This is a genomic window from Corynebacterium sp. ACRPE (assembly GCF_022347435.1).
In the GTDB taxonomy this organism is placed as follows: Bacteria; Actinomycetota; Actinomycetes; order Mycobacteriales; family Mycobacteriaceae; genus Corynebacterium; species Corynebacterium tuberculostearicum_D.
Map to the genome: position 1 here is coordinate 57,672 of NZ_JAKRNA010000005.1, position 56,724 is coordinate 114,395.

Here is a 56,724-nt window from a genome sequence, read left to right on the forward strand (position 1 = left end):
GGCGGCTTCGTGTTGGGCATGTCTAGCTGGCACGTCATCTTCTGGACCATGGTGCCGCTGCTTGGCCTCATCTGCGCCGCCGGCTATTTCCGCCTGGTCAACGTGGGAGATAAGCGCGATACCCCGCTGGATTTCCCGTCCGTCGTCCTGTCCGTCTTCGCCTTCGGCGGATTGGTCTACGCCGTATCGTCCCTGGAAAACATGCTGGAGGGAGATGGCCTCGTAGACATCATCGTCCTCATCGTTGGCCTCGTGGCCTTGGCGCTTTTCACCCGCCGCCAGCTGCGCCTGGCCAAGGACAATCGCGCCCTTTTGGACATGCGCCCGTTTACGGTTCCCAACTTCACCGTGGCGGTACTGGGCATGCTGCTCATGTTTGGGCTATTACTCGGCGTGGTCAATATCCTGCCCATCTACCTGCAGACCTCCCTGGCGGTAAGTTCGCTGGTTACCGGGCTCGTCGTCATGCCCGGCGGCTTGCTCCAAGGCGGCATCTCGCCGATGGTCGGCCGCCTTTATGACGTCCACGGGCCCCGCCCGCTCATGATCCCCGGTGCCCTGCTTCTAGCCGCGGGCACGTGGCTGATGACCCTGCTCAATGAGGACAGTGCGGTATGGATGGTCATTGGCATGCACATCCTTTTTGCCCTGGGCATTGCGCTTATGATGACGCCGCTGATGACGACGTCCCTGGCCTCCCTGCCAGACGAGCTCTACTCGCACGGCTCCGCCATCCTCAATACCCTGCAGCAGCTGGCGGGCGCGGCCGGCACTGCCTTCCTGATGACCTTCCTGACCCGTGGCACCAAGTCCGGCGCGGCCCAAGGCATGAACGAGGCCGCCGCGACGGCTCATGGCGCGCACTGGGCCTTCCTTTTTGCCGGCGCGCTTTCGCTGGTGGTCGTCGTGCTGGCTCCGTTCCTCAAGCGCGTACCCTCCGCGGAATAGGCACGAGGACAAATTAAGAGGCGCACAGCGGCAGGTTCAGCCGCTCCTCTTCAGCTTTATCGCCCCAGACCAGGAATGCGGACTGGGTGCCTTCCACGGCCATCACGTAGGTAGGAACATCCGCGGTGGTCTCAAAGCTTTGGATGGTGCACTGGTCATTGGAAAGCTCGACCGGTTCGGCGTCGGGAAGCATGGCATCGCGCTCCTCCACGCTGGGGTAGTAGGTCACGATGTAGTTGAACCCATCGCCCACGCAGGAAATCTTGGCCTCCTGGCCAGGCTCCGGCTCGCGCGAGGAGCACTTAGCCCCATCGAAGCCATCCTGGCCGCTGCGGGAGCCCACCAAGTCCGGGTACGCATCCGCGAGGTTTTGCTCCTTATCATTCCAGCTGGGGTAGGACAGGAAGAACCACAGCGCGGCCGCAGCAGCAATCGCGGCCACCGCCAGCACCGTGATGAGCGCAATGAGCCCGCCCTTGCCCTTCTTCTTCGGCGCGGGTGCCATCGGTTGCTGCGGCTGCGCCATGGGCTGGGCCATCGGTTGTGGCTGCGGCTGTTGCGGCGGGGCGAACTGCTGCTGAGGGCGTGGTTCTGGCTCCTGCACGCGGGGAATCTGCGCGGTATCGAAATCGCGCTCCGGGCGCAGGTAAGCGACCACATCCTTGGCGCTCTCTGCCGTGCCAGTGGGCTTATACTCCGGGCATTTGCGGGCAACGAGCTCTTTAAACGCCGCCACTGCATCGCCGTGCTCTTCGCCGGATGGACCGGCCGCAGCCAGCACCGAAACCTGGCGTTGCTTATCGACGCCCACCCGGGCCTCCCTTAGCCCATGCACCGCAAAGTCTGCCCGCCCGCGGGAAATTAGGAAGTCCACCGCACCCGCCAGCGGACCGAAGACGTCGGCGGCCTCCTCGCGGCTGAGATCACTGGGAAGCTCAGAAAGTTGGGTTCCGGAAACCCCTTCGCGCACGATGAATTCCTGCCCATCCGCGGTAGTGCCCGTGCCTACCAGCGGCGCGATGGCTGGGTGGTGCAACCCATGCAGTGCCGTGGACTTGTCCACCACGCCGGTAATTTCCGGGGCGAAGATTTCCACGCTCAGCTGCTGCTGCGTGTTTCCATCTTCGACCGCAAAGAGGGTAGACGATGGAGCCTCATCCAACACGGCCAATTCGTGCAGATTGTGCTGGGTGGCAAAGAACTCAGGAAGCTGGGGCACGGTCGCGATGTCCTTAAATAGTGGGGAGGGGCAGGGAACAAAAACGATTCTAGATTACATGCCCGTGCCCCTGTTCGCTACCGGCGTACACCCGTGTGAGCTGCGAATATGGTGGATTCTGGCGGTATTGCGGGCATCTGGGAACAAAACGGGAAATTATCGGCGGACTGCCGCGTTAGAGTGGGTATCACATTAGAAGCGAAAGTATAGGGGAATCATGTTCGAGAGGTTTACCGATCGTGCTCGCCGCGTCATCGTGCTGGCGCAGGAAGAAGCACGCATGCTTAACCACAATTACATCGGCACCGAGCACATCCTGCTCGGCCTTATCCATGAGGGCGAAGGCGTAGCCGCCAAGGCGCTGGAATCCATGGGTATCTCCCTGGAGGATGTCCGCCGCGAGGTCGAGGAAATCATCGGCCAGGGCAGCCAGCCGCACACCGGGCACATCCCCTTTACCCCACGCGCCAAGAAGGTCCTGGAGCTTTCCCTGCGCGAAGGCCTGCAGATGGGACACAAGTACATCGGTACTGAGTTCTTGCTATTGGGTCTCATTCGCGAGGGCGACGGCGTTGCCGCCCAGGTGCTGACCAAGCTCGGCGCCGACCTGCCGCGCGTGCGCCAGCAGGTTATCCAGCTGCTGTCCGGTTATGAGGGCGGCCAGCAGGAGGGTGGTTCCTCCAACGGCCAGGGCTCCGGTCCGGTTGGCGCAGGTGCTGGTGCAGGTGCCGGCGCAGGCGGCCGTGGCGGCTCCGGCGGTTCCGGCGAGCGTTCCAATTCCCTGGTGCTCGACCAGTTCGGCCGCAACCTCACCCAGGCAGCTAAGGACGGCAAGCTCGATCCGGTCGTCGGCCGTGAGTCCGAGGTAGAGCGCATCATGCAGGTGCTGTCTCGCCGTACGAAGAATAACCCGGTTCTCATCGGTGAGCCGGGCGTTGGTAAGACCGCAGTCGTTGAGGGCTTGGCGCTCGACATCGTCAACGGTAAGGTTCCAGAGACCCTTAAGGACAAGCAGCTTTACTCGCTGGACCTGGGTTCCCTGGTTGCCGGCTCCCGTTACCGCGGTGACTTTGAGGAACGCCTGAAGAAGGTCCTCAAGGAGATTAACCAGCGCGGCGACATCATCTTGTTCATCGATGAGATCCACACCCTGGTTGGTGCTGGTGCTGCTGAAGGCGCCATCGATGCAGCCTCGCTGCTCAAGCCGAAGCTGGCTCGTGGCGAGCTGCAGACCATCGGTGCTACGACCCTTGAGGAATACCGCAAGCACATCGAGAAGGATGCCGCCCTGGAGCGCCGCTTCCAGCCAGTCAAGGTGGAGGAGCCTTCCCTGGATGACACCTTCTTGATCCTGAAGGGCCTGCGCGATAAGTACGAGGCGCACCACCGCGTGTCCTACACCGATGAGGCGCTGCATGCTGCAGCTTCCCTCTCGGATCGCTACATCAATGACCGTTTCTTGCCGGATAAGGCCGTTGACCTCCTCGATGAGGCTGGTGCTCGCATGCGCATCAAGCGCATGACCGCGCCGAAGGGCCTGCGCGAGGTCGATGACCGCATCGCTGAGGTCCGCAAGGAAAAGGAAGCGGCCATCGATGCCCAGGACTTTGAGAAGGCGGCCGGCCTGCGCGATAAGGAGCGCAAGCTGGGCGAGGAGCGCGCAGAGAAGGAAAAGCAGTGGCGCTCTGGCGACCTTGAGGAAATCGCCGAGGTAGGCGAGGACCAGATCGCCGAGGTTCTGGCGCACTGGACCGGCATCCCGGTGCTGAAGCTGACGGAGAAGGAATCCAACCGTCTGCTCAACATGGAAGAGGAGCTGCACAAGCGCATCATTGGCCAGGACGAGGCGGTCAAGTCCGTCTCCCGCGCCATCCGCCGCACCCGTGCGGGCCTCAAGGATCCGCGCCGCCCGTCCGGCTCCTTCATCTTCGCCGGCCCGTCCGGTGTGGGTAAGACCGAGCTGTCGAAGTCCCTGGCTAACTTCCTCTTCGGTTCGGATGATGACCTCATCCAGATCGACATGGGTGAGTTCCACGATCGCTTCACCGCTTCCCGCCTCTTCGGTGCCCCTCCGGGATACGTTGGCTACGAAGAGGGTGGCCAGCTGACCGAGAAGGTTCGCCGCAAGCCGTTCTCTGTCGTGCTTTTCGATGAGATCGAGAAGGCCCACAAGGAGATTTACAACACCCTCCTGCAGGTGCTGGAAGATGGCCGCCTTACTGACGGCCAAGGTCGCGTCGTCGACTTCAAGAACACCGTTCTCATCTTCACCTCGAACCTGGGCACCCAGGACATCTCGAAGCCGGTGGGCTTGGGCTTTACTGGTTCCTCCGAAAACGATGCGGATGCCCAGTATGACCGGATGAAGCAGAAGGTCAACGACGAGCTGAAGAAGCACTTCCGCCCAGAGTTCTTGAACCGTATCGATGACATCGTCGTCTTCCACCAGCTCACCCAAGAGCAGATTGTGGAGATGGTCGAGCTACTCATCGGCCGCGTGGCCAAGCAGCTGGATGAGCGCGATATGGGCATCGAGCTCACACAGAAGGCCAAGGACCTCCTGGCTAAGCGAGGCTTTGACCCGGTCTTGGGCGCTCGTCCGCTGCGCCGCACCATTCAGCGCGAGATTGAGGATCAGCTCTCTGAGAAGATCCTCTTCGGCGAAATCGGCGCCGGTGAGATCATCACCGTCGACGTCGAGGGCTGGGACGGCGAGTCCAAGGACAACACGGGCGCGAAGTTCACCTTCAGCCCGCGCCCGAAGCCTCTGCCGGAGGACACCGAGGAGCCGCAGCTTGACGGTGCCGAGGTGCGCGAAAACGACGCCGACTCCACCGATGCCGGCGAGCCCGACACCATCACCCCGGACGTTCCGGGCGATGGCGGCTCCACCGCCGCCGGAACCGACCTAGAGTCCGGCTCCGACTCCGATGACGACGGCCACAACCCGCCGCCAGCAGGCGCCGGTCAGCCGATGTAAACAAGAACACGAGTTAAGACCACCCAGCATCTCGCTTTCTGCGAGGCTGGGTGGTTTTTCGTTGCGTGCAGTTTTCTTATGCTCAGGATCTCTAGCCAGCACAATTGGACGGCGCCGGTTTCCCGTCGAAGCGGTCAAAGAGGTACTTCAAGCCCACCGGGATGTTGATGTAGAGCGGTAAAGCGTGGTCGGCGCCTGCACCTGGAATTGTCGCGGTGCCGGGCGCGGCTATGAAGTCCACGGTTCCACCCATCTGGCAATATGCCCCGGCGGCTGCGCGGACCTGCTCGTGTGGAATGAGGTCATCATGTGGCGAGCTAGCGATCATCGCCGGGCCCTTCAGCGGGTGCTTGCCTTGGTTCTGCCGCAGCAAAGTTTCTTTGAAGATGGGCTTGCGCTCTACCAGCTCGGATAGCGATTCCCCGGTGCGAGTGAGCTGGCGGGTACTGCTAAAACCCCACATGAGGATGGAGTCACCCGTACAACTGGTGGCCGCCGAGCGCAAGAAGTCGATGCCGCGAGGATTGAATTCTTCTAGTACGGCGTCGCGGAACTGGGGGTCGCGCTCGGCAAAGCCATTGATGGCGTATCCCAGCACATGGACGATGGAGGAGCCGTCGATGGCCTTCATCACCTTTGGTAGGTCGGCCGGAGGGGCACCGGAGTAGGTACCGGCCACGTTCAGCTCGGGTGCATAAGAATCGGCGAATTCCGCTGCGGCAAGCGAGGCGCCGCCGCCCTGCGAGTAGCCCGCAAAGCCGATAGGGGCGTCCTTCGGAGCGTGGGCCAGCTCCAAGCCGGAGCGGGCGGCATCGAGCATGGCGTGTGCTTCCTCAATGTGATTGACATAGGTGTGGTGGCCTGGCATGCCCAGGCCGATGAGATCCGCGACTATCACTCGGGCGCCATGGTGGAGCGCACCCATGTAGAAGCCGTACTCGTAGTTCGCGTTGATGGTGGGGGAGCCGACCTTGCTCAGCCCTACCGAACCTAAGCCCATGCCCGCCCGCGATGGTGCACACTGGTCCCCGGCGCCGCGAGTGCCGGGCGCAAAGATGATTGTGGGCCGTTCGCCTTTCCCGCGCCACGGCGCCTTGGGCTCGTACAACGTTGCCGAGGCCTGAATCGGCCGACCATCATCCGTAGTGGTGTCATACGTGAATACCTGCCCGCGGCCGACGCCATCGAGCACGTGCGGCGAAGGTCGGGTCGAGGTCACCGCCGCCTGCGCTGTTGGTGGAACTAAGAGGGTACCGAGAATCAGTGAACAAACGGCTAAAAGCCTTATGCAAATCTTTTCCATATCCAAAACCTACCGGTCAGTAGGAACGGCGGAAGCGGAATTGTTAAAATATATGCTCATGGGACTTCAGTATCGTTCAAGAAAAAAGACCGGCAAGAATAGCTGGATTAACGTTTCTGGCTCCGGAGCCTCGATGTCTACCAAGGTAGGACCTGTAACGTTTAATTCCCGCGGCGGAATGTGGGTAAATCTGCCCGGCGGCTTCAATTTCCGCGGTCGGTGGCGTTAAACAGATCACACCCGCAAGATCGCGAACTGCGAATATAGCCGGCCGTTATTAACTCCCTAGATGGGTAGGTGGAAGAGGCCGGCGTCGTTTTGTTCGGCGAGGCCGTCGGCAAGCAGCGAAGCCAACGCCCGGGAGCGCTGTGCCGCATCGGGCCAGACCACATCAATCTCGGACTGGGGCACCGGCCCATCCGCCGCGCGCAGCACATCCAAAATCTTGCCGCGCACCTGCCGGTCCGTGCCCACGAATTTCTGCACGCGCTTTTTCGCCTGCGCCTGCTCCTGCGCGCTGGGCTCCGGCCGGCCAGCTAACTGCCACGCACAGCTTGCGCGCAGCGGGCACTGCTCGCAGGAGGGGTTCTTCGCCGTGCACACTAGCGCGCCCAACTCCATGAGCGCGGCCGAAAAGCGCGGCCCATTCTCGGCCGGCAAAAGCTCGGCTACGGCCGCCAACTCTCGCTTCGCGGGCTGCGGCGCCAGGAACCGGCCCTCTTCCGCCCGGGCATAAACCCGCCGCACATTGGTATCGACCACCGGCACATTTACCCCATAGTGAAAGCACGCCACAGCGCGCGCGGTGTAGTCCCCAATGCCTGGTAGGCGTAGCAATTCATCGACGTCCGCGGGAACTTCGCCGCTGCCAATTACCCCCGCACACTCCCACAGGCGCAGGGCACGGCGCGGGTAGCCCAGTTTGCCCCAAGCGCGCAGCACCTCCGCTCGGGTAGCCTGTGCGAAGTCCGCAGGGGTGGGCCAACGCCGCATCCATTCCTCCCACACGGGGGCCACGCGGGCGACGGGGGTTTGCTGGCTCATGACCTCACTGAGCAGCACGCCCCAGGCGCTGGTGCCAGGCCGGCGCCACGGCAGGTCGCGCTCATTGGCATCGAACCAGGAAAGAAGAACTTGCGTATCCATCGTGAGGGATAGTCTAAGGCATTAGAATGTGGCCTATGTCTTTACGTAATGTTGCCCACGAACCACAAGCCGTATGGGAGGCGCTCCAGGCCGGAAACCAGCGCGTTCTCGACGGCGAGACCGTCGACGTGCGCGAGATCTATAACCGCGAGGGTCTTACCCACGGCCAGGATCCCCGCGTGGTAGTCATTTCCTGTTCCGATTCCCGCGCCCCTATCGAGCACGTATTCAATATTGGCTTCGGCGATGCCTTTGTCATCCGCACCGCCGGCCACATTCTTGACGACGCCGTCCTAGCCTCCCTCGACTACGCCCTCGCCGCCCTCAAGCCAAACCTTTTGGTGGTCCTCGGCCATCAATCTTGCGGCGCGGTCGGTGCGGCTACCGGCTTCGTGGCCGGCGGCGAGCTGCCCACCGGCCTGCAGCGCCCCATTATTGAAAAAGTCGCTGCCTCCGCGCTGGTGGCAGGCCCTAAGGCCACGACTGACGACGTCGAGAGGGAACACACCCGCCAGACCGTCGCCCAACTAGTCGCCAACGTGCCCAACATCCGCCGCCTGCTCGACGAGGGCGCCTTGGGCGTCGTCGGCGCGCGCTACCTGCTGGAGGACTCCAGCGTGGAGACCCTGCAGACCCTTGGCGTGAAGTAGCGGCCTGACACGCGGCGCGGGCTTAGCGCACCGGCCCGCGCCCACCGCTTAAAATTGACAGTGTGACGCAGAAAAAGCCCCTACCAGAAGAGATCTACAAGCGCCGCCGCGTGGCTGCGCTCATCATCGTGCTCGTGTTGGCCGTGGTGCTGATCTGGGCGGCCGTGGCCGCCTTCGGGGGCAGCAGCGAGGAGCCGGCCGATACCGCCGCACCTGCCCCTACGTCCGCAGATGAGGAAACCTCCTCCTCTGCCGCCCCCGAATCCTCCGGGACCGTCTCGGAGACGAAGACGTCGGCCGAGGGGGCATCGGAAAGCAAGGCGGCCGAAAGCGAGCCGTCGAGCGCTGCGCCTGCAAGCTCCGAGGCAGCCAAGAAGACCTGCGAACTCGCGGATCTCGATGTCCGCACCTCCATGTTGAACTACTCCGTGCCGGAAGGCGAGCTGCCGAAGTTCTTCATGACCGTCACCAACCCCACGGCCGCGGACTGCAAAATCGACCTAGATAAGAATCTGCTGCGCTTCGAGGTCTACAAGATGGCCGATAACGAGCGCGTGTGGTCCGATACGGATTGCTATGCCTCCGTGCAGACCGGCTCGCAAACCTTCCCGGCCGGCAAGGACGTGAAATTCGAGGCCGAATGGTCCCGCCAGGCCTCCAAACCGGGCGAGTGCACCGACCGCCCCGCGGCCGAGCCCGGTGCCTACTTTGCCCACACCGTCATCGGCGATAACTCCTCCCCGCCGCAGGACTTCACCCTGCGCTAGGCGCTACCCTGACACCGCGGCGATGGCTTGCCCCAGCGTCGCCACTTGGCGCACCTGCATGCCTTCGACCGGCTCGATATCCCCGCGCGGGACGAGCGCGTGCTTGTAGCCCAGCCGCGCGGCCTCCATCAAGCGCCGTTCCACGTTCGGTACTGGGCGCAACTCGCCGGCCAGGCCCACCTCGCCGATGACTACCGTCTTGGCCGGCAGCGGCTGCTCGTGCAGCGAGGACCACGTGGCCAGCGCCACCGCCAAATCCGTCGCGGTTTCCGTAATCCGCATGCCACCCACCGTGGCGACATAAGCATCCTTGTCGTTGGTGCGCTGGCCGGCGCGCGCCTGCAGAACTGCGAGCACCATCGGCACGCGGTTGGAATCTAGCCCGGTCACCACGCGCCGCGGGTTCTTCGCCACCGGGTCCACCGTCAGCGCCTGCACCTCCGCGAGTATCGGCCGCACGCCGTCCATTGCGACCGTTACGGCCGAACCATCCGGCGTCGTGCCGCGGTGCGATAGAAACAGCCCGGAAGGGTCCGCGACTTCCCGAATGCCGCCGGCCGTCTGCTCGAAGCACCCCACCTCGTCGGTGGCGCCAAAGCGATTCTTGATGCCGCGCAGCATACGCAGGCTGGATTGGCGGTCGCCCTCGAAGTTCAAGACGACGTCGACAAGATGCTCCAACACGCGCGGGCCGGCCACGTTGCCGTCCTTGGTCACGTGGCCCACCAGCAGCACCGGAATGCCGGTGGATTTCGCCAGGGAGGTCAGCGCGGCCGTTACCGCGCGCGATTGCGCCACGCCGCCCGATACGCCCTCCACGCCCACGGCGTGCATGGTCTGCACCGAATCGACGATGATGAGGCTCGGCTTGAGCTTTTCCACGTGGCCAAAGACCGCATCCAAGTTGGACTCGGCCGCCAAGTACAGCGATTCCTGGAGCGCCCCGGTGCGCTCGGCGCGGGAGCGGACCTGGCCGGCCGATTCCTCGGCCGTCGCATAGAGCACGGTGCGGCCGAGCTGGGCCCACCGCGAGGCTACTTCCAGCAGCAGCGTGGATTTGCCCACGCCCGGCTCGCCGGCCATGAGCACCACTGAGCCGGGCACAATGCCGGTGCCTAGCACGCGGTCGAGCTCGCCGATGCCGGTGCGCACCGTCTTGGTCGCCTGCGCCCCAATCTTGGTAATCGGCTGCGCCGGGCTCGACGGCGCTACGCCCTTGCTTGCCGACGCCCCCGCTGTCCCAGGCCCCGCCACCACCGGGGCCCTTTCCTCCAACGTGCCCCAAGACCCGCAGTCGGGGCAGCGGCCGAGCCACTTCGGCGAGACGTAGCCGCATTCGGAACAGGTATGGATGGGGCGAGATTTCTTGGCCATGGCCTCTAGCCTAAAACACGCAAACGCCTCCGGCCCGAAACGGGCTGGAGGCGGGGCTTTGGGGCGGCGCGGCTTAGTTCTTTGGAGCCTCGGAGGAGTAGCCCTCGGAGGACTCGACGTCGCGGTCGAATTCGCCGGACTGCATCTGGGTGGCGGCAATGGTGGCGTCCACGTCGATGGAACCATTGGAGAACTCGAAGGTAACCGGGCGGTCGCCGGCGTAGCCAAAGTCATCGTTCTTCAGGGAGGTGGCGATGTACTGGACGGTCTCAGAATCCTGCTGGGTGGTCGCGTCCAGGTTCTTCTGGGAATCCGCGATGATGGACTGGTCGCGGTGCAGCGGCTGAGCCTTGTCCATCTCGACGCGCTGGCCGTCGACCTCTACGGACTCCAGGGAGATGACATCGGTGTCGTAGCCCTGGTTTACGGCGGTGAACTTCAAGGCAGCGGTGCCGTCCGGTTCTACCAAGATGGTGACATCGCGAACCGCAACCTTGTTGTCTTCCGTGCTTGCAGAAGCGCCATCGACCGCAGCCACCTTGTCAGCGGTCTGGGTGACGTGACCCGCCGAGCAAGAAGCCAGCGCCAGAGCGGAAACGGCGGTTACGGAAATAATGGCACCGCGGCGGGCGGCGGACTTCAGGGACTGCACGTTGAGCATCCTCCATCAATTGCGATCACAGGGCTTGTCAACGCTTTAGCCTAGTACCTTTGGCAATAAAGTACACAGTTAGTCCCAAACCGGGCGGGTAGACCATGGGGGTATACGGGGGTATCCGCAGGCGGGGCGGCCGCTCGTGATAAAATGGCGGCCTTAGTCAACCGGGATTAAACGGGAACACAAGGAGTGGCAATGGAGTATAAGGTCGGCGAGGTCGTCGTCTACCCGCACCACGGTGCGGCCGTCATCGAGGATATCGAGACCCGCGAGATGGGCGGCGAGACGCTGGAATACTTGGTGCTGCACATCAACCAGTCCGACCTAGTCGTCCGCGTGCCCATCAAGAACGCCGATAACGTCGGCGTGCGCGACGTCGTGGGCAAGGAAGGCCTGGAAAAGGTCTTTTCCGTGCTGCGTGACGAGGACGTCGAAGAGGCCGGCAACTGGTCCCGCCGTTATAAGGCTAACCAGGAGCGCCTCGCTTCCGGCGATATCAATAAGGTTGCCGAGGTTGTTCGCGACCTGTGGCGTCGCGACCAGGACCGCGGCCTTTCGGCCGGCGAGAAGCGCATGCTGGGCAAGGCCCGTACCATCCTGGTGGGCGAGCTCGCGCTGGCCAAGCCGGTCGACGAGAAGAAGGCCGACACCATGATGGAGGAGATCGATGCCACCATCGAGCGCCACCACGCGGCCGGATTGGTAGACGATAAGTCCATCACCACCGATATCGACAACGACATCGATCTCGATGACCTCTCCTTCGACGACGAAGACTAAACCGCGCGTTATCGCGCTCATCGCGGCCGCCGGCCAGGGCACCCGCCTTGGCGCCGAGGTGCCCAAGGCTTATGTCGAGCTGCGCGGGCGCACCCTCCTGGAGCGCTCCGTGCGCGCGCTGCTGGCCTCCGGCGTGGTCGATGAGGTCATCGTGCTGGTCAGCCCAGACATGGAGCCCGAGGCGGCCCGCATCATCGGCCGTATCGACACCGCAGACGCCAAAAACACCACCAACGCCGCACCCATCCGCCTCGTGCACGGTGGCAGCGAGCGCGCCGATTCCGTGTGGGCCGGCCTCCAGGCAATCCCCGACGACGACGCCGTGGTACTCATCCACGATGCGGCCCGGGCGCTGACTCCGCCGGCGATGGTGCGGGGCGTCGCCAAGCGTGTGCTCGAAGGCGCCCCCGCGGCCGTGCCAGTGGTTCCCGTGGCCGATACCATCAAGGAAGTCGCGGCCGACGCCGTGGTGAGCACTCCCGACCGCTCCCGCCTGCGCGCCGTGCAAACCCCGCAGGCCTTCCGCCTGTCTGCGCTGCGCCAAGCCAACCTCGATTATTGGGCCGAGCAGCCCGAATTCACCGCCACGGATGACGCCAGCCTCATGGAATGGCACGGCGAGCGCGTGGCAACCGTGCCGGGCGATACCCTGGCGTTCAAAATCACCACGCCCATCGATCTCACCCTGGCCCACGCCCTGACCGAGGAGACCCATGACTAACCCGATTATCCCGCGCGTTGGCATCGCCACCGACGCCCACCAGATCGAGGCCGGCAAGGACTGCTGGATCGCCGGCCTGCTCTTCGAGGGCGATGCTGGCTGCGAAGGCCACTCCGATGGCGACGTCGTAGCGCACGCGCTTGTCGACGCCCTCTTATCCGCCTCCCACCTCGGCGATCTCGGCTCCTTCGTGGGCGTCGGCCGGCCCGAATACGACGGCGTATCCGGAGCGAAGCTGCTGCGCGAATGCCGCGAACTGCTTGAATCCGAAGGCTTCATCATCGGCAACGCCGCCGCCCAGCTCATCGGCCAGACCCCCAAGATGGGCCCTCGCCGCGAGGAGGCCGAAGCGGTACTGAGCGAAATCCTTGGTGCCCCCGTGTCCGTCTCTGCCACGACGACGGACCATATGGGCTTTACCGGCCGTAAGGAGGGCCGCGCGGCGGTTGCCACGGCCGTCGTCTGGCGCGCCTAGCCCACCACACTAACCCCGCGCACGCGTCAATTAGACTGGGTGGCGTGAGTACTTTGCGCATTTATGACACAGCCACCCGCAGCCAACGCGATTTCGAGCCGATTCGCCCCGGCCACGCCTCCATTTACCTGTGCGGCGCCACCCCGCAGGCCCAGCCGCACATCGGGCACCTGCGCTCCGGCGTCGCCTTCGACATCCTGCGCCGCTGGCTGCTCGCCCAAGGCTATGACGTAGCCCTGGTGCGCAACGTCACCGATATCGATGACAAGATCCTCACCAAGGCGGCCGAGAATAATCGCCCCTGGTGGGAATGGGTGTCCACCTATGAGCGCGAGTTCACCAAGGCCTATAACACCCTGGGAGTCATCCCGCCTTCTGTCGAGCCGCGCGCGACCGGCTTTGTCACCCAGATGGTCGACTATATGCAGCGGCTTATCGACGCCGGCTTTGCCTACCCCGCCGACGGCTCCGTCTACTTCGACGTCGCCGCCTGGACCAAGGCCGAAGGCTCCGATTACGGTTCGCTGTCTGGCAACAAGGTAGAGGAAATGGAGCAGGGCGAAGGCGAGGATTCCGCCAAGCGCGGCGCCCAGGACTTTGCCTTGTGGAAGGCCGCGAAGCCGGGCGAGCCCAGCTGGCCCACCCCGTGGGGCGACGGCCGCCCTGGCTGGCACCTGGAGTGCTCGGCCATGTCCACCTATTACCTGGGCTCTAATTTCGATATCCACTGCGGCGGCCTGGACCTGCAGTTCCCGCACCACGAGAACGAGATCGCGCAGTCGCATGCGGCCGGCGATAAGTTCGCCAACTACTGGATGCACAACCACTGGGTGACGATGTCGGGCGAGAAGATGTCGAAGTCCCTGGGCAACGTGTTGTCCATCCCGAATATGCTGGAGCTGGTGCGCCCAGTGGAGCTGCGCTACTACCTGGGCTCGGCACATTATCGCTCCGTGCTGGAGTATTCCGAGGCCGCGCTGACCGAGGCCGCCGCAGGCTACCGCCGCATCGAGGACTTCCTCGCTCACTTCGATGACCTAGAGCTGGGCGAATGGACGCAGGGCTTTGCAGACGCGATGAATGATGACATCGCGGTGCCCAAGGCTTTGGCGGAAATCCACACCACCGTCCGCGCTGGCAATAAGGCGCTCGCGGCTGGCGATGAGGCCGAGGCACGCACGTTGGCTGGCCAGGTCCGCGCCATGGCGCATGTACTTGGCTTTGACCCGCTGGAGTGGGAAGATGGAGCGCAAGCTAGCGGGGCGGATGCCGCGCTGGATGCGCTGGTACAAGCTGAGCTGGAGCGGCGCACCCAGGCGCGCGCGGATAAGGACTTCGCTACTGCCGACGCCGTCCGTGACCGCCTCGCGGCCGCCGGCATCACCATCACCGATACCCCAGACGGCCCGACCTGGTCGCTGGCGCAGCGTTAAGCACTCCGAAAGGACATAAATTATGGCACGTACCCACGGCCGCGGTGGCGCGGGAATCCGCAAGACCAATAAGAAGGGCGCAACCAAGGGCTCCGGCGGCCAGCGCCGCAAGGGCTTGGCCGGTAAGGGCCCGACGCCCAAGGCAGAGGACCGCATCTACCACGCCAAGCACAAGGCGAAGCTGGAGCGCGACCGCCGCAATTCCGGCCGCCACCAGAAGGAGACCGCCGAGATGGTCGTGGGCCGCAACCCGGTCATCGAGTGCCTGCACGCTAAGGTGCCGGCCACCACGCTCTACATCGTGGCCGGTACCCGCAATGACAAGCGCTTGTCCGAGGCCGTGGCCATGTGCAATACCCGCAATATCCCCATCATCGAGGTGCAGCGCCACGAGATGGACCGCATGACCGGTAACGGCATGCACCAGGGCATCGGGCTGCAGATCCCGCCGTATAAGTACGCCGACGTCGACGAGCTCATCGCCCGTGCGGCCGAGAACGCACGCCCAGGCATGTTCGTCATCCTGGATAACATCACCGATCCGCGCAACCTCGGCGCGGTCATCCGCTCCGTGGCGGCCTTTGGCGGCGACGGCGTCATTATCCCCGAGCGCCGCTCCGCGTCCGTGACCGCGGTGGCGTGGCGTACCTCGGCCGGCACGGCGGCGCGCCTGCCGGTCGCCCGCGCGACGAATATCACCCGCACCGTGCAGCAATTCCAAAAGAGCGGCTACCAGGTTGTCGGCCTGGACGCCGGCGGCGAGCACACACTGGATACCTATAACGGCGCGACGGATCCCGTAGTCATCGTCATCGGTTCCGAAGGCAAGGGTATCTCCCGCCTCGTGCGCGAGAACTGCGACGTCATCATGTCCATCCCGATGACGGACTGGGTCGAGTCCCTCAATGCTTCCGTCGCGGCCGGTTCCGTGCTTTCCGAATTCGCACGCCAACGCCGCGCGGCCCAGTAACCCCCAGCGAGGTTTCTAGCCGCTTTCCGCCCAGGGTGGCAGCCACTTAATGGTTCCATTCACCCTGGCCAGGCGGCCGCGCAGCGGCGGGGCGTTGGGGTCATCGTCGTTGACGCCGTTGTGGTACGGACAGGCGATGGTGAGATTTTCGGGGTTGGTCTCACCGCCGTGGCGCCACGCTGTGAGGTGGTGGACTTGGCATTCATCGGCGGGGTAATTGCACTGCGGCCACGGGCAGGTGGGGTTTTCCGCGGCGGCCATGGTGCGCTGCTTTGGCGAGGCGAGCCGCTCGGTGCGGTACAGGTTCACCGGGCCTTTCACAGGGTGGATGAGAGTCACATAGCCGTGCGCGGTAAATGCGCGACGCACTAGGTCCGCGCCGGTCATCCGGGCTCCATTGGTGAGCTGCAGGGTGATGTCATCGCCCGCGGTGTCGACGACGCGGTCGAGCTCGTCCAAGCGCAGCACCACATTGGTGGTCACGGCCGTGGGGGAGGCCGCGGCGGTGCCTTGAAAAATCTTGCGCACCGAATCGAGTGGGGCGTCCTTATCGAGCGCGGCGTGCATATCCGCGATGTCCGCAGACTTGCCGGTAATCGTCATGGTCCACGGCCCATCGGCGCGGCGGTAGAGCTTGACACCGGGCTTGCGCTGCGGCGGGCCTTTAATCTCGCGCACGCGCTTGCGCCCCTGCTTGTCGACGTCCGACACGTCCCCCTTCATCCCACATAGCTCCCGCCGCAGCGCCCAGGCCTGGCGCTTACTCTTCAGCTTGGTGGCGTGGCGCTCGATGGCCAGCAGCGCGGTGAGGCTGTGCTCGTTGGTGCGGGCCGCTGCGATGGATTCGCGCTGGAGCCGGCGAAAGGCGGTGGGGCCGAAGTAGGTATCGGCGAGGGCAAGGAGGCGGGCGGCGGTGGTGTCGGGGCAGCCGGCGTCGATAAGCGCGCGTTGAGTCAGGCCGTGGCAGTCGGCGAGAATGTCCATGCCGGCGGCTAGGCCTGTTAAGAATTTCTGTAGCGCGTTCACGGCTCCACACGTTAAGTGCGGGTGCACGCCGGCGCGCGGTGCGTTGGGTGCGGGTGTGGATAACTAGGCCTCGGCGTCATCGAGGCCGAAGAATTCGCGGACTTTATCCACAGCGCGGAAGGAATCCGTATTTGGACCTATGCGTGGGTCGGTTTTCATGCTAGAGGGAATCACGTGGCCGAGGCCCTCCATGGTCCACAGCCCGACGGGAAAATCGCCGTCGTATGCGGTAGCGGTGACATCCGCGGTGGGGTGGTAGTCGCGGGGTGGCTGGCAGCCATTGGCCAGCGCGAAGTGCTCGGCGGTGGCCGGTGCGGAAAGCACACGGCCGCGGGTGCGCTCGGCATCCAGCCCGGCGATGCCGCCCTCATACGGCGCGTATGGATCGGCGGTGCCGTGGAAAAACAGCAGCGGCGTGGGCCGGTAGCCTGCCGGGTTGCTGGGCGCGTGGTTCTCGCCCTCGCCCAGGGTGGAGGCGAAGATGCAGGCGCGGTTGAGGTTGAAGGGGGCGTCGAAAAGCAGGCGAAGCACCATCTGCCCGCCGTTGGAGTAGCCGCAGGCAAAAGTGCGGTCGGTGCCGAATTCGCGCCGCATCTCCTCGACGAGGAAGGCGGCGAAGGCAACGTCATCCACGTTCTCCGCGCGGGCGGTGACGGGCAGGATGCTGCGGCAATCGTTGAAATGGCGGTCGACGCCGTCGGGGTAGACAAGGACGGTATTGGTGGCGTCGGCAAGCTCGTCGAAGGTGCCGTTAGTAAAACGGCGCATCACGCTGCCGGACTGCAGCGAGCCGTGGAAGAAGAGCAAGAGGTCCGGGCGCGGGCCGGGGTTATCTGGCGCGATGACGAGGAAGCGGCGGGTGCGGCCATCCACATCCGCGGTGCGGCGGTGTACGTGCATAGCCGCCCAGTCTAGTCGGCGTGGTGCTCCTCGGCGGTGCTGTGGCAGTCGGCGTGGAAGCGCCTAGCGGCGACCTCGTCGCGCACCGCCTTTTTATTGCGCTGCCAGCCAATGAGGCGGCACACCAGGTAAATGACAAAAGAAATGGTGGTAACAAAGACCGAGACCGGAAGGCCGGGCGCGAGCGACAAGACAAACCCGCCCACGGCCGAGACCTCGGCGAAGATGGTAGCCCACATGACCGCGCGCAGGGGCGAGGAAGTAATCTGCACGGCCGCCGCACCCGGGGTAATGAGCAGCGCCATGACGAGCAGCGAGCCGACGATTTGCACCGACTGCGCGGCCGCCAAGCCTACGAGTACAGCGAAGGCGACGGAAATGAAGCGGGTGGGTACGCCGGCGGCCTGGGCCATGACTGGGTCGGCCGAGGCGAAGAGCATGGGCCGCCACAGGATAGCTACGGCGGCGAGGATGACCACGGTGGTTGCGGCCAAAAGCCATACCGAGGCCGAAGAGACGCCGACGATCTGGCCGGTCAGCAGCGTCATCGCGGTATTCGCGTTGCCGGGATAGAGGTGCAAAAACAGGACCGAGAGGCCCAAGCCAAAGCTCATGACCACGCCGATGGCGCTGTCTTGCTGGCCCTTAAAGCCCAGGACGGCGAGGATGATGGCGGCCACGATGGCGCCGGCCACGGCGCCAAAGCCGAGGTTGAGGCCGAAGAGCAGCGCGGCCGAGGCGCCCATGAGCGCGAGCTCGGAGGTGGCGTGGACGGAAAAAGACATCTGGCGCAGCACGATGAGCGAGGTCATCACACCAGATAGGATGCCCAGCAGTGCGGAGGCGATGAGCGAGGATTGCACAAAATCCACGCTGAGAAGGTACTGGGTGTCTTCCATAAAGCTAGACAACGATGAGCCTCCCATCGACGTTTAAGACGTTGACCTTGGAACCGTAGAGCTCGGAAAGGACATCGGAGCGCATGACCTCATCCACCGTGCCGAAGGTATGGCCGCCAGGGGCGAGGTAGAGCACCTTATCGGTCACCCCGAGCACCGGGTTGATTCCGTGGGTGACAAACATGATGGAGGTGCCGCGCTCGCGGCGCAGCGCATCCAGCTTGTCCACGGTGGCCTGCTGGCGCGCCGGGTCGAGCGAGAGCAGCGGCTCATCGGCAAGGATGAGCTCGGGCTCGTTGGCCAGCGCTTGGGCTTGGCGGATGAGCTGCTGCTGGCCGCCGGAAAGCTGGCCGACGCGGCGGTCGCGCAGGCCGGTAGCACCGACTTCGGCCAGGAGCTCGTCGACGCGGTGGCGGGGCGGGCGGCGGCGTCGGAAAGCGCCGTGGGCGAGCGAGAGCGAGACTAAGTCGCGGGCGCGCAGGGGCAGGTCGGCCGGGAACATGCGTTGCTGCGGGATGAAGCCGACGCGGCAGTTAACGTCGACGCTGCCGGCCGTGAGCTTGCGGGTGCCCAAGATGGTGCCGAGCAGGGTGGATTTGCCCACGCCATTGGGGCCCAAAACGGCGATAAACTCGCCGCGGTCAACGGCGAGGTTAAGGCTGGACCACAGCGGGGCAACCGCTGCGTCATGGAAGTGGATGAGCACTAGAGCTTCCCCAGGGAATCGGTGACCTCGTCATAGTAGGTCCAGAATTCTTTGCCATCCGGCGGGGTTTCGCCGATTTCGACGATAGAGACGTCCGCATCCTCCGCGGCGGACTTGATGCGGCCGGCGGTATCGGTTTCGGTCTGTGGGTTAAAGATAAGCAGGTCTACCTTGTCCTCTTTAATCGCCTTGGTGAAGGCGGCGAGGTCGGCCGCGGTGGGCTCGCCCTCAGAAATGGTGGCCTTGCGGTAGCCCTCTGGGGTGACGTCCTTGCCGGAGGTGTACTTCATGATGTAGTCCGCAATCGGCTCGGTCTGTGCGTAGGAGAGATCGCCCGGCAGTTCCTTGAGCTTGTCGCGCAGGCGGTCGACGTGGGAATCCACGCGCTCGGTGCTGGCGTTGGCATCGGTATTGAGCTCGTTGATCTGGTCAGCGATATTTCCTGCGACCTCGTCGAGCGCGGCCGGGTCGTACCAAATGTGCTCGTTGCCCTCGATGTTGGTGACCTTCTCCGGGTCCTTCTTGGCGGTGGCCTTGGCGGCGTCGATGGTCATGACATTGGGGTCATCGGCCAGCTTGCCGTGATCGGTCAGCGGCAGGGCGGAGACGATATTGTCCTGGTCGGAGACGGCCTGGTAAATCCAAGAATCATAGCCGCCGCCGTTAACCACGAGCAGGTCCGCGTCCTCGGCCTTGGCGATATCGGCCGCGGAAGGCTCGAAGTGGTGCGGGTCAACGCCGTTGCCCTCAACGATGGGCTTGACCTCGATGTCCACGCCGGAGGCGGTATCGGCCACGGCTTCGGCGACGTCGGCCCAGATGGAGGTGGACGCAACGATGGAGATCTTCTTCTGGGCGCCCGGCTCGGCGGCCGAGTCCTCGGTGTCGGAGGAGCAGGCGGTGGCGGTCAGCAGGAGGCCACCGGCCGCGAGGAGGGCGGCGGATCCGCGAAGTGAGGTATGCATAGCTTCCAGTGTGCGTTTGATGGGAACCATTGTCAATTGAATATGTATTGAAAATACGGCCGCGGGGTATGCTTGCGGTCATGGTGAAACGCAGCCCCACCCGCAAAACGCTGGCCTCGCTGGCCGCCGAGCTGGGTGTTTCGCGCACGACGGTCTCTAATGCCTATAGCCGGCCGGATCAGCTTTCGGCCGCAACGCGCGAGCGCATCCTGGCGGCGGCGAAGGCGCGGGGATATCCCGGGCCGGACCCTACGGCCCGCAGCCTGCGCACTCGCCGCGCGGGCTCGGTGGGCGTGCTGCTGACCGAGCACCTGTCCTATGCCTTCGAGGACATGGCCTCGGTGGATTTCCTGGCTGGCATGGCAGAAGCCTCGGCCGGCGCGCAGACTACGCTCACCCTCATCCCGGCCGGTCCGGAGGGCGAGGCGGAGGCGGCCAGCCTGGTGGGCTCGGCCGCGGTGGATGGCTTTGTGGTCTACTCCGTCGCGGCCGGGGATGCCTACCTGGAGGCGGCGCGCGGCCGCGGGCTGCCGGTGGTGGTCTGCGATCAGCCGACGGATTCGGGCCTGCCGTTCGTGGGCATCGATGACCGCGCGGCGATTGCCCCGGCCGCCCGCGCGCTGGTGGAGGCCGGCCACCGCAAGATCGGCGTGCTGGCGATTCGCCTCAAGCGCGAGCGCCACGATGGCCCCATTTCGTGGGGTGAGCTACAGGGCGCCGATATGCACGTGCAGCGCGCCCGGGTCATGGGTGCCATGGACGTCTTTGCGCAGGCGGGCATCGCGCCCGAGACCGTGCCCGTGGTTACCCAGCACATCAACGATGCGCAGACTACGCGGGCGGCCGCGCAGTTGCTTCTCGACGCCCACCCTGACCTCACCGCCGTCCTGTGCACCACCGACTCGATGGCGCTGGGCGTGATGACCTATGCGCGCGAGCGGGGCATTGACATTCCCGGTGAGCTGTCCGTTACCGGCTTCGACGGCATTGATGCGGCGCAGCGCCTTGGCTTGACGACGATCGTCCAGCCCAATAAGGCCAAGGGCGCGGCCGCCGGCCACATGCTCGCCAAGCTTATCGCCGGCGCGGAGGGCTCGGACGCGAGCGAAGCCGCGATGCTACGGCGCGTGCTGCAGACCAGCTTCGCGGCCGGGCGGACGGTGGCTCCGCCGCGCTAGGTGCCGCTTCGCTAGGCAGCGGCGCGTTAGGCAGCGCCGCCGTTGTCGGGGCGGCCGACATGGGCCGCGCGGGCGGCGGCGAGCTCGGTGAGGAAGTGGGCGACGGCGTCGACGTCGGCAAGCTGCACTACGGCCGACGTATCGCCCTCGCCGACCTTGACGCCAACGTCTGGCGGCTGGTGCAGGGCGCGGAAACCGTCCTCATCGGTGACGTCATCGCCCAAGAAGACCATGGCGGTGGCTCCGGTGCGCTCGCGCAGGTTCTCAATCCACGTGCCCTTGGTGGCCTGGGTGGCGGAGAACTCCACCACGGACTTGCCGGCCGTGCGGGGGAAGCCGCCCGGATCGAGCGCGAGGGCGGCTTCATAGGCTTGGGCGGCAGCTTCTGGATCGGAATCCTCGAGCGCGCGCAGGTGCAATACGCGCTGGAAGGGTTTGACCTCGATATCCGCGCCGGGGAAGCGCTCCATGATCGCGCGGATCTCGGCTTCCTTGGTGGCGAGGTGCTCGCGCATCGCGGGGGTCAGTTCCGTGTCCTCCCACGAGGACTCGGCGCCGTGGGAGCCGCCGAAGAGAACGGGCTCGCGCAGAGGGCACACGCGCTTGAGGCCTTCGAGGTGGCGGCCGGAGAGCACGGCCGCGGTGGTGTCCGCCAGGTGGGCCAGTTTATCCAGGGCGCGCAGTGATTCCTGGTTCATTTCGACCTCATAGATGGCCGTGGCGAAGGGGGAGAGCGTGCCGTCGAAATCCGAGACCACCGCGAGGTGCTCGGCGGCGGCAAGGGCCTTGATGGCAGTTGAAAGCGTCATGGCCTCCAGCCTACGCAATTAACCGCCCAGGGAAACCAACTTGATAGACGGCGAGTCCACCTCATCGGTGACCAGTTCCAAGACGAGCTGGTTATTGGAATTGACGGTGTAGTGAAAATCGTGGTCCGCGGAAATCAGGTTGCGCAGCAGGTTATCGGCCCACACGGACGCGCCGTGGCAATCTTCGGCGGTCTCGTCAAACTCCACCTCATCGAAGTGGAGGCGGTTGCCCTCGCGGATGTTTTGGCGCTCATCATCGGCGGAATAGGTCACCTTGCCCACCATTTGGGCGCACCCGGTGGTGCCCACCATCGTGGATTGGCCAAAACTCAACGTGGGTGCCTGCGGGATGGATTCCGGGATGGTGGAGGCGGCATCCGGGGTGGTGTTGATGGAGACTACCTGCCACTGCTTATCCAAGATCTGCTCATCGCCAGGGGCTTGGGGCTCCTCGTCGCCGGAGCCGCAGCCGGCCAGTAATGCGGCGGCGCAGGTCGCGGCAATGGGCACTGCGGCCAGGCGGGGAAAGCGAGACATCATGCGCCCGCCCCCTGTTCTTCTGCTTGGCGCAGGCAGCCCAGGAAGGACTGGGACCATAGCTGCACGTCGTGCTCGGTGACCTGCTGGTGCATGGTGAGCATGCGCTGGGTCATGGTGGAGGGGGCGTCGTCAAGCGCCTTGAGCGCATTGAGCAAGGCGGCCTTGACGGACTCGATATCGAAGGGATTGCACAGGTAGGCCTGGTTGAGCTCATCGGCCGCGCCGGCGAACTCGGAGAGCACCAGCGCGCCCGAGCCATCGTCGTGGCAGGCCACGTATTCCTTGGCTACCAGGTTCATGCCGTCCTTGAAGGGGGTCACCAGCATGACATCGGCCATGCGGTAGTAGCAGCGCAGGAGACTCTTGGCCACGCCGCGGTGCTGGTAGTGCACCACCGGGTGACCTACGCGGGCGAAGCGCCCGTTGATGCGGCCAACGGCTTCTTCCACCTTGGAGCGGGTGGCCTTGTAATGGTCGAGGCGCTCGCGCGACGGCGTTGCGAGCTGCACCAGCGTCACCTCCTCCGGGTCGAGCGCGCCGGTGTCCAGCAGTTCCTCGAAGGCGGTCAGCCGCTGCAGGATGCCCTTGGTGTAATCGAGGCGATCCACGCCCAAAATAATGCGCTGGGGCGAGCCTAACTCTTCGCGCAGCTTGGCGACGTCCCCCTTCTCCTCCCCAGTGAATGCGGCAAAGTCCTTCGCGGCGATGGAAATGGGGAAGGCGCCCACGCCGATGGTGCGCCCCTGCGGCAGGCGAATATGCGCGGTGACCTCGCGGGTGCTGGCCTCGCCTTGTACGTCGAGGCCCTGGCGGCGGGCAAGCTCCAAGAAGTTGCGGGCATTGGCCTCCAGGTGGAAGCCGATGAGATCCGCGCCAAGCAGCCCGCGCACGAGCTCCTCGCGCCAGGGCAGCTGGCGGAAGAGATCGGCGGAAGGGAAGGGGATGTGCAGGAAAAATCCGATGGTGAGATCCGGGCGCTTCTGGCGCAGGATGCCAGGCAAAAGCTGCAGCTGGTAGTCCTGTACCCACACGGTGGCGCCTTCGGCGGCGACCTCGGCTACCTCGTCTGCAAAACGCAGGTTGACCTCGCGATAGGCGTGCCACCAATCGCGGTCATAGGTAGGGGTGACGATGAGATCGTGGTAGAGCGGCCACAAGGTGGCATTAGAAAAACCCTCATAAAAGCCCTCGAAATCGGACTCGGTGAGCTTGACTGGGTGCAGCAGCACGCCGGTATCGGTGCGGAAGGGCTCTGGCGCGGCATCGGCCACACCGGGCCAGCCCACCCAGCATCCCTGGTGTGATTCGAGGACTGGAGACAATGCGGTGACCAGACCGCCCGGCGAGGGCGTCCAGGTATGGCTGCCATCGGGCCGGGTTTCCAGATCTACCGGCAGGCGGTTGGCCACCACCACGAAGTCATTGCCACGCTCACTCATGGTGCAAGAATAACTTAAGACTTCTTAGTGGACTTCTTCGTTGCCTTCTTGGAGGCCTTCTTCGTCGCCTTTTTGGTGGCCTTCTTTGTAGCCTTCTTGGTCGACTTCTTCGTCGATTTCTTGGTGGACTTCTTAGTCGACTTCTTCGTGGACTTTTTGCTGGATTTCTTGGTCGACTTCTTGGGAGCGGCATCGGCTTGCTCCGCCAGCACCTTCTTGTGCACCAGGCCCTTTGGCTCCACGCCCAGCATGGACATCAGGGTCACGCCGTCGAGGAAGTCCTGCGCATAGGTGGCCACGATGCGGCGGGCTGCGCGGGAGGTCTCCTCCTCAAGGGCGTGATTCTGGTCAGCCTGTGGGTGGGTGTCTTGGACCTTGGGTGGCACGACGTGTCCTCCTGAACGTTGTGGAAACTACTTAAGCGCTTGCAAGAAAAGCTATCAGAGCAAATATTGTACGCTACCGGCGGCGTTTAGGGCCGCTCGGGTCCGGATTCGGTGCCCGGTTGCTCCGGTTTCTGGGCACGAAAGGTTTCGGTGCCGGGCACGGTATAGGTGGTCTTCTCGCGCTGCTGCGGCTGCGCCGGCCACTGGGAATCTTCCGGCCACAGGTCCGCGGCCGAGCGGGTATGCGGCGCATGGTTTTGGGCCTCGTGGCGCGGGTGCTGCTGCGGCGGCTTCGGCCCGAGCTTGGGTGGTAACTCCGGGCGATTGACGCGCGGGGCAAACGGGGACATCGGCACGCGCGGGATGCGCGGGGCCTTGCGGGCCAAGTGCGTGGCCTTATGGAAGGAGAAGCGGCCGATGCGCTTGAAGGTGGTGTACGGGCGGAAGTACTGCGGGCGGCGCAGGCGGCGAGCCACACGCTCGCCCAGTACTACGCCGGCGGCCAGGGCGCCGGAGATGGCCAGCGCCATCGCCATATTGGTAAAGCCGGTAATCATCTGCTCATTGAGAGAGGCGTACATGCCGCGGTAGAGCATGAGGCCGGGCAGCATCGGCGTATAGCCCACGATCATGGTGATAAGCGGCGGAATTCCCCAGCGGCGCGACATCAAACCGCCGGCGAGGCCAACGACCACCGCGGAAAGACCAGAGGCAATCACCGGGCCGACGCCGAAGGGCACCACCACGAAGTAATAGAAAATCATGCCGGCTGCGGCCGTAAGGCCAGACATGGTGATCTCAATCCAGGCTGCGCCGCAGGCCAGCGCAAAGGCAGCAGAACCCGTGCCGCCGAGCAGCACTAGCAGTGGAATTTCGTGGTAGACCGGTGGGGCCAGCGTGGCCAGCGGCGGCAGGTTAAAGCCCAGCGAATCGGCCAGCTGGATGCCCACACCGACGCCGGCGATGATGGCGCCGGTAGATAGCAGCGCCTCAAAGAAGCGGGCGGAGGAGGTAACGGGGGCGCGCGTGATGCCGTCGACAAGCGATTGCACCAACGTCAGCCCCGCCACCAGCACGATGATGCCGGAGGCAATGATCTGCGTGGGCGAGAAATTAATGCCGAAGGAGGCTGCGACGTTGTACAAAATGGCGGCCGGGAAGACGGCGAAAAAGCCGCCGACCGCATTCTGATAAAAGGGCGGCAGGCGGTAATTGGCCAACCAGGCGTTCAAGCCCATGATGAACGCGGAGACCACAAACGCCACCACGCCGACGAGCAGGTCGCCGCCAAGCATCATGGAAATCAGGCCACCCATCGCGCCCCAGCCGAGCATGACCGTGGACGGCTTATAAGGCGCTGGCATGCGGTCGATCTCGTCTAGGCGCTGCTCCGCCATGGCCGGCGGCATCTGGCCGGAGTGGATGGAGCGAATGAGCTTATCGACGGCCGCGAGCTTGGAGAAATCCACGCCAATGCTCGGCACCACGCGGAATACATGCAGGTTTTGGCGCTGCTCGCCGGTGCCGATGGTGGTGTGGATGGTGATGGTATTCATCAAGATATCCACGTGGCAGTAGTGCAAGCCATACGACGACGCTGCCAGGTGCACCTGGGCGCGCGCATCCGAGTTGGCGGTGCCGGCTCCGATGAGGATTTCACCAATGCGAGCGGCGATCTCCATAACGCCGGTGACTTGGGCGGCGTCATGGAGATTGACCGGAGCGAGTGGGGATGGCGGCGGTGCGGCTTTAGCCGCGTCGATGATGGCTACCTGGCCCGAGGAAGCGCGCAGGCGCTCCCGCATAGCGGACAAAAATGACACGGAAATAACCCTCGAAAAGCGCTGGGAATGTGGGATTGATTCTGCCTGAACTTTAGCCCCTGCACCCTGTCAATGCATAGATGGGGGACCGGCTTTCCCCTCGGCGGCGGTGCTCGGGTACTATGCAACGAGCGGGATTTCTCCCGCGGTGCTGGAGTGGCGCAATTGGTAGCGCAACGCACTTGTAATGCGTAGGTTGCGAGTTCAAGTCTCGTCTCCAGCTCAAAAGGAGGCTGGGCCCCGGTGTGGGCCTAGCCTTCGGTGGTTTTTGAGGGGGCGTCGATAAGGCCTAAACGACAGGATGTGTTGTTTTGCGGCGTGTCGGGCTAAACGACATTTTGTGTTGGTGGGGTTTAGCGCATGCGGCCTTTGCGTATTCCCATAGAGTGGTTGTAGGCAGTGTCGATGGCACTGTCGTAGGTTGCTGGTCGGCCGTCTTCGTGGCCGCTGGTGGCTTGTTTTTCCTGGTTGGCTAGGGTTTGTGCTTTGGCGAGTGCGTCCTGGCCCCAGTTTTGCTGCCTGGCGATCTCTACAGGATCGTCAGGCAGCTGCGTATGTAGATGCAGCCACCAGTCGCAGGCGATGCGCTGTTGTTCGTCGCGCAGTCCGCGGTGGGTGTGCAGGAGTTGCTTAATTTGTGAGTTCACCCCGCCTTCTAGCTTGTTGGTCGTGCGTTCCAACCGTTGGCCTTCTTTAGCTTCGGCGAGGTAGGCAAAGAGGTGTCCTTGTTGGCTCATCTTCTTTAGCTGCAGGTAAATCCCGCGATGGGTGTAGTGGGTGTACCACCATTTTTTGTTCCGGCGCTTGGACTTAGGAATCTGGTCGAAGGGGACGTCTTTGACGTAGGTACGGGCTTTGAGCTGAGTGCTAAATACGGTGCCGAACTGCTGTAGTTTTACGGTCCATTCGGCTGCCTTATCTAGGTTGTCAACGGCGAGTAGTTCAAAGGAAAGCCGTCGTAGTGCTTTGCCCATCGGCGAGGTGGGATAAAGGCCGGTGGCACGTTGGATATTGCGCTTGACGTGGACAATGCAGCGTTGAACCGGGGTATCAGGCCACAGGTGGTGTAGTGCTTTAAGCCCTCCGGAATCCCCATCGCAGGTAACCAATTGTGGTGGGGCTAGCGGGTCGAGTGGGCGCATATACGACCAGGAGGATTCTTTCGTGCACCAGAACCAATTGATGACATGGGTGGAGTCGGCAGCTACAACAAGGCATTTGGTGTTGAAGTAGGTGCCGTCGATGAAGATTTGATCGTAGATTCGCTGCTTATCAACGCTTCGGGGTGGTTGGATAAGCCAGAACGGTGTGAAGCGTCGTTGCAAAGTTCGCGTTGAAACACCGCAGGTTTTAGCTGTTTCTTCCAGGCTGTTGCTGGAGGTGAGCCAGGAAATGAAAAGGCGGAACCATTTGGCTTGCACGGCGTCGTTATTCACGCGGGTGAAGGTGGCCTTGCAGGTGCGGCATCGCCATCGTTGGTGCCCAGCACTCGTTTTTCCGTGTTTCGTGCATGTCCCGCCGCAGACGGGGCATCGAGGATGATTTTTACTCATCCCCTCATCGTGGCCCTAGGTGCCTAGCACACCGGCATGCCTTTGGCGGTATTTCATGGTCGAAGCTGGAATATCCCTCTGGATAAGTGAAATATTCCTAATATCAGCACGCCAGACCGGCTAACCACGTAACCTCACCAACACATCCTGTCGTTTAGGCCGTCGATAAGTCGAAAAAGCCGGTCGACCATGCGCTGGCGGTTAGCGGGGGATAGCTTGCGCTGGTTGAGGTGATCGTGCACCCACAGGCCGGTACTAAGAAGCATGATCAGCAGATTATCCTCGTCCGTCTCGGCGGCGGAAGGATCGACCATCCAGCGCGCATCCACCTCGGCCCACTGGGCGGAAAAATCCGGGTGGGTCTGGGAATGAACGCACATCAAAAGCTTGATGAGCGGATCATTTTTGCCCATTGACAATACGAGCGCACGGGAGCGCTCGGCCCAGCTGAGCTCGCTTGCCGGGTGGCCGCCGGCCAGCTTCTCGAGTTCTGCTTCCCAGCGTGCGGCGCAAAATCCATGGCAGTCTACGAGCAGATCATGGCGGGTAGGGAAGTGATAAATGAGTCCGGACTTGGACATGCCCGTCGCCTGCGCCAGGGAGTCGTAGGTCAAGCCAGAGACGTCCTCGGCGGCGATGATGTCGAGCGCAGCTTCAAGGGCTGCGGTCTTTTTGTTGAGTCGCGGCATAGGGATCTCCTGATTTGGGGTTATCGCGGAAACACCAGGCGGTTATCGCGGCTAGGAGCAAGGCGAAGCAAGCTAGGCCGCCGATGGTGGAAAGATATCCGGCATTGTAGGCGCTCGCGGCGGCCGCGTGGGAAGCGGGGTGATACAGCGCGTCGGTACCCAGTTCCGCAAGGTGGGGCGGCAATTCGCGGGCCATGAGGAGAGGGACGAGGGTGCCGGTCAGTGCAATGGAGATCAGGGTGCCGAATTCATAGGAGACCGCCTCTACGCCAGAGGCCATGCCGGTGCGATGAAGGGGAGCGGCATTGATGATGGCAGTCGAGGACACGGACATGGCCAGGCCCGCGCCGAGGCCGGTGAGCACTAGGGCGGAGACGAGTAGGGGAAGCGTTTCACCCCGGCTCACCACCACCAGGGCCATGCCTGCGGCCATGAGCAAGAATCCGCCGCTAATGAGTGGGAGGAACCCCACGCGGTGCAAGGTGGCACCACCCAGGATGGAGGTAGGGATGGCAGACAGTGCCATGGCGGAGATGATGAGGCCGGCGTGGAAGGGCGAGAGGGCGTCGACAAGCTGGAGCTTTTGGGTACTCAGCAGCTCCAGGCCGGCGAGGCCGAACATGGCACCCCCGGCCGTTAGGGCCCCGCCGCTGAAGATACGGGAGCCAAAGATGTCGAAGGTCAGCAGGGGATCTGACAAGCGAGCCTGGCGGCGGCCGAAGGCGAGCGCGCCGCAGATGAAGACGATGCCTGCGGCGGCGCTCACCGGCCAATTATGTGCCAGGGATTTAATGGCCAGCACTAGGCTGGCGAGAGTGATAAGGGAATACAGGGACGAAGGGAAGTCCCAGTGTTTTAGGGGGTTCGGAGCGTTTGGTGGGGCAAGGAGCAAGGTCAGCGCAATGGCCACGACCACAACCGGGACATTGAGCAAAAAGACCGAGCCCCACCAGAAATGCTCCAAAAAGAAGCCGCCCACGGTGGGGCCAGCCGCCGCGCCGATGACGGCGACAGAACCCCAGATGCCAATGGCCGTGTTGCGCTCCACCTCATCGGGAAAGGTCAGGCGAATGAGCGCTAGGCTCGACGGCATCATGATGGCGGCGCCGCAGCCCAGGAAGGCGCGGCCTACAACCAGCGTCCAGGCGCTGGGGGAATACGCGGCGAGCAGGGAAGCGCCGCCGAAGACGGCCAAGCCGATGAGGAACATCCGCCGGTGGCCGGTGCGATCGCCCAGCGTGCCGGCGCCAAGAAGGAGGCCGGAGAGCACCAACGCGTAGGCGTTGATAATCCAGAGTTGCTGGGTATCGGTGGTGTGCAATTGCTGCGATAGCTGCGGCAATGCGGTGTAGAGGATGGAATTATCCAGCCCAACCATGAGTAACCCCAGAGAGATGACGGCGCAGAAAGACCACCGCTGGGCGGCCGTGGAGGCCGCAGCGGCGTGGTCTTGTGCGCGGGGCGGGTGGATACTCATAGCGCAGTAAACAGTACCGAACGGTCGTTACAGTTTGCAGCCGAAGATAGGTTAGTATTGCCTTCCTCACAGCTAGGTGCAGTGTGTGAGTGTATAGGAGATGAGTGGACTTTCCTGCGGTCTAAGTAGCACAGTGGTATTAACACCAATTAAGAGTTAAGGATGATTTTTAATGGCACGTAACTATGCAGAACAGCTAGTTGACACCCTGGAAAAGCAGGGTGTCGAGCGCATTTATGGCCTCGTCGGTGACTCCCTGAACCCGATCGTGGATGCCGTTCGTCGCTCCTCCATCGAGTGGATTCACGTCCGCAACGAGGAAGCAGCAGCCTTCGCTGCCGAGGCAGACTCCCTGACCACCGGCAAGCTGGCTGTATGTGCTGCATCCTGCGGCCCGGGCAATACCCACCTGATTCAGGGCCTGTACGACGCCCACCGCAACGGCGCCAAGGTGCTGGCACTGGCTTCCCACATCCCATCTCGCCAGATCGGCTCCAAGTTCTTCCAGGAGACCCACCCAGAGGCAATCTTCCAGGAGTGCTCTGGCTACTGCGAGATGGTCAACTCCGCTGAGCAGGGCGGCGTTGTCCTGCACCACGCCATCCAGTCCAGCATGGCCGGCAATGGCGTATCCGTCCTCGTTATCCCGGGTGACGTTTCCATGCAGGACGCTGAGGATGACTCCTTCGTCGAGTCCAAGATCTCTGCTGGCCGCCCGGTCGTCTTCCCGGATCCGGCCGAGGCTGCTGCCCTGACCCAGGCCATCAACGAGGCTAAGTCCGTCACCCTCTTCGTTGGCGCCGGCGTCAAGGATGCCCGCGAGCAGGTGCTCAAGCTGGCCGAGAAGATCAAGGCTCCCATCGGCCACGCCCTGGGTGGCAAGATGTACATCCAGTACGAGAACCCGTTCGACGTAGGCATGAACGGCCTGCTGGGCTACGGTGCGGCACACGAGGCCACCCACGAGGCTGACCTGCTCATCCTGCTGGGTACCGACTTCCCGTACAACGACTTCCTGCCGGATGCCAACGTGGCACAGGTGGACATCAACGGCTCCCACATCGGCCGCCGCACCAAGATTTCCTACCCGGTCACCGGTGACGTAGCCGCCACCATCGAGAACATCTTGCCGCACGTGGATGAGAAGAAGGACCGCTCCTTCCTGGATAAGATGCTCAAGAAGCACTACGGCAAGCTGGAGCACGTCGTTGAGGCTTATACCTCCAACGTGGACAAGCACACCCCGATCCACCCGGAGTACGTTGCTGACCTCATTGACAAGAATGCCGATGAGGATGCCATCTTCACCGTCGATACCGGCATGTGCAACGTATGGGGCGCTCGCTACATCACCGCCAACGGCAAGCGCGAGCAGATCGGCTCCTTCCGCCACGGCACCATGGCCAACGCCCTGCCGCAGGCACTGGGTGCACAGGCCGCTAACCCGGGCCGCCAGGTCATCACCTTCTCCGGTGACGGCGGACTGTCCATGCTGATGGGTGAGCTGCTCACCGTGAAGCTGCACAACCTGCCTATCAAGATGTTCGTGTTCAACAACTCTTCCCTGGGCATGGTCAAGCTGGAGATGCTGGTGCAGGGTCTGCCGGAGCACGAGACCGACCACGGTTCCGTCAACTTTGCCAAGATTGCAGAGGCTTCCGGCATCAAGCACTTCCGCATTGAGGATCCGAAGGACGCACCGGAGCAGATCAAGAAGGCGCTGGCTTATAACGGCCCGGCTCTTATCGACGTCGTTACTGACCCCAACGCCCTCTCCCTGCCACCGACGCTGACCATCGAGCAGCTCATGGGCTTCTCCAAGGCTGCAACCCGCACCGTTCTGGACGGTGGCGTTGGCCAGATGATCACCATGGCAAAGTCCAACCTGCGCAACATCCCGCGCCCGCAGGACTTCTAAATAGCGCGCTGCGCTAGCTACCACGCCCTTCCTCACCTGGGGAAGGGCGTGGTTTTCTTTTGCCCCGACCAGGCCGAGCATCCACGTTCACAGGATTCAGGCAGAAACTCTTCAGTAGGCTGGAAAGCAAGCGTGCCATGATGACGTGTTAGAAAATCACAACCTTTAAGGGAGTCTGAGGAGAACATGGAAGACACTAAACTCGCCAAGGTTCTTGTCGTCGATGACGAACCCAATATTGTGGAGCTGCTTACCGTATCGCTGAAGTTCCAGAACTTCGAGGTATTTAGCGCCAATTCCGGCAACGAGGCGCTGCGCATTGCCCGCGAGGTAAACCCAGATGCCTACATCCTGGACGTCATGATGCCGGGTATGGATGGCTTCGAGCTGCTGGGCAAGCTGCGTCAAGAAGGCCTGGACGGCCCGGTGCTCTACCTCACCGCTAAGGACGGTGTGGACCAGCGCATCCACGGACTGACCATCGGCGCGGATGATTACGTGACCAAGCCATTTAGCCTGGAAGAAGTTATCACCCGCCTGCGCGTCATCATGCGCCGCGGTGGCGCGGCGGAAGAATCCACCAACGATGCCACCATGAGCTACGCGGATCTAACGCTCAATGATGACACCCATGAGGTCACCAAGGCCGGTGAGCTCATCGAGCTTTCGCCCACCGAGTTCAACCTCCTGCGCTACCTGATGCAAAACAAGGAAGTGGTGCTGTCTAAGTCCAAGATTTTGGACAATGTGTGGCACTACGATTTCGGCGGCGATGGCAACGTGGTCGAGTCCTATATCTCTTACCTGCGCCGCAAGATCGATACCGGCGAGACGCAGCTGATCCACACCGTGCGCGGCGTGGGTTATGTACTGCGCACCCCGCGCTCCTAAAGTGCTTAAGTGATGGAAGATTCACAGGAGACCAAGGGCCAGGCACCTGCGCCCGCGACGGCGACGGCGCGCCCGCAGTCCATGTGGCATGAGGGCCTGGGGCAAGGCGAAGGGGAGGGAAATTCCTCCAAGCGGCGGATGTTTTCCCAGATTCCGCAGGCCATGCCGCTGCGGACGTGGCTGGTCATCCTCCTCGTCGTGGTCTCCGGGCTCGGCATTACGGGCTCGTCCTTTGCGGTGAATTCCATCATGCGCAACGTGCTCTTCAACAACGTCGATGATGAGCTGCGCTCCGCGTCGACCACATGGGGGCGCGATATCAGCAATGACTTTTTCATCGGCGATCACACCAAGCGCCCACCTACCGAATACGTGGTGCTGAACTACCTGCCCGATGGCACCATCCGCTACTCGGGACCATCCTCGACTACCCCGAATGCGGAGAAGATCCCGCTCGGCGGCTACCCCACCACCGTGGGTTCCATCGAGAACAACACCAAGTGGCGCGCGCTCGCCTTCGCGGATTCCAACGGCGTCATCACGGTCATTGCCAAGGATATGACCCACGAGAAGGAAATCCTGCACGGCCTAGCCATGGTCCAAGTGACCATTGCCGCCATCGCCTTGGCCGCCATTGCGGCCGTAGGTTTCTGGTTTATCCGCAGGGCGTTGCGGCCGCTGCGGGTGGTGGAAAAGACGGCGTCGGAAATCGCGGCAGGCGACCTAGACAAGCGCGTTCCCAAATGGCCGCTGCACACCGAGGTGGGCCAGTTGGCCGCCGCGCTCAACATCATGCTGGGGCAGCTGCAGCGCTCCGTCGTGCGCGCGCAGGAGAAAGAGGAGCAGATGCGTCGCTTCGTTGGCGATGCCTCGCATGAGCTGCGCACGCCGCTGACCAGCCTGCGCGGCTACACCGAGCTCTATCGCTCCGGCGCCACCAAGGACGTGGATCTGGTCTTTTCCAAGATCGATGATGAGTCCAAGCGCATGTCCCTGCTGGTGGAGGACCTGTTGGCCCTTACCCGCGCCGAGGGTACGCGCCTAGACCTGCACCCCGTAGACCTGTTAGAGCTGGCCCTGTCTGTGGGCTCGTCCGCGCGTGCGGCCTTCCCCGGCCGCGAGATTAAGGTGGCCAATGACGCCAAGTCCATCCCGGTGGTCAATGGCGATGCCAGCCGCCTGCACCAGGTGCTGCTCAACCTGGTGACCAACGGCATCCGCCACGGCGGCGATGAGGCCACGGTGACGCTGCGCCTGCGCCGCGAGGCCGATGATGTGCTGGTCGATGTCAGCGATGACGGCAAGGGCATGTCCCAGGAAGATGCGGCGCATATCTTCGAGCGCTTCTACCGCGCGGATACCTCGCGCACCCGCGATACCGGCGGCTCCGGCTTGGGCCTGGCCATCGTCCACTCCCTGGTGGAGCAGCACGATGGCAGCATTAGCGTCGACTCCGAGCTCGGCCGCGGCACCACCTTTACGGTGCGCCTGCCCGCGCTTGCCGACGCCCCCTCTGAGACCTAGTCCTCCCGAATGCCTTCCTCGTTGCAGCCGAGGTGCTGGCGAATGCGGGCGGCCGCCTCATCCATCGCGGCATCGTCGGTGTTCTCGGCGTCGAAGGCCTTGGCAAAGTCATACTCTTCCATCTTCTCGGTGGGGAAGAGGTGGATATGGGTGTGCGGGACATCGAATCCGGCGATGATGTAGCCGGTGCGCGGGGTATCAAACGCGGTCTTGATAGCGCCGCCGATTTCTAGGGCGACCTCGTTGAGGTGGGCCCAAGTCTGTGGATCCAGGTCGGTCCACTTATCTACCTCCTCGATGGGCACGACCAGAGTGTGGCCGTAGCGCAGCGGCTCGATCGAGAGGAAAGCCACGCAGGTCTCATCGCGGTAGACAAAGCGAGCGGGTAGTTCACCATTAATGATCTTTGTAAATACAGAAGCCATGTGTGCCAGGCTACCCGCTGGTTATGATGGTGGGCATGCGCATTCTCGTAATTGGTTCGGGCGGCCGTGAACACGCCCTAGTCAAGGGCCTGTCCGCCGACCCTAAGAGCACCGAAATCCACGCCGCGCCAGGCAGCGCGGCCATGTCCGCCCTCGCTACCGTCCACCCGGATTACTCCCAGGTAGATGACGCTGATCGCATGGTAGAGCTCGCCCAGAGCATCGCCGCGGACCTTGTTGTCATCGGCCCTGAGGTTCCCCTCGTCGCCGGCGTGGCCGATGCCCTGCGCGCGGCCGGCATCGCTGTCTTCGGACCTAGCAAGGAGGCAGCCCAGATCGAGGGATCCAAGGCCTTTGCCAAGGACGTCATGGAGTCCGCCGGCGTCAAGACCGCCCGCGCGGAGCAGCTGCGCCCGGGCGCCACCGAGGACGACATTGAAGCCGCCCTCGACCGCTTCGGCCCGCAGTTCGTGGTCAAAGACGATGGCCTGGCCGGCGGCAAGGGCGTCGTGGTCACCCCGGACCGCGCCGCCGCCCGCGCCCACGTCGATGCCGTCCTCGCGGCCGGCAACCCGGTGCTGCTGGAATCCTTCCTCGATGGCCCCGAAGTCTCTCTCTTCTGCTTAGTCGATGGCGAGACCGTCGTCCCGCTGCTGCCGGCTCAGGATCACAAGCGCGCCTATGACAACGACGAGGGCCCCAATACCGGTGGCATGGGCGCCTACACCCCGCTGCCGTGGCTGCCGCAGGACGGCGTGCAGCGCATCGTGGACGAGGTCTGCACCCCTGTGGCCAAGGAGATGGCGCGCCGCGGCACCCCTTATTCCGGTCTGCTTTACGCCGGCCTGGCCTGGGGCGAAGAAGGCCCGGCCGTCGTCGAGTTCAACTGCCGCTTCGGCGATCCGGAGACCCAGGCAGTGCTCTCCCTGCTCAAGTCTCCACTGGCTGAGGCCCTCCACGCCACGGCCACCGGCACCCTCTCCGAGCTCCCGCCACTGGAGTGGGAGGATGGCTTCGCCGTCATCATCGTCATGGCGGCCGAGGGCTACCCGGCCTCCCCACGCAAGGGCGATGCCATTTCCGGCGCCGCCTTGGACGATCCGCAGCGCGTCCTCCACGCCGGCACCGTGCATACCGATGGCGCCTACCGCACCGCGGGCGGCCGCGTGCTCAGCGTGCTGGGCAAGGGTGCCACGCTTGCCGACGCCCGCGCAGACGCCTACGCCACCGTCGACGGCATCGAGTTTGCGGGTGGCTTTGTGCGCCGGGACATCGGCAAGCGAGCAGAAGACGGTGAGATTTCTCTCTAACCCTTCACCCCGCGGCGGGGCAGGCATGGAATAATAGCCACGTGGCTGAAAAGAAGAAGATTTCCAACGTCCTGTCCTCCCGCTATGCCTCCGCGGAGCTGTCCAATATCTGGAGCCCGGAGCATAAAATCATCTTGGAGCGCAAGCTCTGGATTGCGGTCATGCGCGCCCAGAAGGATCTGGGCGTAGACATCCCCGCCAAGGCCATCGATGCCTACGAGGCCGTGGTAGAGGACGTGAACCTTGAGTCCATCGCGGAGCGCGAGCGCGTCACCCGCCACGATGTGAAGGCCCGCATCGAAGAATTCAATGCGCTGGCCGGCTACGAGCACATTCACAAGGGCATGACCAGCCGCGATCTCACCGAGAACGTGGAGCAGCTGCAGATCCACACCTCGCTGGAGATCATCCGCGATAAGGCCATCGCAGTGGTCTCCCGCATCGGCCGCCACGCCGCCGAGTACCAGTCCCTGGTCATGGCGGGCCGCTCCCACAACGTGGCTGCGCAGGCCACCACCCTGGGCAAGCGCTTCGCAACGGCCGGCGACGAGATGCTGCTGGCCATTGAGCGCGTCGAAGATCTTTTGGCACGCTACCCGCTGCGCGGCATCAAGGGCCCGATGGGCACCTCCCAAGACATGCTCGATCTCATGGGTGGCTCCGAGGACAAGCTCGCCTCCCTGGAGACGGCCATCGCGGATTACCTGGGCTTCCACCGCATCTTCAACTCTGTGGGCCAGGTCTACCCGCGCTCCCTCGACTTCGACGCCATCTCCGCCCTGGTGGAGCTCGGCGCCGCCCCGTCCTCGCTGGCTACCACCATCCGCTTGATGGCCGGCAACGAGACGGTCACCGAGGGCTTCAAGGAAGGCCAGGTCGGCTCCTCCGCCATGCCGCACAAGATGAACGCCCGTTCCTGCGAGCGCGTCGGCGGCCTGCAGGTCATCCTCCGCGGCTACCTCACCATGGCCGCAGACCTCGCTGGCCAGCAGTGGAACGAGGGCGATGTTTTCTGCTCCGTCGTCCGCCGCGTCGCGCTTCCCGACGCCTTCTTTGCCCTCGACGGCCAATTCGAAACCTTCCTCACCGTCCTCGACGAGTTCGGTGCCTTCCCGGCCATGATCGACCGCGAGCTGGAGCGCTACCTGCCCTTCCTGGCCACCACCCGCATCCTCATGGCGGCCGTGCGCGCCGGCGTGGGCCGCGAGACCGCCCACGAGGTCATCAAGGAAAACGCCGTGGCCGTCGCGCTCAATATGCGCGAAAACGGCGGCGAGCAGGACCTGGTCCAGCGCCTTGCTGCCGATGACCGCCTGCCCATGGACGAGTCCGACCTCGAGGCCGCCCTAGCCGATAAGCATGCCTTCATCGGCGCCGCCGAGTCCCAGGTCAGCCAGGTGCTCAACCGCATCAACGCATTGGTAGGCGAGCACCCCAAGGCCGCGGCCTATACCCCGGGCGAGATCCTTTAATTCGAACCGCACCGGGCGCCTTCCTGTCGCGGTGCGCCCTGCCTGTCGCGGTGCGCCCCACTTTTCGCATTTCGATCAAATAGTCCCCGAATCCCACGCGGATTTCGGGGCTTATTTGATCGAAACGTGCTCGCTACCCCTGGGCGCTAGAATAAAGGTCATGCGACCTGAGCTTTCTTCTTATAACCATCTTGCCTCCGGCAAGGTCCGCGATATCTACGATGTAGACGAGAACACCCTGTTGATGGTGGTTTCGGACCGCATCTCGGCCTACGATCACGCCCTCGAACCGGCCATCCCGGACAAGGGCCGCGTGCTGACCGCAACCTCGAAGTTCTTCTTCGACTCCATCGATTTCCCCAACCACCTGGCCGGCCCGCTCGATGATGAGCGCATCCCCGCCGAGTGCCTCGGCCGCGCGATGGTGGTCAAGAAACTGGATATGCTGCCCTTCGAGTGCGTGGCCCGCGGCTTCCTCACCGGTTCCGGTCTGAAGGAGTACAAGGCCAACGGCACCGTGTGCGGTATCGAGCTGCCGGAGGGCCTGGTTGAGGCTTCCCGCCTGCCCGAGCCCATCTTCACCCCGGCTACCAAGGCGGAACAAGGCGAGCACGATGAGAACGTCTCCTTCGACTACGTGGTGGACAAGCTGGGCGCAGAGCGCGCCGAAGAGCTGCGCGCGGCCACCCTCCGCATTTACTCCGAGGCCGCCGCGCTCGCGGAGGAGAAGGGCATTATCCTCGCCGATACCAAGTTCGAGTTCGGCCTAGACCAAGACGGCACCCTCGTGCTGGCCGATGAGGTCCTTACCCCAGATTCCTCCCGCTACTGGCCGGCCGATTCCTACGTGGAGGGCGAGGTCCAGCCGTCCTTCGACAAGCAATACGTGCGCAATTGGCTGACTTCCGACGCCTCCGGGTGGGACCAAGCCGCCGACGGCACCCCGCCCCAGCTTCCCGACGACGTCGTTTCCGCTACCCGCCTGCGCTACATCGAGGCCTATGAGCGGCTTTCCGGCGAGCGCTCTGCGGACTTCCTCTCGCCCGAGGCCTAGCTCTCGCTCTACGGGGCGCCACGCGTACAGTGGGGCGGCATGAGCAACGAGAATCTTTCCGCCCCCGTGGCCGCCGTCCACCCCGTGACCCGTTCCTTCCACGGACGCGAGTTCGTGGATAACTACGAGTGGCTGCGCGATAAGGAATCCCAGGAAACCCTGGATTACCTCAACGCAGAAAATGATTACACCAAGGCGAAGACCGCGCACTTGGATGAGATGACGGAAAATATCTTCCAGGAGATTAAGTCCCGCATCAAGCAAACCGATATGTCCGTGCCTTCTCGCCGCGGCGATTACTGGTATTACGGCCGCACCGAGGAGGGCAAGAGCTACGGCTACTCCTGCCGCCTCCCAGTAGAGGAGGGGGCTGACCCATGGACTGCCCCGGTTATCCCAGAGGAAGGCACCCCGGCAGGTGAGGAGATTATCCTCGACGCCAACGCGCTGGCGGAGGGCAAGGACTTTTTCGCCCTCGGCGCCGCCTCCATCTCTGATTCCGGCCGCTACCTGGCCTATTCCGTGGACTTCGCCGGCGACGAGCGCTTCGAGCTCTACATCAAGGACTTGGAAAGCGGCGCGCTTCTCGACGACCACCTCAAGGGCATCTTCTACGGCGCCACCTGGGCCGGCGACGGCTATATCTTTTACACGACCGTCGACGAGGCATGGCGCCCTGACGCCATCTGGCGCCACAAGGTCGGCACCGCGCAGTCCGAAGACGTGCAGGTGTTCAAGGAAGAAGACGAACACTTCAACGTCGGCATCGGCAGCGCTCGCTCCGATAAATACCTCTTCCTTGGCGTGAGCTCCAAGGTGACCTCTGAGGTGTGGGTCCTCGAAGAAGACAACCCCGAGGGTGAATTCCGCCTGCTGTGGGAGCGCGAATCCGGCGTGGACTACGACGTCGACCACGCCGTCGTTAAGGGCGAGGATTACTGGATCGTCACCCACAACGCCACCGGCCCCAATTTCGAGGTCGGCTATACCAAGGCCAAGGATGAGCTGCCCGCCCTACGCGAGCTGCCGACGCTTCTGCCGCACGAGGAAACCACCCGCATCGAGGGCGTGGACACCTACCGCGATCAGATTGTGGTGGGCTACCGCCGCGGCGGCATCGGCCGCGCCGCCATCATGCGTGTGAACGACGGCTTTAGCGAATTCGAAGAGCTCAACTTCGACGAAGAACTCTTCACCGTGTCTGTATCCGGTAACCCCGAGTGGGACGCACCGGTGCTGCGCGTGAGCTACGTGTCTTTCACCCAGCCCTCCCAGCTCTTTGATTACCGCGTGGATACCGGCGAATTTACCCTGCTCAAGGAGCAGGAGGTTCCCGGCGGTTATAACCCGGATGACTACGTGGCCTACCGCCTGTGGACCACGGCTGCCGACGGCACCGAAATCCCCGTCTCCATTGTCCACCGCGCGGATCTCGACCGCACCCAGCCGAATCCGACCCTGCTCTACGGCTACGGTTCCTATGAGGTCAGCGTGGATCCGGCTTTCTCCGTTACCCGCCTGTCCCTCATGGATCGCGGCATGATCTTCGCCGTGGCCCATGTCCGCGGTGGCGGCGAGATGGGCCGCACCTGGTACGACGACGGCAAGATGCTCAAGAAGAAGAACACCTTCACCGATTTCATCGATGTCGCCGATGACCTCATCGCCCGCGGCGTGACCACCGCGGATCAGATGGTGGCCGAGGGCGGCTCTGCCGGCGGCATGCTCATGGGCGCGATTGCCAATATGGCCCCGGATCGCTTCACCGCCATCCAGGCCGTCGTGCCGTTCGTGGATCCGCTGACCTCCATCCTCATGCCGGAGCTGCCACTCACGGTCCCTGAATGGGAAGAGTGGGGCGACCCGTACCACGATCCAGAGGTCTATGACTACATGAAGTCCTACTCGCCGTATGAAAATATCGAGGCTAAGGACTACCCGGACATTCTGGCTATCACCTCGCTCAATGACACTCGCGTACTCTACGTTGAGCCGGCCAAGTGGATCGCCCAGCTGCGAACGACGGCCACCGGCGGCGAGTTCTTGCTCAAGACCGAAATGGCCGCAGGCCATGGCGGCGTGTCCGGGCGCTATGAAAAGTGGCGCCAGAATGCCTTCGAGTACGCGTGGACCATCAACAAGGCCACTGGCTTGGAGAAGTAAAACCCGGATAGGGGGCCAACGCGCGAATCCTGAATTCCTGTGCGATAATTTTCCTTATGAATGGCCACCTTCTGGTATCTATCTCCAGCATCTTTGATGACACACGGAAGCAGGCTAGCCGGCTCCTCTCGATCCTTGATCGAGAGGAGATTCCTGTTTCCCTGCTGATTGCCCCGCATATCGACGGCAACTGGCACCTCGCCAAAGACAAAGACACCAAAAAGTGGCTCCAAGACCAAGCCGATGCCGGCCGCGTTCTTATCCTGAATGGTTTCGATCGCTCGGTGCAGGGCCGCCGCGCGGAATTCGCCAACCTCGATTCTCACGAGGCGAAGCTGCGCCTTGCCGGAGCCACCCGCCAGATGGCCAAGATCGGCTTCGAGCCCACCATCTTCGCTCCCCCTCGCTGGCGTATGTCGCCCGGTACCTTGCAGGTCTTGCCGCAGTTCAAGTTTGAGGTAGCCGCCTCCACCCGCGGCATCCTCCAGATTAATTCCGGTAAGTTCCACCAGGCCCGCAACCTTTCTTTTGGCGAAGGCTTTGGTTCCGCCAAGTGGTGGCGCAAGAACATTATTCGCGCTGCTGAGCGCTCTGCTCAACGCGGCAACACCGTCCGTCTTTCGGTTTCCGGCCGCAACCTGGATGACCGCAAAGTAATCAATGACTTCGTCAAAGCCGCCGACCGGGCCATCAACGCCGGCGCGACCCCTGCCGATTACGGCGCTTATCTTCCAAAGTAGCCCGCGCATTCCCTCGCCAGAGGCTCCGCGGAGCAATAAGCACAGCTTCGCGATTTTCGTCCATATAAACGCCCATTTCCGTCCACGGTTGTGGTGGTTTATATGGACGAAAGTCGTGAAATGACAAAAGGCCCCGCCGCTAGGGAGTCTTCCTCCGAAGCTGCGGGGCTAGGGCTAATGGGTGATTAACGCTGCAGGCTAGTGATGAAGTTCTTCACTTCCTTTGGCAGCATGACCCAGATGGGGGCCGGGATGGCCTTGTGGAGGTTGCCGGTCACGGCGAGGAAACCAGGGATGGCGACGAGGCCGGCGATGGCCGCGATGGCAGCGGCGATGCCTGCGCCGACGGAGCTGGTGCTGGAGCTAGAGCCGGAGGCAGGCTTATCCGGCTTCTCAGAAGGATTCTCGGAGGGCTTGTCCTCCGGCTCACCTGGCTCATCGGAAGGATCGTCTGGCTGGCCGGCGGAGTCGTCCTCGCCGAGGGTGAAGCCGACCTTGACCGGGTCGTGGTCGGAGGCGCGGAATGGGGAGTCATCGTAGAAGTCCACGATGTTGTAGTTGCGGCGGGAGTATTCGAAGGCGACGGGTTCGTCGGCGTTGATGTTCCACACTTGGGCGTCGTCAAGCGTGCCGGTGGCAACCTTGTTGGCCAGCACGTGGTCGAGGGTGCCAAGCAGGCCGGAGAACTGGTAGGAGGGGTCAGCCTCGTGCTTTTCGGCAGGGACGGTGAAGCCATCGTTGCGGAAAACGTCGAGCGCCGTCTCGTGGGTGTAGGTATTGAAGTCACCCAGGGCGAATAGCGGCTTGTCCTTCCAGTCTTCCTGCTTCTTCAGCGCATCGAGCACGGCCTGCGCCTGTGCGTTGCGGACGTTCGGGTTATTGCCCTGGCCGTCGCCGGAATCGGCGTCGCCCTTGGCCACCGAGCCCTTGGACTTGAAGTGGTTGGCCACGGCAACGAAGGATTCCTCGCCCTCCTTTAGCGGCTGGAATTCCTGGGCGAGCGGTTCGCGGGCGGTGCCGGTGAAGCGATCATCCTGGAAGATGCGGGATTCGCCGACGGGCTTGACCACATCCTTGTGGTAGATGAACGCGGTGCGGATAACATCCGGGGAGTCCGGTACGGCGTCCTGGGAAGGCGAGGGGACAAAGCCCCACTTGTCGGAGCCTGCGGCCTCGTTGAGCTTTTCCGTCAGGTGCTTGAGTGCCTTATCGCGCTGGGCGAAGTCACCGGTGACGGCGTAGCCATCTTCGATTTCGGAAAGGCCGATGACGTCGGCATCGAGGCCGTTGATGGCGGCGACGATCTTGCGCTCCTGGTCTTCCAGCGCGGATTGGGTATAGGCGCCGCGGGTCTTACCGCGGTTGACGGTGACCTTATTGCCCTCGCGGTCGGTGTAGGCGCTGCCGCCGAATTCCTCGCCCAAGGAGGTGAAGTAGTTCAGCACATTGAAGGCGCCGATGGTGTACTCGCCCTTGACGTCATCGATGGCGTGGAGCTCGGCCGCGCGGGAATCCTCCCAAGAGATGGGCAGGTCCGCGCCCTTGGTATTGCCGGTGACCGGGGTGGTGGGCTGGAAGCGCCACTGGTCGTGGGAGAAGCCCACGATGACGGGGTGCTGGAAGGACACGGTATCGGTGGTGCGCAGGGACTTGATGGTCTGGGCATCATCCTGGGCGATATAGGGCAGCGGGGTATTCTGGTCGGTCTTGAGATAGTCGCGGGTGCGGCCATCGTCCAAGGTGACCAGCTTATCGGCGTTGTCCTTGGTCAGCCTCTGAATATCGGAGTTGGGATCCGTGGAGGGGGAGAAGATATCGGAAGGCTGACGGAGGGCTTCCTTGCCCGGGGCGAGGCCGACCTCGCCGTACTGGTTGAGCGAGTAGTTATTGGTTACGGTGTGCTCGCCGGGCTGGATGAGCATGTGCTCGAAGGGCTCGCGGGCCTCGTTGCCATCGGGAAGCTGGTCCACCTTGAGTGGGGTGACCTTCTCCAGCGGGGTATCGAGTTGCGTGACCGCGGAGGCGGTGAGCTGGGTGGAGCCATAGAACTCGGAGACTTTGCCGGTGACCTCGACGGAATCCTCGAGGGCCGGGTACTGGTCGGCCGGCTTATCGCCCATGTAGACAAAGATCGCCTGGGAAGCATCGGTGGTCTCGGTGCCGGTGCCACCAGTCTGTATGGTAAAGCCATTGAGTCCGCCTTCGGTCCACACGCCGGTGACGACGCCCTCGGTGGCAACGGTCTGGCCCTTGAGCGGGGATTCGGCGCCGGTGCCCTGGATATCCGCGATGGCGGTGATTCCCTCGGGGGCAGGCTGCTCGGGTTCGGCCGGATTCTCAGGCTGCGGGGCAGGGGCCTCGTTACCGGTGTTGGTTGGGGTGGGTTCGCCGATAGTGAAGTCGGCGGCGTTGTCATCGGTATCGGCGCCCTCGGCGTCGCGGGAGGCGGACTTGGCATTGGACAGGCCCGCGGCGGCGGTGCCTTCCTTGATGGAGGCGGCGCCGTAGCCGATGGCGTCGGTGGGGTTACCGGTGGCGTCGGCAAGCTGCACGGAGCCCTTGGAGCCGGACATGTTGAGGCTGCCCTCGGCATCTGGGGCAGGCAGGGCCTCGCCCGCGCCATTGCCGGCCGCGCCCTGCACCAGGAAGTAGCCGTGCGGGGCGATGGTCCCGGAAAGCTCCACCTTGCCGCCGGTATTGCCGGAGGCGGAGAAGTACTCCACGGTGTAGCCGGTCAGGTCAATCGGGACATCGGTGGGGTTATAGAGCTCGATGAAGTCATGGGTGAAGGCAGCGCCCTTATTGCCGCCTCCTCCGTAGACTTCGGAGATGACGGCAGCGGAGCCATCAGCGGCGGCCGTGGCGGTAGGAACGGCAAGGGCGGCAGAAGACAAGGCGGTGGCAAGTGCCAGCGCGCCGAGGCGGCGAGAAGACATAGATTCAACCTTAAAAAGAGAGCGACAGTGTGCGTCGTCTATTAGTAGAGCACCGCGCCGGGCCAGGCTGGAGCGCACGCCGAAGTTTGCCAGAGCGTCGTTTGGGGTTCACGTAGAGTTTGCCCAACCGGGGTGAAACCCACACTGCGGGGGTGAGTCTAGGTAAAAGGCGGGGGTGCCAACTAAACTAAGCCGCGCAGACCAAAGCCCCATACAGTAAGGCAAATATTTCATGGCTCGTGTAGTTGTCAATGTCATGCCCAAGGCGGAGATTCTGGATCCGCAGGGCCAAGCCGTCGTCCGCGCGCTGGATCGCATCGGGGTATCCGGTGTCAGCGATGTGCGCCAGGGAAAGCGCTTCGAGCTCGAGGTCGATGACTCCGTCACCGCAGAGGACTTGGAGAAGGTAGCTGCCACGCTGCTGGCCAATACCGTCATCGAGGACTACGAGGTTATTGGGCTGGAGGTCAAGTAAGTGACCGCCACAATCGGAGTAATCACTTTCCCCGGAACCCTGGATGATGTGGATGCCGCTCGCGCTGCCCGCACCGCCGGCGCAGAGGTGAAAAGCCTCTGGCACGCAGATACCGATCTGCACGGCGTGGATGCGGTAGTAGTGCCGGGCGGTTTTTCTTATGGTGACTACCTGCGCTCGGGCGCGATTTCCGCGCTCGCGCCGGTGATGCAGTCCGTTATCGATCGTGCGAAGCAGGGCATGCCGGTGCTCGGCATCTGCAATGGCTTCCAGATCTTGACCGAGGCGGGCCTGCTGCCAGGCGCGCTGACCCGCAATAAGGGCCTGCACTTCCACTGCACCGATACCTACCTCGAGGTGGCCAATTCCACCACCGCGTGGACCAGCGAGTTTGAGCAGGGCCAGAAGATTCTGGTGCCTGCCAAGCACGGTGAGGGCCGCTTCCAGGCCGGCGATGATGATATTGCCCGCATCGAGGGCGAGGGCCGTGTGGTCTTCCGCTATACCGATAATTACAACGGTTCTGTCAACGGCATTGCCGGTGTCAGCGATGAGTCCGGCCGCATCGTGGGCCTCATGCCGCACCCCGAGCACGCCATTGACACGCTAACCGGCCCATCCACCGACGGACTGGGACTTTTCGTATCCGCCATCAAGGCCGTCGCCCAGGCGCCGGCGGTTTAAGGAGGCCATTTTCATGACCGTTCATAATGACACCGTAGAAAAGGCACAGTCCACCCCGGACGAGCAGCAGCCCTACGCGGAACTCGGCCTGAAGGACGACGAGTACCAGCGCATCCATGACATCCTGGGCCGCCGCCCCACCGATGCGGAGCTGACCATGTACTCCGTCATGTGGTCCGAGCACTGCTCCTATAAGTCTTCCAAGACGCACCTGCGTTATTTTGGCGAGACCATGACCGAGGAGATGGGGGAGAAGATCCTTGCCGGCATTGGTGAAAACGCCGGCGTGGTGGATATCGGAGACGGCAACGCGGTGACCTTCCGCGTGGAGTCCCACAACCACCCCTCCTACGTGGAGCCTTACCAGGGTGCGGCCACCGGCGTGGGCGGCATCGTCCGCGACATTATGGCCATGGGCGCTCGCCCAATCGCCGTGATGGACCAGCTGCGCTTTGGCCCTGCCGACGCCCCCGATACCAAGCGCGTCCTGCCCGGCGTGGTCTCCGGTGTGGGTGGCTACGGCAACTCCCTGGGCCTGCCCAATATTGGTGGCGAAACCGTCTTTGATGAGACCTATGCCGGTAACCCTCTGGTCAACGCGCTGTGCGTGGGCACCCTCAAGGTCGATGACCTGAAGCTGGCCTTTGCATCCGGCAAGGGCAACAAGGTCATGCTCTTCGGCTCCCGCACCGGTCTGGATGGCATCGGCGGCGTGTCCGTGCTGGCCTCCGATACCTTCGAGGACGGCGCCGAGCGCAAGCTGCCGGCCGTGCAGGTGGGCGACCCCTTCGCGGAGAAGGTCCTCATCGAGTGCTGCCTGGACCTCTACCACGCTGGCGTGGTCGTAGGCATCCAGGACTTGGGCGGCGCGGGCCTGGCCTGCGCTACCTCCGAGCTGGCTGCCTCCGGCGATGGCGGCATGGAGGTCAACCTGGATAACGTGCCGCTGCGCGCGCAGAATATGACCGCGGCCGAGATCCTCGCCTCCGAATCCCAGGAGCGCATGTGCGCCGTTGTGGCTCCGGAGAACGTGGCGAAGTTCCGCGACATCTGCGAGCACTGGGACGTCACCTGCGCCGAGATCGGCGAGGTCACCGAGGGCAACCACCTGGTCATCCGCCACCAGGGCGAGGTCGTCGTGGATGCCCCGGCCGGCACCATTGCGGACGAGGCTCCGGAATATGACCGCCCGTATGCCCGCCCGGAGTGGCAGGACGAGCTGCAGAAGTACCAAGGCACCGACAAGCGCGGCCTGGTTGAGGCCCTGCAGAAGCTCGTGTCCTCCCCGGCGCTGTGCTCGCGCGATTTCATCATGAATCAGTATGACCGCTACGTGCGCGGCAATACCGTCCAGTCCCACCATGCGGACGCCGGCGTGCTGCGCATCGATGAGGAGACCGGCCGCGGCGTGGCCGTCTCCGCCGATGCGTCCGGCCGCTACACCAAGCTGGATCCGAACATGGGCGCCCGCCTTGCGCTGGCGGAGGCCTACCGCAACGTCGCCGTCACCGGTGCCAAGCCCGTTGCGATTACCAACTGCCTGAACTACGGCTCCCCGGAAAACCCCGACGTTATGTGGCAGTTCCGCGAGTCTGTGCATGGGCTTGCCGACGCCGCCGTGGAGCTTTCCATCCCCGTCTCCGGCGGCAACGTCTCCTTCTACAACCAGACCGGCGAAGAGCCGATCCTGCCTACCCCAGTGGTGGGCGTGCTGGGCGTTATCGATGACGTGCACAAGGCCATCGGCAACGAGCTCGGCACCGTGGGCGAGAAGGAAGTGCTCATCGCCCTGGGTGAGACCAAGGATGAGTTCGGCGGCTCCATCTGGCAGCAGGTCAGCGCCGATACCTCCGATGCTTCCTCCCTCAATGGTCTGCCGCCGCAGGTAGACATGGCCAACGAGAAGCGCTTGGCCGAGTTCTTCCACGGCAATGAGCTGCTCACCGCCGCACACGATATCTCCGAGGGCGGCCTTGCCGTCACCGCCTTTGAGATGGCAAAGCGCGCCGGTGCTACTGCCGACGGCGCCGGCCTCGGCCTCAACCTGGACCTCACCGCGGTCCACGAGGACGAGTTCGTCGCCGCCTTCTCCGAGTCCGCCTCCCGCGTGCTCGTGGCCACCACCGCCGACCGTGCCGATCAGGTTCTCGCCCGCGCCGGCGAGCTGGGCATCCCAGCCGCCATCGTTGGTGAGACCACCGAAACCGGCGCCCTCACCCTCGGTGGCGAGTCCGTCGCCATCTCCCAGCTGGTCGCCGCCTGGTCCGCCACCTTGCCGGACCTCTTCGACCACGCAGTGGGTGCTAACTCCGTAGTGGAGTAAGCCGCTTCGCAGTCCCGCAGCTCTACGACGCGGCCACGCGAAAAGTCCAGCCAAAGCTGGGCTTTTCTTGTTTTGCTCCATTAAACTACCGGTGCAACCGCAGTATTCGTCGAGAGCTATGTAGAAGGTCCTTGAAAGGCGATCGTCTGCGCCCGTACACTTACGGTATCGTAAGTATCCGTTGTGAGGTAGCAGAAGGGACGCGCCGCCGTGGCACAGATGCATGCAGATAGCGCGCCGGGGCCGGGCCTTGTCCAGCGCACGTACTGGATGGCGGACCGCGGTCCCAGGCCGCTAAGCCGTGGCTGGGGACATGCGATTGCAGCATTGCTGTCGGTGATTGCCTCCACCGTGCTCATTACCTATGCGTGGATGACGCTGCAGTGGTGGCAGGGGCTAGGTGTGACCGTCTACGGCGTGGGACTGGTGGGTCTCTTTGGCGTCTCGGCGCTCTATCACCGCTACCCGTGGGCGAGCGCGCGTGCGGTGCAGTGGTGGCGGCGGGCGGACCACGCGACCATCTCGGTGTTTATTGCGGCGACGTATACGCCGCTGTGCCTCATCGTGTTATCGCCGGTACAGGCGGCATGGATGCTAGGTGTTGCGTGGGTAGGAGCGATTCTCGGCGTGATTTTGAACCTGGTGTGGATCAACCATCCGCGCTGGTTGGACGTGGTGGTCTACCTAACGCTGGGCTGGCTGGTGCTGCCGCTTTTGCCCACGCTGTGGACGCAAGCCGGCGCGGCTGTCGTCTGGCTGCTCATTGCCGGCGGTGTGGTTTATTCGCTCGGTGCGCTGGTCTATGGCTTTAAGTGGCCAGGGCGCAACGCGCGCTACTACGGCTATCACGAGCACTTTCACACCGCGACGATTGCGGCGGCGGTGGTGCACCTTGTCGCGGTGTGGATGGTCGTGGTTCAGGGGGCTGCTTAGTCGGCGTCGGGGAAGAGCTCCGCGGGATCGGTGTCAGTGCTGATCGCAGCGGCTAGCAGCATGCGTGCTTGGGGAGCGCGCAGGGTGCCGGAGGAGATAACGCCGGCGTCGGCAAGCGTGGCACCGCCACCGGCACCGCCGTAGATGCCCTCCACTGGGCCGTGATCCACGCGGGTGGTGAGCACGACCGGAACCTTCTTGGCTGCGGCCTTAGCAGCCTGGGCTAGCTCATCGCCGATATTGCCAGCGCCCATTCCCTCAATCACGATGCCTTCGGCGCCGCTGTCCAAGGAGCGCTGGATAAGGTCAGCCGGCGCGCCGGGGTAGGCGGCGATGATATCGACGCGGGTATTGCCCAGCGGCTGATGCTTCAGGGACTTCGGACGCTGAGGCTGCTTCTTGCCATTGTTATTGGCAAAGCCATCGGCCTTGGTCGTATCGGACTTAAAAGCGCCGCGGGCGGGGATGACGTGGTCCGCAAAGGCAATGAAGGTACCGCGGCCCTTGTTGGAAGGGTCGGTTACGGTCTTGACCGCGAGCGCCAAGTTGTCCGGACCATCCGGATCCGGGTCATCAAAGGGGCGCATCGCTCCGGTAAGGGCCACCGGCTTATCGCTGTCCTGGAAGGTATCGACGGCGATGGCGGTCTCTTCCATGGAATCGGTGCCGTGGGTGACCACTACGCCATCGACATCATCATGCTGTAGTTCCTTATTTACGGCCTCGATGATGGTATCGGTATCGTCCAAGGTCATCGCGGAAGAATCCAACTTAGCAATGTCTTTGACCTCTAGCGTGAGCTTGTCCTTGTCAAAGGTGCCGGAGAGGGGATCCACCAGCTTGGAGCCGGTAACGGTGGGAACCACCGCACCAGTTTTGTCGTGCGTGCTGGCAATAGTGCCGCCGGTGGAAAGGACCACCACGTGGCCCTCGGCAGTGGCGCGTGGACTCTCGCTTTCCGCTGTGGAGGCCTCGGTGGTCTCTGCGGGTGCGGCGCTGGTGGCGCTGTGTGGTGCGGAAGACTCGGGTGCCGCGGCCGAAGTCTCCTCCTTTGGGCGGCTATCCGGATTCTGGCAGGAAGCCAGGAGGCAAGCAGAAGCGACTAGAGCAAGGCCGGCACGGGCCGAGCGGCGCATTGTTGAGGTGTGCATATTCCCTCGTTTCTGTGTGTGGGAGGCGAAAGCGGGCGGCGGGAATCGTCGGCCGCGTATACGTCCATCTAAAGTAGAAGCGCGGGACGTCCGCTGCCACTATGGACTTGCTAACACCGAAACGAGGGGAGAGCAGCTAGCCGATGTGCTGATTCGACGGCGCCACCACTAGCGGCTTTGGCGAGTACTTGGCGCGCAGCCCGCGCAGGAGAGTGGCGTGCTCGGCTAGGCGCTTGTCTTCCTCGGTGTGCGGGTGGAAGGGGCGGGCCACCTGCGGCTGTCCATCGTGATCGAGGGCGATATAGGCCACGGTGGCATGGATGGCGGTTTGTAAGTGTTCGCGGCCGCCGCGAGGGTTGCCGGAGCGGACGTGGATGGACATCTGCATGGAGCGGGTATCGGTGCGCATCATGCGCGCGTCGACCTCGATGAGGTCACCGATGGAAATCGGGCGGTAGAAGCGGATGCCGCCGGCGTACACCGCAACGGTGCGCTCCGCGGACCACTCCATGGTGCAAGCTGCGCCGGCCTCGTCGATCCACTGCATGGCGGTGCCGCCGTGGACCTTGCCGCCCCAGTTGACGTCGGTGGGCTTGGCCAGGAAGCGGTTGACCATGCGCGGGGCGTCGGAAGGCCCGTTGTAGGTTTGCTTTTCCATCTCCGCCTCGATGGCCTGGCGCAGCTCAATGCGGGACTTGGCGGCCTCCTCGACGCGGCGCTGCTCGTCGGTCTCCGGAACGAAAGGCGGCACCGGGGTGGACTTGCCGGTGGCAGGGTCCTTGGCTACGAAGATGACCAGGCAATCGCAGGCGCGGGTAAAAATGCCTTCGCGCGGGTCGGCAGAGAGCACTTCGTTGACGATGTGCATGGAGGAACGGCCGGTCATAGCGATGCGGGAGCGCACCTCCACGATGTGCCCGGAAGGGATCGGCCGGGTGAAGTGAATATGGCCTACGTAAGCGGTCACGCAGTACTGGCCGGACCACTGTACGGCGCAGGCATAGGCCGCCTTGTCAATCCATTCCAGGACGCGGCCACCGCTAATGCCGGTGGCGCCGGCCATGGTGACGTCGGTTGGCGATGCCATAAAGCGCAGCGTCAGCGCCGGCGATTTCTGATTTTCCGCAACGGAAGGCGTAGGTGACATAAACAACAAGATAACAGTAGCTATGATGTAGCTATGAAAAAGCCCGTCGATCCCGCAGCCACCCGCGCGGCCATCATGGCCATCAAAGACTGGATTGCCGCCCCGGCGGAGCACGATAAGCCTGGTAGGGCCCTGCTTGCCGACGCCGTCCGCCGCACCGCCCGCACCCTCGAGGCCGACGCGCCGGGCCATTCCGTGGAGCTGCGCGTACCCCCATTTGTTGCGGTGCAATGCATTGAAGGACCCCGCCATACCCGCGGCACCCCACCCAATGTGGTGGAGACCGACCCGGAAACCTGGCTGCGCCTCGCCACCGGATTGGCGGACTGGGAAGAGGCCGTAAGCACTGGTCGCGTCGATGCTTCCGGCTCCCGCGCGGGCGAAATTGCGCAGTGGTTGCCGCTTATTCCGTTAGTTTCCGGCGGCGCGACAGGCTAATATAAACGCCGTGGTAGAAGTACATACTCCTAGTATCACCAATCTTGACGATCATAATGAGCAGGAGCCCCGCGAAGAGTGCGGCGTCTATGGCGTGTGGGCTCCCGGGGAGGAAGTCTCCAAGCTGACCTACTTTGGTCTCTTCGCCCTGCAGCACCGTGGCCAGGAGGCTGCCGGCATTGCGGTGGGCGATGATGACCGCATCGTCGTCTTCAAGGACATGGGCCTCGTGGCCAATATCTTTGATGAGTCCACCCTGTCTGCCCTCCAAGGAAACGTAGCGGTGGGTCACACGCGCTATTCCACCGCCGGCGGCAAGGAATGGTCCAATGTCCAGCCGATGTTTTCTACCTCCTCCACCGGGGTAGATATTGCCCTTGGCCACAACGGCAACCTCGTCAACTATTTGGAGCTGCGTGAAGAGGCCGTGCAGCGCGGCTTGATTAAGCCCCATGAGGAGTCAGTTTCTGACTCCATGTGCTTGTCTATGTTGCTTGCCGACGGCGTAGATGAAGAAACCTCCGTCTTCGACTCCGCCCGTGACCTGCTCCCGCGTGTTAAGGGAGCGTTTTGCCTGACCTTTACCGATGGTCACACCATGTACGCCGCGCGCGACCCGCACGGCGTGCGCCCGCTGGTCCTCGGCCGCTTGGCCAAGGGCTGGGTGGTGGCCTCCGAGACCTGTGCGCTTGATATCTGCGGCGCCCAGTTCATCCGCGAGATTGAACCTGGTGAGCTCGTCGCCATCGATGAGGCTGGCATTCGTTCTGTGAACTTCACGCCGGCCAAGCGCCACGGCTGTGTCTTCGAATACGTCTACTTGGCCCGCCCGGATAGCGATATCAAGGGCCGCTCCGTCAACGCCTCCCGCGTGGACATCGGCCGCCGCTTGGCCCGCGAATACCCAGCCGAGGGCGCGGACTTGGTCATCCCGGTTCCCGAATCCGGCAACCCCGCCGCCGTGGGCTATGCCCGCGAGTCCGGCATCACCTTCGCTCATGGATTGGTTAAAAACGCCTATGTGGGCCGCACCTTCATCCAACCCACCCAGGCCCTGCGCCAGCTGGGCATCCGCTTGAAGCTCAACCCACTGCGCGAAGTCATCAACGGCAAGAAGCTCGTCGTGGTGGATGATTCCATCGTCCGCGGCAATACCCAGCGCGCACTCATCCGCATGCTGCGCGAGGCCGGCGCGGCCGAGGTGCACGTGCGCATCGCCTCCCCGCCAGTGAAGTGGCCGTGTTTCTACGGCATCGACTTCGCCTCCCCGGGTGAGCTGATCGCTAACGCCAGCCCCTCCGATGATCCGGAAACCGTCTGCGCCACTATCTGTGACACCATCGGCGCCGATTCCTTGGGCTTTGTCTCCATTGAGGAGATGGTGGCTGCCACCGAACAGCCGCGTTCCGAGCTGTGTACCGCCTGCTTCTCGGGTGAGTACCCACTTGGCCTGCCCGCCGGAAACTCCAATGCAGACGCCGTGCGCACCCTGCTCGGCACCGAATAACAAAGGACACCTGAAACCATGAGTGACAATACTTACGCAGCAGCCGGCGTCAGCATCGAAGAGGGCGACCGCGCCGTAGAACTTTTCGCCCCGCACGCTAAGCGTGCCACCCGCCCTGAGGTTCTGGGTGGTCTTGGCGGCTTTGCTGGCCTGTTCAAGCTCGGCGATTACAAGGAGCCCATCCTCGCCGCCGGTTCCGACGGCGTCGGCACCAAGCTGGCCGTGGCCCAGGCCATGGACAAGCACGACACCATCGGCATCGACCTCGTTGCCATGTGCGTCGACGACCTCGTTGTCTGCGGCGCGGAGCCACTCTTCCTGCAGGACTACATCGCCGTGGGCAAGGTCGTGCCGGAAAAGGTGGCCGAGGTAGTCAAGGGCATCGCCGAGGGCTGTGTGCAGGCCGGTGCCGCGCTACTGGGCGGCGAGACCGCCGAGCACCCCGGCATGATGGAAGAAAACGAATACGATGTCTCCGCCACCGCGGTCGGCGTCGTAGAGGCCGATGGCGTACTTGGCCCAGACAAGGTCCGTGAGGGCGACGTGCTCATCGCTATGGGCTCTTCCGGCCTACACTCCAATGGTTACTCCCTGGCCCGCCACGTCTTGTTGGAGCAGGCTGGCATGCCTCTCGACGGCCACGTGGAAGAGCTCGGCCGCCCCCTCGGCGAGGAGCTGCTGGAGCCCACCCGCATCTACGCCAAGGACTGTCTGGCTTTGGCCAGCGAGTGCTCCGTATCCACCTTCTGTCATGTCACCGGTGGTGGACTGGCTGGCAACCTCGAGCGCGTCATCCCAGAAGGTCTTGCGGCCGATATTAACCGCGCCACTTGGACTCCGGGCCAGATCTTCAAGCTCATCTCCTCGGTGGGCAAGGTGGAGCTGGCGGAAATGGAGAAGACCTTCAACATGGGTGTCGGCATGATTGCCGTAGTTAATCCTGAAGACCGTGACCGTGCCTTGGCAATGCTTACCGCACGCCACATCGATGCGTGGGAGCTGGGCACCGTCCGCTCCGCCTCCGGCGAGGAGCCGCGCGTGGTCATGCACGGCGAGCACCCCAACTTCTAGCAGGGCCCTGCCCCTGCCGGGGGCGGGTATGAGGAAGGGCCCTAGGAGATTTCCTAGGGCCCTTGAGCTATCCGGCGGCGAGCGGAAGATTAGCGTTCGTCGCGGTCGTCATCATCCCATTCGTCGACGTAGTCGGCGTATGGGTCATCCTCTTCATAATCGCGGGAGTCACCCTCTTGCTGTGCGGCGAGTTCCCGTTGCAGGGACTCGATATCCATCTCGGGTGAGTTGTACTTGAGCTGGCGTGCAACTTTGGTCTGCTTTGCCTTTGCGCGTCCGCGTCCCATGTGCATGACCCCCTTGGGTTAGTAGGGCGCGCCAGGGATTCTTGGGCGCCCCATCGACTTGTCTATTGAGTATCTTCCTGTAAGACACAATAGCCTGTGTGACGAAAAAATTCCGCACCGCCCCCTAGCTAGTGGGAGATCTAACGCCCGCGCAGCCGGTTTACCGCCTCGCGCCCAGCCTTGGGGCCCTCATCCTCGGGGATGGAGGAAGGATCGATAGACGCCGCCGTATCGCCTACTTCTAGGGTGCCGGCGTCCAGCGCAGAGCGCTTCACTAGGCCGAGGGCGATGGGGCCGAAATCGCAGTCATCCACAATCGTGCCGATGCGGCCTACCTTACGTCCATTGAAAGTAATGTCATCGCCCACATTTGGCCGTTGTGGCGCGGAGCCGTCGAGGTGCAGCTGCACCAATAGGCGAGGGGAGCGGCCCAGATTTTCTACGCGCGCCACCGTTTCCTGGCCGCGGTAGCAGCCCTTATTGAGGTGGACGTGGGCCGGGTTATCCACGCTGCGGCTGATCCACTGCGGCACCTCGTGGGGGATGGACTTATTATCCAGATCCGCTGCCAGCTCCGGCTCGCGGGCACGCACGCGCTCGGCGGTAAACGCCATGAGCCCCGCTAGCCGTGCACCGGATTCCTCCAGGTGTTTCGTTGCCTCGACCAAGGATTCCCGCGGAACGCCAAGGTCAACGCGCTTGATTCCCGGCCACTGGACCTGGCGGGCAAACTCCACCATGGGTGAAAGCGAAACATCGGCCTCACCCAGGAGGGTGAGGATGGCGATATCGGCTTCCTCTACGGTGACCTCGGACCAGAAGACCATCATGGTGAGGAACTTAAAGAGGGAGTCGAATTGCGCCGCGGGGACGTCGATAAGAAAGGCATCGTCGGTCCGCACGATATCCATGTGGTGGAGGATGTGGCCTTGGATGTCCAGGTCGAGGGCGCCGGCGGTGAAGCCCACGGGGGCGTCGTCAAGCTTCTGTGAAAGTAGATTATTCAGAAACTCGGCGGCGTCCTTGCCGCTCACGCGAATGACGCGGCGCTGGGAGCGGTCAATGACGATGGTGCCGCCATCGGCGGCCCGTTGCTCGCCCAGCGGATTGCCATAGTGCCAGGCCACGCCCTGGGCATCGAGTACGGTCGCGTCCTGGTGCTCCGCGGCACCGGCGCGCTGCAGAAGAGGCGAAGAATAACTCACAACTACCGATGGTAGGGCATAATCAAAGGTATGAAGTTTTCGCCGCGAAAAGAGCCGGTCATCTACGTTGTGGAGCCCTTTGGAGGGTCGGTACGCAGGCACATGCCCACGCTGCCTCTTATCTACGCCGACGATGCCGCGGTCACCCGCGGCGATGGCATCTTTGAATCCCTGCTCGTGCGCGGAGGCAAAGCCGCTAACCTGCAGCGCCACGCGCAACGCTTCTGCGATTCAGCCCGCACGATGAACCTGCCGGAGCCGCCCATGGACAAGTGGGAAGAAGCCACCCGGCTCGCCATCGCGGACTTCTGCGGGGACGAGCAAGGCGATGCTAAATGCACGTGGACCTATACCCGCGGGCGCGCCTCCACGGGGCGGCCGAGCGCGTGGGTTGTTGTGCAGCCGATCGAGGACAAGGTGCTAGAGCAGCGCGCCCACGGCGTCGCCGTCATGACAAGCCCCCGCCTGTGGCACGTGGCGGAGGAATTGCCCGCCAAGACGCTCAATTACGCGGCCACCATGGCGATGCTGCGCATGGCGCGGGAGAAGGGCTTTGAGGATCTCATCCTCACCGATCCGGACACCGGAGAAATTCTCGAGGGTGCCACCTCAACCGTGGTGGCCGTCAAGGGCGAGAAACTGCGCACCGCGGCCGGCCGCGGGATCCTGCCCGGCACCACGCAAGCGGCGCTCTTCGCGCACGCCAAAGAGAAAGGCTATCGCTGCAAGGCCAAGCCGCTGACCGTGGAGTATCTGGAAAAGGCGGACTCGGTGTGGTTGGTGTCCTCGGTGCGCGTTGCTGCGCGCGTAACTAGGCTCAATGACAAAAAATTGAAGGCCCCGGATAACGTGGACGTCATCCGAGACCTTATAGATGCAGCGCTTGGGGCTTAGCCGGCGATGCGGGTGAGCTCCGCGGACATGTAGGGGCGCATCTCGCCATCAACCATGCGCTCGTCTACCCAGCCCAGATTGTTATTGGGCATGAGGCCGTACATGCGCTTGCCTGGGCCCAAGTTCTTCGGGCCGGTTTCCGTAACCATGGTGGAGGCGGATTCCAGCTGCCATGCGCGGTCATTGAAGGGTTCGCCGTAGAAGATTTCCACGATGCCGGTAGAAGAGGTGTAGGTGACCTCGATTTCATCCTTTTCCGAGATACGCCAGAAGCCGGTCTCGCGCACAGACGGGCCTTCTGGCTTGCCCTCGGTATCGATCTTCCAAGTGCGGGAGCTAAAGGTCAGGTAATTCTCGCCATC

The 56,724-nt window shown here is 63.3% G+C and carries 52 protein-coding genes and 1 tRNA gene (2 of these 53 running past the window's edge); 28 read left to right on the top strand and 25 right to left on the bottom strand.

Features of this window, described 5'->3' with window-relative positions; translation table 11 throughout:
- A protein-coding gene (locus MHY13_RS04085) for an MDR family MFS transporter (RefSeq protein ID WP_239281148.1) crosses the window boundary here: on the top strand, positions 1-948 show its 3' portion. It extends 474 nt beyond the left edge of the window; 948 of the gene's 1,422 nt are visible here — the last part of the coding sequence; the start codon falls outside the window, past its left edge; it ends in the stop codon at positions 946-948.
- A 13-nt stretch (positions 949-961) separates the two neighbouring features.
- On the opposite strand, the gene MHY13_RS04090 is transcribed toward MHY13_RS04085, so the two are convergent.
- Complete coding sequence (locus tag MHY13_RS04090; RefSeq protein ID WP_239281150.1) at positions 962-2,167, bottom strand: serine/threonine protein kinase; 1,206 nt, start codon at positions 2,165-2,167, stop codon at positions 962-964.
- A 217-nt stretch (positions 2,168-2,384) separates the two neighbouring features.
- Between MHY13_RS04090 and MHY13_RS04095 the strand changes: the two genes are divergently transcribed.
- Positions 2,385-5,147 carry an ATP-dependent Clp protease ATP-binding subunit gene (locus MHY13_RS04095; protein ID WP_204610971.1) on the top strand — a complete coding sequence of 921 codons (2,763 nt, stop codon included), beginning with the start codon at positions 2,385-2,387 and terminating at the stop codon, positions 5,145-5,147.
- Between the two features lie 91 nt (positions 5,148-5,238).
- Here MHY13_RS04095 and MHY13_RS04100 read toward each other — a convergent pair whose 3' ends face one another.
- Positions 5,239-6,366, bottom strand: a complete 1,128-nt coding sequence (locus MHY13_RS04100; RefSeq protein WP_239281151.1) for a lipase family protein — start codon at positions 6,364-6,366, stop codon at positions 5,239-5,241.
- A 142-nt stretch (positions 6,367-6,508) separates the two neighbouring features.
- On the opposite strand from MHY13_RS04100, the gene MHY13_RS04105 reads away from it, so the two are divergent.
- The gene (locus MHY13_RS04105) at positions 6,509-6,679 is read left to right on the top strand and encodes a DUF4236 domain-containing protein (protein ID WP_080970400.1); all 171 of its coding nucleotides are present in this window, start codon (positions 6,509-6,511) and stop codon (positions 6,677-6,679) included.
- A 56-nt stretch (positions 6,680-6,735) separates the two neighbouring features.
- Here the strand turns inward: MHY13_RS04105 and MHY13_RS04110 are convergent, their stop codons facing one another.
- Positions 6,736-7,596, bottom strand: coding sequence for an A/G-specific adenine glycosylase (locus MHY13_RS04110; RefSeq protein WP_204610974.1), 861 nt, complete (start codon positions 7,594-7,596; stop codon positions 6,736-6,738).
- A gap of 35 nt (positions 7,597-7,631) precedes the next feature.
- Between MHY13_RS04110 and MHY13_RS04115 the strand changes: the two genes are divergently transcribed.
- The gene (locus MHY13_RS04115; RefSeq protein ID WP_239228679.1) at positions 7,632-8,246 is read left to right on the top strand and encodes a carbonic anhydrase; all 615 of its coding nucleotides are present in this window, start codon (positions 7,632-7,634) and stop codon (positions 8,244-8,246) included.
- Between the two features lie 62 nt (positions 8,247-8,308).
- Positions 8,309-9,013: a hypothetical protein gene (locus MHY13_RS04120; RefSeq protein WP_204610976.1), complete on the top strand. Its 705-nt coding sequence runs from the start codon at positions 8,309-8,311 to the stop codon at positions 9,011-9,013.
- Positions 9,014-9,016: 3 nt separating this feature from the next.
- Here MHY13_RS04120 and radA read toward each other — a convergent pair whose 3' ends face one another.
- Both radA and MHY13_RS04130 read right to left on the bottom strand, forming a co-directional pair.
- Entirely contained in the window at positions 9,017-10,387 is a 1,371-nt protein-coding gene (radA, locus tag MHY13_RS04125) for a DNA repair protein RadA (RefSeq protein ID WP_239281152.1), read from the bottom strand.
- A gap of 73 nt (positions 10,388-10,460) precedes the next feature.
- A complete protein-coding gene (locus tag MHY13_RS04130; protein ID WP_239193288.1) occupies positions 10,461-11,048 on the bottom strand; it encodes a hypothetical protein in 588 nt (195 codons plus the stop codon).
- A gap of 192 nt (positions 11,049-11,240) precedes the next feature.
- Here MHY13_RS04130 and MHY13_RS04135 point away from each other — a divergent pair, with 192 nt between their 5' ends.
- Genes MHY13_RS04135 through rlmB form a run of 5 tightly spaced genes read left to right on the top strand, consistent with a single transcriptional unit; the run spans position 11,241 to position 15,424 of the window.
- Positions 11,241-11,825, top strand: a complete 585-nt coding sequence (locus MHY13_RS04135) for a CarD family transcriptional regulator (RefSeq protein ID WP_204610979.1) — start codon at positions 11,241-11,243, stop codon at positions 11,823-11,825.
- Positions 11,797-12,546, top strand: a complete 750-nt coding sequence (ispD, locus tag MHY13_RS04140; RefSeq protein WP_239281154.1) for a 2-C-methyl-D-erythritol 4-phosphate cytidylyltransferase — start codon at positions 11,797-11,799, stop codon at positions 12,544-12,546. The genes MHY13_RS04135 and ispD overlap by 29 nt, the downstream gene beginning before the upstream one ends.
- Positions 12,539-13,021: a 2-C-methyl-D-erythritol 2,4-cyclodiphosphate synthase gene (ispF, locus tag MHY13_RS04145; protein WP_005329967.1), complete on the top strand. Its 483-nt coding sequence runs from the start codon at positions 12,539-12,541 to the stop codon at positions 13,019-13,021. Before ispD ends, ispF begins: the two co-directional genes overlap by 8 nt.
- 44 nt (positions 13,022-13,065) lie before the next feature.
- On the top strand, positions 13,066-14,454 hold the full coding sequence (gene cysS / locus MHY13_RS04150; protein WP_239273327.1) for a cysteine--tRNA ligase: 1,389 nt from the start codon (positions 13,066-13,068) through the stop codon (positions 14,452-14,454).
- Positions 14,455-14,476: 22 nt separating this feature from the next.
- The gene (rlmB, locus tag MHY13_RS04155; RefSeq protein WP_005325725.1) at positions 14,477-15,424 is read left to right on the top strand and encodes a 23S rRNA (guanosine(2251)-2'-O)-methyltransferase RlmB; all 948 of its coding nucleotides are present in this window, start codon (positions 14,477-14,479) and stop codon (positions 15,422-15,424) included.
- 15 nt (positions 15,425-15,439) lie between these two features.
- Here rlmB and MHY13_RS04160 read toward each other — a convergent pair whose 3' ends face one another.
- The 5 genes from MHY13_RS04160 to MHY13_RS04180 all read right to left on the bottom strand — a co-directional run bounded on the left by MHY13_RS04160 (position 15,440) and on the right by MHY13_RS04180 (position 19,920).
- The gene (locus MHY13_RS04160; protein ID WP_239281156.1) at positions 15,440-16,450 is read right to left on the bottom strand and encodes an HNH endonuclease signature motif containing protein; all 1,011 of its coding nucleotides are present in this window, start codon (positions 16,448-16,450) and stop codon (positions 15,440-15,442) included.
- Positions 16,451-16,513: 63 nt separating this feature from the next.
- Complete coding sequence (locus tag MHY13_RS04165; RefSeq protein WP_239281158.1) at positions 16,514-17,350, bottom strand: PHB depolymerase family esterase; 837 nt, start codon at positions 17,348-17,350, stop codon at positions 16,514-16,516.
- 11 nt (positions 17,351-17,361) lie between these two features.
- A complete protein-coding gene (locus MHY13_RS04170) occupies positions 17,362-18,276 on the bottom strand; it encodes a metal ABC transporter permease (RefSeq protein WP_239281160.1) in 915 nt (304 codons plus the stop codon).
- Positions 18,254-18,955 carry a metal ABC transporter ATP-binding protein gene (locus tag MHY13_RS04175; protein WP_204610990.1) on the bottom strand — a complete coding sequence of 234 codons (702 nt, stop codon included), beginning with the start codon at positions 18,953-18,955 and terminating at the stop codon, positions 18,254-18,256. Before MHY13_RS04175 ends, MHY13_RS04170 begins: the two co-directional genes overlap by 23 nt.
- Positions 18,955-19,920 (bottom strand): zinc ABC transporter substrate-binding protein, encoded by a 966-nt coding sequence (locus MHY13_RS04180; RefSeq protein WP_239281169.1) that lies wholly within the window; start codon positions 19,918-19,920, stop codon positions 18,955-18,957. The genes MHY13_RS04175 and MHY13_RS04180 overlap by 1 nt, the downstream gene beginning before the upstream one ends.
- A gap of 80 nt (positions 19,921-20,000) precedes the next feature.
- On the opposite strand from MHY13_RS04180, the gene MHY13_RS04185 reads away from it, so the two are divergent.
- A complete protein-coding gene (locus tag MHY13_RS04185) occupies positions 20,001-21,098 on the top strand; it encodes a LacI family DNA-binding transcriptional regulator (RefSeq protein ID WP_239281171.1) in 1,098 nt (365 codons plus the stop codon).
- Between the two features lie 26 nt (positions 21,099-21,124).
- Here MHY13_RS04185 and otsB read toward each other — a convergent pair whose 3' ends face one another.
- From otsB to MHY13_RS04210, 5 genes are all read right to left on the bottom strand, one after another.
- Positions 21,125-21,907 (bottom strand): trehalose-phosphatase, encoded by a 783-nt coding sequence (gene otsB / locus MHY13_RS04190; RefSeq protein WP_239281173.1) that lies wholly within the window; start codon positions 21,905-21,907, stop codon positions 21,125-21,127.
- Between the two features lie 18 nt (positions 21,908-21,925).
- The gene (locus MHY13_RS04195; RefSeq protein WP_005325746.1) at positions 21,926-22,447 is read right to left on the bottom strand and encodes an META domain-containing protein; all 522 of its coding nucleotides are present in this window, start codon (positions 22,445-22,447) and stop codon (positions 21,926-21,928) included.
- On the bottom strand, positions 22,444-23,886 hold the full coding sequence (locus MHY13_RS04200) for a trehalose-6-phosphate synthase (protein WP_239281183.1): 1,443 nt from the start codon (positions 23,884-23,886) through the stop codon (positions 22,444-22,446). The genes MHY13_RS04195 and MHY13_RS04200 overlap by 4 nt, the downstream gene beginning before the upstream one ends.
- Before the next feature lie 14 nt (positions 23,887-23,900).
- Positions 23,901-24,272 (bottom strand): hypothetical protein, encoded by a 372-nt coding sequence (locus tag MHY13_RS04205; RefSeq protein ID WP_005325749.1) that lies wholly within the window; start codon positions 24,270-24,272, stop codon positions 23,901-23,903.
- Positions 24,273-24,358: 86 nt separating this feature from the next.
- Positions 24,359-26,095, bottom strand: coding sequence for a threonine/serine exporter ThrE family protein (locus MHY13_RS04210; RefSeq protein WP_239281185.1), 1,737 nt, complete (start codon positions 26,093-26,095; stop codon positions 24,359-24,361).
- A gap of 150 nt (positions 26,096-26,245) precedes the next feature.
- Between MHY13_RS04210 and MHY13_RS04215 the strand changes: the two genes are divergently transcribed.
- A tRNA-Thr gene (locus MHY13_RS04215) sits at positions 26,246-26,318 on the top strand.
- Between the two features lie 130 nt (positions 26,319-26,448).
- On the opposite strand, the gene MHY13_RS04220 is transcribed toward MHY13_RS04215, so the two are convergent.
- From MHY13_RS04220 to MHY13_RS04230, 3 genes are all read right to left on the bottom strand, one after another.
- A complete protein-coding gene (locus tag MHY13_RS04220; protein ID WP_239281187.1) occupies positions 26,449-27,648 on the bottom strand; it encodes an IS1249 family transposase in 1,200 nt (399 codons plus the stop codon).
- Positions 27,649-27,782: 134 nt separating this feature from the next.
- Positions 27,783-28,337: a TetR/AcrR family transcriptional regulator gene (locus MHY13_RS04225; RefSeq protein WP_239281204.1), complete on the bottom strand. Its 555-nt coding sequence runs from the start codon at positions 28,335-28,337 to the stop codon at positions 27,783-27,785.
- Positions 28,303-29,814: an MFS transporter gene (locus MHY13_RS04230; protein WP_239281206.1), complete on the bottom strand. Its 1,512-nt coding sequence runs from the start codon at positions 29,812-29,814 to the stop codon at positions 28,303-28,305. The genes MHY13_RS04225 and MHY13_RS04230 overlap by 35 nt, the downstream gene beginning before the upstream one ends.
- A gap of 172 nt (positions 29,815-29,986) precedes the next feature.
- Here MHY13_RS04230 and MHY13_RS04235 point away from each other — a divergent pair, with 172 nt between their 5' ends.
- The 3 genes from MHY13_RS04235 (at position 29,987) to MHY13_RS04245 (ending at position 34,147) form a co-directional block, all read left to right on the top strand.
- Positions 29,987-31,732, top strand: a complete 1,746-nt coding sequence (locus MHY13_RS04235) for a pyruvate dehydrogenase (RefSeq protein WP_239281208.1) — start codon at positions 29,987-29,989, stop codon at positions 31,730-31,732.
- 186 nt (positions 31,733-31,918) lie between these two features.
- Positions 31,919-32,623 (top strand): response regulator transcription factor, encoded by a 705-nt coding sequence (locus MHY13_RS04240; RefSeq protein WP_150850895.1) that lies wholly within the window; start codon positions 31,919-31,921, stop codon positions 32,621-32,623.
- A gap of 12 nt (positions 32,624-32,635) precedes the next feature.
- Entirely contained in the window at positions 32,636-34,147 is a 1,512-nt protein-coding gene (locus tag MHY13_RS04245; protein ID WP_239281322.1) for a cell wall metabolism sensor histidine kinase WalK, read from the top strand.
- On the opposite strand, the gene MHY13_RS04250 is transcribed toward MHY13_RS04245, so the two are convergent.
- The gene (locus tag MHY13_RS04250) at positions 34,144-34,572 is read right to left on the bottom strand and encodes an HIT family protein (protein ID WP_005325778.1); all 429 of its coding nucleotides are present in this window, start codon (positions 34,570-34,572) and stop codon (positions 34,144-34,146) included. The two genes, MHY13_RS04245 and MHY13_RS04250, sit on opposite strands and share 4 nt — an antisense overlap.
- Before the next feature lie 35 nt (positions 34,573-34,607).
- Between MHY13_RS04250 and purD the strand changes: the two genes are divergently transcribed.
- The 5 genes from purD (at position 34,608) to MHY13_RS04275 (ending at position 41,311) form a co-directional block, all read left to right on the top strand.
- The gene (gene purD / locus MHY13_RS04255; RefSeq protein WP_239281209.1) at positions 34,608-35,882 is read left to right on the top strand and encodes a phosphoribosylamine--glycine ligase; all 1,275 of its coding nucleotides are present in this window, start codon (positions 34,608-34,610) and stop codon (positions 35,880-35,882) included.
- Between the two features lie 41 nt (positions 35,883-35,923).
- Positions 35,924-37,354: an adenylosuccinate lyase gene (gene purB / locus MHY13_RS04260; protein WP_005325782.1), complete on the top strand. Its 1,431-nt coding sequence runs from the start codon at positions 35,924-35,926 to the stop codon at positions 37,352-37,354.
- Positions 37,355-37,514: 160 nt separating this feature from the next.
- Positions 37,515-38,408 carry a phosphoribosylaminoimidazolesuccinocarboxamide synthase gene (locus MHY13_RS04265; RefSeq protein ID WP_239281211.1) on the top strand — a complete coding sequence of 298 codons (894 nt, stop codon included), beginning with the start codon at positions 37,515-37,517 and terminating at the stop codon, positions 38,406-38,408.
- A gap of 39 nt (positions 38,409-38,447) precedes the next feature.
- Positions 38,448-40,571, top strand: coding sequence for a S9 family peptidase (locus MHY13_RS04270; protein ID WP_204611003.1), 2,124 nt, complete (start codon positions 38,448-38,450; stop codon positions 40,569-40,571).
- Positions 40,572-40,627: 56 nt separating this feature from the next.
- The gene (locus MHY13_RS04275) at positions 40,628-41,311 is read left to right on the top strand and encodes a DUF2334 domain-containing protein (protein ID WP_005325788.1); all 684 of its coding nucleotides are present in this window, start codon (positions 40,628-40,630) and stop codon (positions 41,309-41,311) included.
- 185 nt (positions 41,312-41,496) lie between these two features.
- Here MHY13_RS04275 and MHY13_RS04280 read toward each other — a convergent pair whose 3' ends face one another.
- A complete protein-coding gene (locus MHY13_RS04280; protein WP_239281213.1) occupies positions 41,497-44,247 on the bottom strand; it encodes an ExeM/NucH family extracellular endonuclease in 2,751 nt (916 codons plus the stop codon).
- Between the two features lie 232 nt (positions 44,248-44,479).
- On the opposite strand from MHY13_RS04280, the gene purS reads away from it, so the two are divergent.
- The 4 genes from purS to MHY13_RS04300 all read left to right on the top strand — a co-directional run bounded on the left by purS (position 44,480) and on the right by MHY13_RS04300 (position 48,662).
- Positions 44,480-44,722, top strand: coding sequence for a phosphoribosylformylglycinamidine synthase subunit PurS (purS, locus tag MHY13_RS04285; protein ID WP_239281221.1), 243 nt, complete (start codon positions 44,480-44,482; stop codon positions 44,720-44,722).
- Positions 44,723-45,406: a phosphoribosylformylglycinamidine synthase subunit PurQ gene (gene purQ / locus MHY13_RS04290; protein WP_005325791.1), complete on the top strand. Its 684-nt coding sequence runs from the start codon at positions 44,723-44,725 to the stop codon at positions 45,404-45,406. It abuts the gene before it with no gap.
- 13 nt (positions 45,407-45,419) lie between these two features.
- Positions 45,420-47,729: a phosphoribosylformylglycinamidine synthase subunit PurL gene (gene purL / locus MHY13_RS04295; RefSeq protein ID WP_239281223.1), complete on the top strand. Its 2,310-nt coding sequence runs from the start codon at positions 45,420-45,422 to the stop codon at positions 47,727-47,729.
- A 219-nt stretch (positions 47,730-47,948) separates the two neighbouring features.
- Positions 47,949-48,662 carry a hemolysin III family protein gene (locus MHY13_RS04300; RefSeq protein ID WP_239281331.1) on the top strand — a complete coding sequence of 238 codons (714 nt, stop codon included), beginning with the start codon at positions 47,949-47,951 and terminating at the stop codon, positions 48,660-48,662.
- Here MHY13_RS04300 and MHY13_RS04305 read toward each other — a convergent pair.
- Positions 48,659-49,813: an asparaginase gene (locus tag MHY13_RS04305; RefSeq protein ID WP_239281225.1), complete on the bottom strand. Its 1,155-nt coding sequence runs from the start codon at positions 49,811-49,813 to the stop codon at positions 48,659-48,661. The genes MHY13_RS04300 and MHY13_RS04305 overlap by 4 nt on opposite strands.
- Positions 49,814-49,949: 136 nt before the next feature.
- Positions 49,950-50,960 carry an acyl-CoA thioesterase gene (locus MHY13_RS04310; protein ID WP_239281227.1) on the bottom strand — a complete coding sequence of 337 codons (1,011 nt, stop codon included), beginning with the start codon at positions 50,958-50,960 and terminating at the stop codon, positions 49,950-49,952.
- Between the two features lie 33 nt (positions 50,961-50,993).
- Between MHY13_RS04310 and MHY13_RS04315 the strand changes: the two genes are divergently transcribed.
- The 3 genes from MHY13_RS04315 to purM are packed head-to-tail and all read left to right on the top strand — an operon-like array spanning position 50,994 to position 53,976.
- The gene (locus MHY13_RS04315) at positions 50,994-51,398 is read left to right on the top strand and encodes a sterol carrier family protein (protein WP_239281237.1); all 405 of its coding nucleotides are present in this window, start codon (positions 50,994-50,996) and stop codon (positions 51,396-51,398) included.
- A 10-nt stretch (positions 51,399-51,408) separates the two neighbouring features.
- Positions 51,409-52,905, top strand: coding sequence for an amidophosphoribosyltransferase (gene purF, locus MHY13_RS04320; RefSeq protein ID WP_239281239.1), 1,497 nt, complete (start codon positions 51,409-51,411; stop codon positions 52,903-52,905).
- Positions 52,906-52,923: 18 nt separating this feature from the next.
- Positions 52,924-53,976 carry a phosphoribosylformylglycinamidine cyclo-ligase gene (purM, locus tag MHY13_RS04325; protein ID WP_239281240.1) on the top strand — a complete coding sequence of 351 codons (1,053 nt, stop codon included), beginning with the start codon at positions 52,924-52,926 and terminating at the stop codon, positions 53,974-53,976.
- 89 nt (positions 53,977-54,065) lie between these two features.
- Here the strand turns inward: purM and MHY13_RS04330 are convergent, their stop codons facing one another.
- Both MHY13_RS04330 and MHY13_RS04335 read right to left on the bottom strand, forming a co-directional pair.
- Positions 54,066-54,263: a DUF3073 domain-containing protein gene (locus MHY13_RS04330; RefSeq protein ID WP_005330028.1), complete on the bottom strand. Its 198-nt coding sequence runs from the start codon at positions 54,261-54,263 to the stop codon at positions 54,066-54,068.
- Positions 54,264-54,403: 140 nt separating this feature from the next.
- Positions 54,404-55,468, bottom strand: coding sequence for a folate-binding protein YgfZ (locus MHY13_RS04335; RefSeq protein WP_239281241.1), 1,065 nt, complete (start codon positions 55,466-55,468; stop codon positions 54,404-54,406).
- 30 nt (positions 55,469-55,498) lie between these two features.
- On the opposite strand from MHY13_RS04335, the gene MHY13_RS04340 reads away from it, so the two are divergent.
- Positions 55,499-56,362, top strand: a complete 864-nt coding sequence (locus MHY13_RS04340) for an aminodeoxychorismate lyase (protein WP_239193329.1) — start codon at positions 55,499-55,501, stop codon at positions 56,360-56,362.
- Here the strand turns inward: MHY13_RS04340 and MHY13_RS04345 are convergent.
- Positions 56,359-56,724, bottom strand: the 3' portion of a protein-coding gene (locus tag MHY13_RS04345) for an FABP family protein (protein WP_005325810.1). It continues 330 nt past the right edge of the window; the window shows 366 of its 696 coding nt (coding positions 331-696); the start codon falls outside the window, past its right edge — the gene reads right to left on this strand; it ends in the stop codon at positions 56,359-56,361. The two genes, MHY13_RS04340 and MHY13_RS04345, sit on opposite strands and share 4 nt — an antisense overlap.

Bases quoted from the DNA above. Each gene is read 5' to 3' on its own strand.
- MHY13_RS04315 (WP_239281237.1), top strand. From the start codon at position 50,994: ATGAAAAAGCCCGTCGATCCCGCAGCCACCCGCGCGGCCATCATGGCC.
- MHY13_RS04265 (WP_239281211.1), top strand. From the start codon at position 37,515: ATGCGACCTGAGCTTTCTTCTTATAACCATCTTGCCTCCGGCAAGGTC.
- MHY13_RS04110 (WP_204610974.1), bottom strand. From the start codon at position 7,596: ATGGATACGCAAGTTCTTCTTTCCTGGTTCGATGCCAATGAGCGCGAC.
- MHY13_RS04225 (WP_239281204.1), bottom strand. From the start codon at position 28,337: ATGCCGCGACTCAACAAAAAGACCGCAGCCCTTGAAGCTGCGCTCGAC.
- purD (WP_239281209.1), top strand. From the start codon at position 34,608: ATGCGCATTCTCGTAATTGGTTCGGGCGGCCGTGAACACGCCCTAGTC.
- MHY13_RS04340 (WP_239193329.1), top strand. From the start codon at position 55,499: ATGAAGTTTTCGCCGCGAAAAGAGCCGGTCATCTACGTTGTGGAGCCC.
- MHY13_RS04165 (WP_239281158.1), bottom strand. From the start codon at position 17,350: ATGCACGTACACCGCCGCACCGCGGATGTGGATGGCCGCACCCGCCGC.
- rlmB (WP_005325725.1), top strand. From the start codon at position 14,477: ATGGCACGTACCCACGGCCGCGGTGGCGCGGGAATCCGCAAGACCAAT.
- MHY13_RS04200 (WP_239281183.1), bottom strand. From the start codon at position 23,886: ATGAGTGAGCGTGGCAATGACTTCGTGGTGGTGGCCAACCGCCTGCCG.
- purM (WP_239281240.1), top strand. From the start codon at position 52,924: ATGAGTGACAATACTTACGCAGCAGCCGGCGTCAGCATCGAAGAGGGC.
- otsB (WP_239281173.1), bottom strand. From the start codon at position 21,907: ATGACGCTTTCAACTGCCATCAAGGCCCTTGCCGCCGCCGAGCACCTC.
- MHY13_RS04280 (WP_239281213.1), bottom strand. From the start codon at position 44,247: ATGTCTTCTCGCCGCCTCGGCGCGCTGGCACTTGCCACCGCCTTGTCT.
- MHY13_RS04270 (WP_204611003.1), top strand. From the start codon at position 38,448: ATGAGCAACGAGAATCTTTCCGCCCCCGTGGCCGCCGTCCACCCCGTG.
- MHY13_RS04330 (WP_005330028.1), bottom strand. From the start codon at position 54,263: ATGGGACGCGGACGCGCAAAGGCAAAGCAGACCAAAGTTGCACGCCAG.
- MHY13_RS04275 (WP_005325788.1), top strand. From the start codon at position 40,628: ATGAATGGCCACCTTCTGGTATCTATCTCCAGCATCTTTGATGACACA.
- MHY13_RS04300 (WP_239281331.1), top strand. From the start codon at position 47,949: ATGCATGCAGATAGCGCGCCGGGGCCGGGCCTTGTCCAGCGCACGTAC.
- MHY13_RS04105 (WP_080970400.1), top strand. From the start codon at position 6,509: ATGGGACTTCAGTATCGTTCAAGAAAAAAGACCGGCAAGAATAGCTGG.
- MHY13_RS04095 (WP_204610971.1), top strand. From the start codon at position 2,385: ATGTTCGAGAGGTTTACCGATCGTGCTCGCCGCGTCATCGTGCTGGCG.
- MHY13_RS04240 (WP_150850895.1), top strand. From the start codon at position 31,919: ATGGAAGACACTAAACTCGCCAAGGTTCTTGTCGTCGATGACGAACCC.
- MHY13_RS04230 (WP_239281206.1), bottom strand. From the start codon at position 29,814: ATGAGTATCCACCCGCCCCGCGCACAAGACCACGCCGCTGCGGCCTCC.
- purS (WP_239281221.1), top strand. From the start codon at position 44,480: ATGGCTCGTGTAGTTGTCAATGTCATGCCCAAGGCGGAGATTCTGGAT.
- ispD (WP_239281154.1), top strand. From the start codon at position 11,797: ATGACCTCTCCTTCGACGACGAAGACTAAACCGCGCGTTATCGCGCTC.
- MHY13_RS04115 (WP_239228679.1), top strand. From the start codon at position 7,632: ATGTCTTTACGTAATGTTGCCCACGAACCACAAGCCGTATGGGAGGCG.
- MHY13_RS04245 (WP_239281322.1), top strand. From the start codon at position 32,636: ATGGAAGATTCACAGGAGACCAAGGGCCAGGCACCTGCGCCCGCGACG.
- MHY13_RS04250 (WP_005325778.1), bottom strand. From the start codon at position 34,572: ATGGCTTCTGTATTTACAAAGATCATTAATGGTGAACTACCCGCTCGC.
- MHY13_RS04170 (WP_239281160.1), bottom strand. From the start codon at position 18,276: ATGGGAGGCTCATCGTTGTCTAGCTTTATGGAAGACACCCAGTACCTT.
- MHY13_RS04195 (WP_005325746.1), bottom strand. From the start codon at position 22,447: ATGATGTCTCGCTTTCCCCGCCTGGCCGCAGTGCCCATTGCCGCGACC.
- ispF (WP_005329967.1), top strand. From the start codon at position 12,539: ATGACTAACCCGATTATCCCGCGCGTTGGCATCGCCACCGACGCCCAC.
- MHY13_RS04135 (WP_204610979.1), top strand. From the start codon at position 11,241: ATGGAGTATAAGGTCGGCGAGGTCGTCGTCTACCCGCACCACGGTGCG.
- MHY13_RS04220 (WP_239281187.1), bottom strand. From the start codon at position 27,648: ATGAGTAAAAATCATCCTCGATGCCCCGTCTGCGGCGGGACATGCACG.
- radA (WP_239281152.1), bottom strand. From the start codon at position 10,387: ATGGCCAAGAAATCTCGCCCCATCCATACCTGTTCCGAATGCGGCTAC.
- MHY13_RS04235 (WP_239281208.1), top strand. From the start codon at position 29,987: ATGGCACGTAACTATGCAGAACAGCTAGTTGACACCCTGGAAAAGCAG.
- purL (WP_239281223.1), top strand. From the start codon at position 45,420: ATGACCGTTCATAATGACACCGTAGAAAAGGCACAGTCCACCCCGGAC.
- MHY13_RS04185 (WP_239281171.1), top strand. From the start codon at position 20,001: ATGGTGAAACGCAGCCCCACCCGCAAAACGCTGGCCTCGCTGGCCGCC.
- MHY13_RS04305 (WP_239281225.1), bottom strand. From the start codon at position 49,813: ATGCACACCTCAACAATGCGCCGCTCGGCCCGTGCCGGCCTTGCTCTA.
- MHY13_RS04130 (WP_239193288.1), bottom strand. From the start codon at position 11,048: ATGCTCAACGTGCAGTCCCTGAAGTCCGCCGCCCGCCGCGGTGCCATT.
- MHY13_RS04180 (WP_239281169.1), bottom strand. From the start codon at position 19,920: ATGCATACCTCACTTCGCGGATCCGCCGCCCTCCTCGCGGCCGGTGGC.
- MHY13_RS04310 (WP_239281227.1), bottom strand. From the start codon at position 50,960: ATGTCACCTACGCCTTCCGTTGCGGAAAATCAGAAATCGCCGGCGCTG.